The sequence below is a fragment of the Shimia marina genome, assembly GCF_001458175.1.
Classification (GTDB): Bacteria; Pseudomonadota; Alphaproteobacteria; order Rhodobacterales; family Rhodobacteraceae; genus Shimia; species Shimia marina.
Genome location: NZ_CYPW01000006.1, coordinates 170,285 through 227,286, shown reverse-complemented (window position 1 = coordinate 227,286; position 57,002 = coordinate 170,285). Strand labels below are relative to the sequence as shown.

At 59.3% G+C, this 57,002-nt stretch carries 51 protein-coding genes and 1 riboswitch (1 of these 52 cut by a window edge); of the genes, 23 read left to right on the top strand and 28 right to left on the bottom strand.

The features are described 5' to 3' along the window. The 3 genes in view from SHM7688_RS20130 to SHM7688_RS02955 are tightly spaced (each overlapping or abutting the next) and all read left to right on the top strand, a layout consistent with a single transcriptional unit that may run on beyond the window. Positions 1–439: the 3' portion of a PhzF family phenazine biosynthesis protein gene (locus SHM7688_RS20130; RefSeq protein ID WP_199556608.1), read on the top strand. It extends 47 nt beyond the left edge of the window; the window shows 439 of its 486 coding nt (coding positions 48–486); its start codon lies off the left edge, out of view; the stop codon is at positions 437–439. Next, positions 415–816 (top strand): PhzF family phenazine biosynthesis protein, encoded by a 402-nt coding sequence (locus SHM7688_RS20125; protein WP_199556607.1) that lies wholly within the window; start codon positions 415–417, stop codon positions 814–816. The genes SHM7688_RS20130 and SHM7688_RS20125 overlap by 25 nt, the downstream gene beginning before the upstream one ends. Further along, entirely contained in the window at positions 813–1,757 is a 945-nt protein-coding gene (locus tag SHM7688_RS02955) for an ornithine cyclodeaminase family protein (protein ID WP_058238519.1), read from the top strand. Before SHM7688_RS20125 ends, SHM7688_RS02955 begins: the two co-directional genes overlap by 4 nt. A gap of 255 nt (positions 1,758–2,012) precedes the next feature. Here SHM7688_RS02955 and SHM7688_RS02950 read toward each other — a convergent pair whose 3' ends face one another. The 5 genes from SHM7688_RS02950 to SHM7688_RS02930 all read right to left on the bottom strand — a co-directional run bounded on the left by SHM7688_RS02950 (position 2,013) and on the right by SHM7688_RS02930 (position 7,977). Further along, positions 2,013–3,398, bottom strand: a complete 1,386-nt coding sequence (locus SHM7688_RS02950; protein ID WP_058238518.1) for an IS1182 family transposase — start codon at positions 3,396–3,398, stop codon at positions 2,013–2,015. A 196-nt stretch (positions 3,399–3,594) separates the two neighbouring features. Next, entirely contained in the window at positions 3,595–4,314 is a 720-nt protein-coding gene (locus SHM7688_RS02945; protein ID WP_058238517.1) for an alpha/beta fold hydrolase, read from the bottom strand. Further along, complete coding sequence (locus tag SHM7688_RS02940; RefSeq protein WP_058238516.1) at positions 4,311–5,861, bottom strand: ABC transporter permease subunit; 1,551 nt, start codon at positions 5,859–5,861, stop codon at positions 4,311–4,313. Before SHM7688_RS02940 ends, SHM7688_RS02945 begins: the two co-directional genes overlap by 4 nt. Then, positions 5,858–6,922 (bottom strand): quaternary amine ABC transporter ATP-binding protein, encoded by a 1,065-nt coding sequence (locus SHM7688_RS02935; RefSeq protein WP_058238967.1) that lies wholly within the window; start codon positions 6,920–6,922, stop codon positions 5,858–5,860. Before SHM7688_RS02935 ends, SHM7688_RS02940 begins: the two co-directional genes overlap by 4 nt. Before the next feature lie 89 nt (positions 6,923–7,011). Next, complete coding sequence (locus tag SHM7688_RS02930; RefSeq protein WP_058238515.1) at positions 7,012–7,977, bottom strand: ABC transporter substrate-binding protein; 966 nt, start codon at positions 7,975–7,977, stop codon at positions 7,012–7,014. A 272-nt stretch (positions 7,978–8,249) separates the two neighbouring features. On the opposite strand from SHM7688_RS02930, the gene SHM7688_RS02925 reads away from it, so the two are divergent. Then, on the top strand, positions 8,250–9,134 hold the full coding sequence (locus tag SHM7688_RS02925) for a LysR family transcriptional regulator (RefSeq protein WP_058238514.1): 885 nt from the start codon (positions 8,250–8,252) through the stop codon (positions 9,132–9,134). A 28-nt stretch (positions 9,135–9,162) separates the two neighbouring features. On the opposite strand, the gene SHM7688_RS02920 is transcribed toward SHM7688_RS02925, so the two are convergent. Genes SHM7688_RS02920 through cuyA form a run of 3 tightly spaced genes read right to left on the bottom strand, consistent with a single transcriptional unit; the run spans position 9,163 to position 11,252 of the window. Then, complete coding sequence (locus SHM7688_RS02920) at positions 9,163–9,510, bottom strand: RidA family protein (protein WP_058238513.1); 348 nt, start codon at positions 9,508–9,510, stop codon at positions 9,163–9,165. 20 nt (positions 9,511–9,530) lie between these two features. Beyond that, positions 9,531–10,235, bottom strand: coding sequence for a cysteate racemase (gene cuyB / locus SHM7688_RS02915; protein WP_058238512.1), 705 nt, complete (start codon positions 10,233–10,235; stop codon positions 9,531–9,533). A gap of 3 nt (positions 10,236–10,238) precedes the next feature. Beyond that, complete coding sequence (gene cuyA, locus SHM7688_RS02910; protein ID WP_058238511.1) at positions 10,239–11,252, bottom strand: D-cysteate sulfo-lyase; 1,014 nt, start codon at positions 11,250–11,252, stop codon at positions 10,239–10,241. 122 nt (positions 11,253–11,374) lie between these two features. Between cuyA and SHM7688_RS02905 the strand changes: the two genes are divergently transcribed. Next, complete coding sequence (locus SHM7688_RS02905; protein ID WP_058238510.1) at positions 11,375–12,277, top strand: LysR family transcriptional regulator; 903 nt, start codon at positions 11,375–11,377, stop codon at positions 12,275–12,277. 262 nt (positions 12,278–12,539) lie between these two features. On the opposite strand, the gene SHM7688_RS02900 is transcribed toward SHM7688_RS02905, so the two are convergent. The 3 genes from SHM7688_RS02900 to SHM7688_RS02890 are packed head-to-tail and all read right to left on the bottom strand — an operon-like array spanning position 12,540 to position 13,549. After that, a complete protein-coding gene (locus tag SHM7688_RS02900; RefSeq protein WP_223229164.1) occupies positions 12,540–12,821 on the bottom strand; it encodes a hypothetical protein in 282 nt (93 codons plus the stop codon). A gap of 4 nt (positions 12,822–12,825) precedes the next feature. After that, positions 12,826–13,122: a hypothetical protein gene (locus SHM7688_RS02895; protein ID WP_058238509.1), complete on the bottom strand. Its 297-nt coding sequence runs from the start codon at positions 13,120–13,122 to the stop codon at positions 12,826–12,828. Positions 13,123–13,126: 4 nt separating this feature from the next. Beyond that, entirely contained in the window at positions 13,127–13,549 is a 423-nt protein-coding gene (locus SHM7688_RS02890) for a helix-turn-helix domain-containing protein (RefSeq protein WP_058238508.1), read from the bottom strand. Positions 13,550–13,916: 367 nt separating this feature from the next. On the opposite strand from SHM7688_RS02890, the gene SHM7688_RS02885 reads away from it, so the two are divergent. From SHM7688_RS02885 to SHM7688_RS02875, 3 genes are all read left to right on the top strand, one after another. Beyond that, a complete protein-coding gene (locus tag SHM7688_RS02885; RefSeq protein ID WP_058238507.1) occupies positions 13,917–15,011 on the top strand; it encodes a tyrosine-type recombinase/integrase in 1,095 nt (364 codons plus the stop codon). 285 nt (positions 15,012–15,296) lie between these two features. Next, on the top strand, positions 15,297–16,358 hold the full coding sequence (locus tag SHM7688_RS02880; RefSeq protein ID WP_058238506.1) for a GSCFA domain-containing protein: 1,062 nt from the start codon (positions 15,297–15,299) through the stop codon (positions 16,356–16,358). Further along, complete coding sequence (locus SHM7688_RS02875; RefSeq protein ID WP_058238505.1) at positions 16,355–17,071, top strand: SGNH/GDSL hydrolase family protein; 717 nt, start codon at positions 16,355–16,357, stop codon at positions 17,069–17,071. Before SHM7688_RS02880 ends, SHM7688_RS02875 begins: the two co-directional genes overlap by 4 nt. A 107-nt stretch (positions 17,072–17,178) precedes the next feature. On the opposite strand, the gene SHM7688_RS02870 is transcribed toward SHM7688_RS02875, so the two are convergent. Further along, on the bottom strand, positions 17,179–17,745 hold the full coding sequence (locus tag SHM7688_RS02870; RefSeq protein ID WP_058238504.1) for a TetR/AcrR family transcriptional regulator: 567 nt from the start codon (positions 17,743–17,745) through the stop codon (positions 17,179–17,181). A gap of 132 nt (positions 17,746–17,877) precedes the next feature. On the opposite strand from SHM7688_RS02870, the gene SHM7688_RS02865 reads away from it, so the two are divergent. The 13 genes from SHM7688_RS02865 to SHM7688_RS02805 all read left to right on the top strand — a co-directional run bounded on the left by SHM7688_RS02865 (position 17,878) and on the right by SHM7688_RS02805 (position 29,173). Further along, positions 17,878–18,351 (top strand): YHS domain-containing (seleno)protein, encoded by a 474-nt coding sequence (locus SHM7688_RS02865; RefSeq protein WP_058238503.1) that lies wholly within the window; start codon positions 17,878–17,880, stop codon positions 18,349–18,351. A 133-nt stretch (positions 18,352–18,484) separates the two neighbouring features. Beyond that, positions 18,485–18,592: riboswitch (TPP riboswitch) on the top strand. Between the two features lie 48 nt (positions 18,593–18,640). After that, a complete protein-coding gene (gene thiD, locus SHM7688_RS02860; RefSeq protein WP_058238502.1) occupies positions 18,641–19,444 on the top strand; it encodes a bifunctional hydroxymethylpyrimidine kinase/phosphomethylpyrimidine kinase in 804 nt (267 codons plus the stop codon). Continuing rightward, on the top strand, positions 19,441–20,418 hold the full coding sequence (locus SHM7688_RS02855; RefSeq protein WP_058238501.1) for an FAD-dependent oxidoreductase: 978 nt from the start codon (positions 19,441–19,443) through the stop codon (positions 20,416–20,418). The genes thiD and SHM7688_RS02855 overlap by 4 nt, the downstream gene beginning before the upstream one ends. Beyond that, positions 20,402–20,596 (top strand): sulfur carrier protein ThiS, encoded by a 195-nt coding sequence (gene thiS / locus SHM7688_RS02850; protein WP_058238500.1) that lies wholly within the window; start codon positions 20,402–20,404, stop codon positions 20,594–20,596. The genes SHM7688_RS02855 and thiS overlap by 17 nt, the downstream gene beginning before the upstream one ends. 1 nt (position 20,597) lies before the next feature. Beyond that, positions 20,598–21,371 carry a thiazole synthase gene (locus tag SHM7688_RS02845; RefSeq protein WP_058238499.1) on the top strand — a complete coding sequence of 258 codons (774 nt, stop codon included), beginning with the start codon at positions 20,598–20,600 and terminating at the stop codon, positions 21,369–21,371. After that, a complete protein-coding gene (locus tag SHM7688_RS02840; protein ID WP_058238498.1) occupies positions 21,368–21,964 on the top strand; it encodes a thiamine phosphate synthase in 597 nt (198 codons plus the stop codon). Before SHM7688_RS02845 ends, SHM7688_RS02840 begins: the two co-directional genes overlap by 4 nt. Next, a complete protein-coding gene (locus SHM7688_RS02835) occupies positions 21,961–22,926 on the top strand; it encodes a HesA/MoeB/ThiF family protein (protein ID WP_083498885.1) in 966 nt (321 codons plus the stop codon). The genes SHM7688_RS02840 and SHM7688_RS02835 overlap by 4 nt, the downstream gene beginning before the upstream one ends. 16 nt (positions 22,927–22,942) lie before the next feature. Further along, the gene (locus SHM7688_RS02830; RefSeq protein WP_058238496.1) at positions 22,943–23,878 is read left to right on the top strand and encodes an ABC transporter substrate-binding protein; all 936 of its coding nucleotides are present in this window, start codon (positions 22,943–22,945) and stop codon (positions 23,876–23,878) included. Next, positions 23,875–24,555, top strand: coding sequence for a thiaminase II (tenA, locus tag SHM7688_RS02825; protein WP_058238495.1), 681 nt, complete (start codon positions 23,875–23,877; stop codon positions 24,553–24,555). The genes SHM7688_RS02830 and tenA overlap by 4 nt, the downstream gene beginning before the upstream one ends. Beyond that, the gene (locus tag SHM7688_RS02820; RefSeq protein ID WP_058238494.1) at positions 24,552–25,280 is read left to right on the top strand and encodes an ABC transporter ATP-binding protein; all 729 of its coding nucleotides are present in this window, start codon (positions 24,552–24,554) and stop codon (positions 25,278–25,280) included. The genes tenA and SHM7688_RS02820 overlap by 4 nt, the downstream gene beginning before the upstream one ends. Further along, complete coding sequence (locus SHM7688_RS02815; RefSeq protein WP_058238493.1) at positions 25,277–26,011, top strand: ABC transporter permease; 735 nt, start codon at positions 25,277–25,279, stop codon at positions 26,009–26,011. The genes SHM7688_RS02820 and SHM7688_RS02815 overlap by 4 nt, the downstream gene beginning before the upstream one ends. 235 nt (positions 26,012–26,246) lie before the next feature. Continuing rightward, positions 26,247–28,088, top strand: coding sequence for an ATP-binding protein (locus SHM7688_RS02810; protein WP_058238492.1), 1,842 nt, complete (start codon positions 26,247–26,249; stop codon positions 28,086–28,088). Then, a complete protein-coding gene (locus SHM7688_RS02805; RefSeq protein WP_083498883.1) occupies positions 28,079–29,173 on the top strand; it encodes an extracellular solute-binding protein in 1,095 nt (364 codons plus the stop codon). The genes SHM7688_RS02810 and SHM7688_RS02805 overlap by 10 nt, the downstream gene beginning before the upstream one ends. A gap of 40 nt (positions 29,174–29,213) precedes the next feature. On the opposite strand, the gene SHM7688_RS02800 is transcribed toward SHM7688_RS02805, so the two are convergent. The 6 genes from SHM7688_RS02800 to SHM7688_RS02775 all read right to left on the bottom strand — a co-directional run bounded on the left by SHM7688_RS02800 (position 29,214) and on the right by SHM7688_RS02775 (position 36,556). Next, a complete protein-coding gene (locus SHM7688_RS02800; RefSeq protein ID WP_058238490.1) occupies positions 29,214–29,990 on the bottom strand; it encodes a P-loop NTPase in 777 nt (258 codons plus the stop codon). A 99-nt stretch (positions 29,991–30,089) separates the two neighbouring features. After that, positions 30,090–32,210 (bottom strand): NAD-dependent epimerase/dehydratase family protein, encoded by a 2,121-nt coding sequence (locus SHM7688_RS20210; protein WP_370733020.1) that lies wholly within the window; start codon positions 32,208–32,210, stop codon positions 30,090–30,092. Continuing rightward, positions 32,207–33,190, bottom strand: coding sequence for a glycosyltransferase family 2 protein (locus SHM7688_RS02790; protein WP_058238489.1), 984 nt, complete (start codon positions 33,188–33,190; stop codon positions 32,207–32,209). Before SHM7688_RS02790 ends, SHM7688_RS20210 begins: the two co-directional genes overlap by 4 nt. Further along, the gene (locus SHM7688_RS02785; RefSeq protein WP_058238488.1) at positions 33,187–34,410 is read right to left on the bottom strand and encodes a glycosyltransferase family 4 protein; all 1,224 of its coding nucleotides are present in this window, start codon (positions 34,408–34,410) and stop codon (positions 33,187–33,189) included. The genes SHM7688_RS02790 and SHM7688_RS02785 overlap by 4 nt, the downstream gene beginning before the upstream one ends. A gap of 17 nt (positions 34,411–34,427) precedes the next feature. Beyond that, positions 34,428–35,417: an NAD-dependent epimerase/dehydratase family protein gene (locus SHM7688_RS02780; protein WP_058238487.1), complete on the bottom strand. Its 990-nt coding sequence runs from the start codon at positions 35,415–35,417 to the stop codon at positions 34,428–34,430. After that, the gene (locus tag SHM7688_RS02775; protein WP_058238965.1) at positions 35,414–36,556 is read right to left on the bottom strand and encodes a Gfo/Idh/MocA family protein; all 1,143 of its coding nucleotides are present in this window, start codon (positions 36,554–36,556) and stop codon (positions 35,414–35,416) included. The genes SHM7688_RS02780 and SHM7688_RS02775 overlap by 4 nt, the downstream gene beginning before the upstream one ends. Before the next feature lie 211 nt (positions 36,557–36,767). Between SHM7688_RS02775 and SHM7688_RS02770 the strand changes: the two genes are divergently transcribed. Then, complete coding sequence (locus SHM7688_RS02770) at positions 36,768–37,523, top strand: WecB/TagA/CpsF family glycosyltransferase (protein WP_058238486.1); 756 nt, start codon at positions 36,768–36,770, stop codon at positions 37,521–37,523. On the opposite strand, the gene SHM7688_RS02765 is transcribed toward SHM7688_RS02770, so the two are convergent. From SHM7688_RS02765 to SHM7688_RS02755, 3 genes are read right to left on the bottom strand one after another with little or no spacing between them, the layout of a single operon-like run. Then, complete coding sequence (locus SHM7688_RS02765) at positions 37,505–38,260, bottom strand: SDR family oxidoreductase (protein WP_058238485.1); 756 nt, start codon at positions 38,258–38,260, stop codon at positions 37,505–37,507. The two genes, SHM7688_RS02770 and SHM7688_RS02765, sit on opposite strands and share 19 nt — an antisense overlap. Then, positions 38,260–39,858, bottom strand: coding sequence for a GMC oxidoreductase (locus tag SHM7688_RS02760; RefSeq protein ID WP_058238484.1), 1,599 nt, complete (start codon positions 39,856–39,858; stop codon positions 38,260–38,262). The genes SHM7688_RS02765 and SHM7688_RS02760 overlap by 1 nt, the downstream gene beginning before the upstream one ends. Continuing rightward, a complete protein-coding gene (locus SHM7688_RS02755; protein WP_083498879.1) occupies positions 39,855–41,933 on the bottom strand; it encodes an acyltransferase family protein in 2,079 nt (692 codons plus the stop codon). The genes SHM7688_RS02760 and SHM7688_RS02755 overlap by 4 nt, the downstream gene beginning before the upstream one ends. A gap of 171 nt (positions 41,934–42,104) precedes the next feature. Here SHM7688_RS02755 and SHM7688_RS02750 point away from each other — a divergent pair, with 171 nt between their 5' ends. Next, a complete protein-coding gene (locus tag SHM7688_RS02750) occupies positions 42,105–42,617 on the top strand; it encodes a serine acetyltransferase (protein WP_058238483.1) in 513 nt (170 codons plus the stop codon). Positions 42,618–42,635: 18 nt separating this feature from the next. Here the strand turns inward: SHM7688_RS02750 and SHM7688_RS02745 are convergent, their stop codons facing one another. From SHM7688_RS02745 to SHM7688_RS02715, 7 genes are all read right to left on the bottom strand, one after another. Continuing rightward, positions 42,636–44,153 carry a hypothetical protein gene (locus SHM7688_RS02745; RefSeq protein ID WP_058238482.1) on the bottom strand — a complete coding sequence of 506 codons (1,518 nt, stop codon included), beginning with the start codon at positions 44,151–44,153 and terminating at the stop codon, positions 42,636–42,638. A 130-nt stretch (positions 44,154–44,283) separates the two neighbouring features. Then, complete coding sequence (locus tag SHM7688_RS02740) at positions 44,284–44,943, bottom strand: sugar transferase (RefSeq protein ID WP_223229174.1); 660 nt, start codon at positions 44,941–44,943, stop codon at positions 44,284–44,286. 520 nt (positions 44,944–45,463) lie between these two features. After that, on the bottom strand, positions 45,464–46,735 hold the full coding sequence (locus SHM7688_RS02735; RefSeq protein ID WP_058238480.1) for a GumC family protein: 1,272 nt from the start codon (positions 46,733–46,735) through the stop codon (positions 45,464–45,466). Positions 46,736–46,809: 74 nt separating this feature from the next. Beyond that, positions 46,810–47,529, bottom strand: coding sequence for a 4'-phosphopantetheinyl transferase family protein (locus SHM7688_RS02730; protein ID WP_058238479.1), 720 nt, complete (start codon positions 47,527–47,529; stop codon positions 46,810–46,812). 8 nt (positions 47,530–47,537) lie between these two features. Further along, a complete protein-coding gene (locus SHM7688_RS02725) occupies positions 47,538–52,199 on the bottom strand; it encodes a MupA/Atu3671 family FMN-dependent luciferase-like monooxygenase (protein WP_223229165.1) in 4,662 nt (1,553 codons plus the stop codon). Continuing rightward, a complete protein-coding gene (locus SHM7688_RS02720) occupies positions 52,196–53,218 on the bottom strand; it encodes a glycosyltransferase family 2 protein (RefSeq protein ID WP_058238478.1) in 1,023 nt (340 codons plus the stop codon). The genes SHM7688_RS02725 and SHM7688_RS02720 overlap by 4 nt, the downstream gene beginning before the upstream one ends. Further along, the coding region (locus SHM7688_RS02715) for an SDR family NAD(P)-dependent oxidoreductase (RefSeq protein WP_158500649.1) at positions 53,215–57,002 on the bottom strand (3,788 nt) is incomplete at its 5' end. The genes SHM7688_RS02715 and SHM7688_RS02720, both read right to left, overlap by 4 nt.

Sequence of the window (57,002 nt, the reverse complement as noted above, 5' to 3'; positions counted from 1 at the left end):
TGCGACCAAGCCCTACGCTGGCAACAGCCTCGCTGTTTTCACAGATAGCGACGGGATGAGTGGCGAGCAGATGCTGACCGTGACGCAGGAGCTTCGCCATTTTGAGTCGATCTTTCTGTCGGAAAGTACTGGTCAGATAACTGCGCGGGTCTTCGATCTTTTCGAAGAACTTCCATTCGCCGGTCACCCCCTTATCGGAGCGGCGTGTACGCTGCACCGTCAAGCAGGTAGTGAGATCAAGCGCGTTTGGACACTTAACCTGCACGGTGGACGGTATGTGGAAATCACCACCGAATACCGCAAGGGTCGCTACTTGGGCACATTGGACCAAGGGCGTCCTGAGATGCTGAGCGTCGTAGATGCAAAAGCTGATTTTGCCCATGCCTTCAATCTGGACGCATTGGCTTCCCCCCCATGGAGGTCATTTCCACTGGTTTGAAATATCTCGTTGTCCCGGTTGATGGCGGCTTGGCTGAAGCGCGCATCACGGTGCCGGACCTCGAGGATCGGCTGAAAAGCATCGGTGCCGAATTCGCCTATCTCTTCGATATCAACTCATTTGAGGGGCGGCATTGGAACAATGACGGGATAATGGAAGATGTGGCCACCGGAAGCGCCGCAGGCGTCGTCGGCGCATACGCGTTAAAACACGGACTTGTGAAACCGGGCGAGGCCTTTGTGCTGAAACAAGGGCACTTCATGGGAAGGCCCAGTGAGATCATCGTAACCCCCTTTGGAGCGCAGGACGACATCGAGCGGGTCACCGTCGCTGGCGAGGTTGCGTTTGTGGGCAAAGGCCAGGTCATCGCTCCATGATCCCCTTCTTCGGCCCAGAAGCGATCCGGCCATATCTGGATATCGAAAGCTTGATCCCCACAGCGGACGCGGCCTTCCGCGCAATATCCGGCGGCACTGCCCAAGCGCCGGTCTATGTGCTGCACCCCAACGATCTGGCTGATATCCACGTGAAGTCCGCTACTTTGCCGGACTGTCCCATATTCACAGTGAAGATGGCTGGATGGTCACAAGTTCTGGCAGATCGGGGCGAAGCAGCGTCGAGCGGACTAATTGCTGTCTTCGATAGTGACACCTGCAAGCCTCTCGCGATCTTGCAAGACGATCATTTGATCTCAGACTACCGAACCGCTGCTGCCGGAGCTTTGGTTGCGAAGTTATTTGCGCCCGAAGATGCGGCCTCCGCACTGATTGTTGGCTCAGGAACGCAGGCGCGTTTGCAAGCCGAAGCACTTATGATGGTCCGTCCGATCAAATTCTTGAATATCTGGGGCCGTTCAGATGTCGCCGTCGAGGGGCTCGTGCGGGACCTCCGGCAAGCTTTTCCGAATGTCGAAATCCTCAAAACCGGAGACCTGCCTTCCGCTGTCGAACAATCGGATGTCGTTGTAACAGCGACCGGCGCAAAAGAACCGTTGATCCAAGCAGAATGGGTTACACGCGGGCAACACATAACTTCAGTTGGCTCTGACGACACAACGAAGTGTGAAATTGATCCGGCCATCCTGACAAACGCCGATGTTTATGTTGATGCAATTGAGTCTGCGGTCAAATACGGCGCACCCAGCCGTGCCCTTGCAAAAGGTTTGATCAGTAAGGCCGATCTTGGGGAAATAGGCTGTCTGATTGGAGGCGAGACAAATAGCCAAGCAAACACGACGGTGGCGTGCCTATCAGGGTTGGGAGTTCAAGATTTGACCGCAGTGAACGGGTTCTGGCACAAGCTCGCTCTCTCAAGATAAAGGGGCCGACGCTTGTTCATCGCGCAGAAGCATGAACTTTGGGCTCATACCGGGACCTTTTCCCACCGCAGAATGTGACAAAACCCAACCATTTCTGTCGGCGGCGATAACGACCGTTTTTGACCATTGCTGATTTCCGATAGCGGCCATTGGCACAGTTGCAGCGAAGTGTCGCTTTGTCTGGATTCTGTTGAAAAACAACGTGTTGCTAGCGCAGAAAGTGGTGCGCTGAACTGAGCGCAAGCGGCTTTGTTATCAGGATTTGGCGGGTTGCTGCGGTGCAGGAATGATTTTGGCTAGTTTTCGGAGATTTTGGGCGGTTGCGGCGAGGAGAAATTCGTCATTTGCGCCACATGGTCCGCGTAATCGGAGCCGACTGAGGCCGAGAATGCGTTTCAGATGGGCGAAGAGTATTTCGACCTTCTTTCGGCGCTTCATTGCAATCACATAATCATCAGTTTTGGCCAAATCCCTGGCAACTTGGCGGGCATCTTCGTGTTCTTCACGGGTGATAGACCTGGCGTCGGCGTTGGGGCAGCACTTGTGTTTGGATGGGCAAGCCTGGCAGGTCAGTTTCTGAGCACGATACTTCGCGCGGCCTTTGCCCGTTGGGCCTCGGTTCGGATCGGAGTAATTCCGGCGAAACTGTTTGAGTGCATGACCCTTGGGGCAGATATATTGATCAATCTCAGCGTCCCATTCGAAGTCTGCGCGTGTCCAGCTGCCGTCAGGGCGTCCGGCCTTGTCGATCACCGGGATGTAAGGATCGATCTTGCGACCCACAAGCCAGCCGAGCATCGGGCCCGAGCCATAGGCGGTATCAGCGATCATCCAGTCGGGGACCAGGTCGAACTTGTCTTTCACCCGCAACAGCATGGTTTTTGTTGAACCAACCTCCGCTTGCCGGATGGATCGGGTGGGTTCCACGTCCAAAATGACACCATGATCCGTGTCGATCAGGTAATTGTCAGAATAGCTAAAGAAAGCAGGCCCTTTGCGGGCCGCAGTCCACTGACTGGCCGGATCGGAATGCGGGGTGAACTTGGGCTGAACCTCGCTCGCTGCGCCGAACGCCGCCTCATCCAGTGTCTCGAGATATTCTCGAACTGCGCGAGGCGCGTCGACAGGATCGACGGTCGACGCATCCCATTCTTCCTTCGGTGTTGAGTTTTGTTTGTTGGCATCCGCTTCAATCAGGCTGGCGTCAACGGCCATGCGCTGCCCGCTGGCAAGTCCTTCCTCAATACAGCGGGCGACAGTCGTTTCAAACAAATGCCGCAGTAACTCACTCTCCCGAAAGCGCCCATGCCGGTTCTTGGAGAAGGTGGAGTGATCCGGAATGCGGTCGTTTAGATCGAGCCGACAAAACCACCGATAGGCGAGGTTCAGATGCACCTCTTCGCAGAGTCGCCGCTCCGACCGTATCCCAAAGCAATAGCCCACCAGAAGCATCCGGATCAGTAACTCAGGATCAACGGAAGGACGGCCCGTGTGGCTGTAGAAATCCGCCAGATGCGCGCGAATGCTGCTCAGATCAACAAATCGATCAATCGAGCGCAGAAGGTGATCTTGCGGAACATGATTTTCAAGCGAGAACTCGTAGAACAAGGCTGCCTGTGCTTCTTGTCTCGGTCCCAACATTGCGAAATCCCCCAATCAATAAGGGAATTGAATCAGCAGTTCAGGCCGCAATCAAGGAGGAGTTTTTCAACAAAATATCCGCTCAGCGGACCTTCGCCGCACGCCACATCAAGGTCGGCAATGCGGACTTTCCCGACCTTCGCTTCGACTGCGCCAATGACGGCTTGTTAAGCATAGCGCCCGCATCGACACTGCGTCAGATCGAAAAAAAGTCCTTTAGTACACTGTTGAATAGCCACGGCTTTTCCAAGTGTGCAGCATGGGCACATTCCGGCATCACCAAAAGGTTGGCGTTGGGAATGGATTGCCACAATTGCTCGGTCTGGCACCATGGGTAGGTGCGATCATGGTCACCCCAGATCACCAATGTTCTGGTCCCAATGTTCTCTAGACGCTCGACGCCACTCCAGTTCTCCATCGCATCGAGGCCATTTAGCATGGTCGGCAGACTGCATTGTTCGGCGATAGCTGCGCAGCCCTCATAGCCAGCAGCATTTTCCCGCTCAAGAAACCAGGTCGCTGCGATCCGTCTGGCTGTGGCCTGCGGCCCGTCTGCAAGAGCGCGGCGTTTGGAGGTGCAGATGGTCTCAAACCTGCCCGGTAGGATTCCTGTTGCACCGGTGCCATAGAGCACCAGTCGCAAGATTCTTTCCGGCGCGCGCGCGACCATCTCTTGCACGACCATCCCGCCCATCGAATGGCCGATCAGGTTGAACCGCTCGACACCGCGCGTACTCAGTTCGTCCAGGGACCATTCAGCATAGCCGGCAATACTGTCCAGAGCATCGCAATGAGCATTTTCCCCAAATCCCGGCAAATCCAGGCTGATGACCTCGTACCCAGCCGCGGAATCGGCCTGCCCCTGCCATTGCCGACTTCCACCCATAAAGCCGTGAACAAAAACGACCGGCGTCATTTGCGTCCGCCCTGCACAATACGATCAAGGATCATGGCACAGAACAGGATCGAGAACCCGGCAAGGATACCCTGTCCGACATTGGCATATTGCAGCGCTTCCAGAACGTCTTCGCCGAGTCCCTTAGCCCCGATCAGCGAGGCCACCACCACCATGGCCAATGACAGCATGATGGTCTGGTTGATCCCGGCGCGGATCGACGGGCTTGCAAGTGGCAAGTCGACCTTGGTCAGCAGATACCATTTGTTGGCACCAAAGCTGATTGCCGCCTCACGTACGCTTTCGGGGACACCACGCAGGCCCAGCACGGTAAGGCGCACAACCGGAGTGCCACCAAAGATCATGGTGACTACAACCGCCGCCGGTTTGCCGACACCGAAAAACGCGATAACCGGCACCATGAAGACAAAGGCCGGCATGGTCTGCATGAAATCCATGATCGGTTGGATGAAGGCATAAAACCGTGGCCGGCGTGCGGCGAACATACCGAGCGGGATGCCAATGACGATGGACAGACAGGCCGCTGTGCCCAAAAGGGCCAGCGTGGTCATCGCGCCCTCCCAGAAGCCCAGGAGCCCCATATAGGCCAGAAAGGCGCCGGAATAGATGGCGGTGCGAATGCCTGCGGTGAGCCATGTCAGAAGCACGATCAGGCTGGCAATGACGATCCAGGGCGTGTGGACTAGGATGACCTCGAGTGCATCGAGTAACGCGCGAATCCCAAAGGTCAGCCCGTCGAAAAACGCCTCGCTGTTGCGCACACACCAGGCGATGAAGTCTTCGACCCCCTGGATGCTGGTCAGACGAATGTCCGGGTCGGTGGGAAAGTGGCTGAGCAGGGAAAACCGGCCCGGAAAGCTGTAATGCAACATTGCGGCGGTGACGATCAGCAACATGAAAACCGCGCTGAACACGATATGAGTGCTCGGCATTGCCGAGCGGATCGAACGATCCGACAGCCATTCGGAAAACCGCGCCTCGAGCGCCCAGTTGGCGACGATGGATTGCACGGCCTTGACCAGCAACAGGATCACGATCCCGGTCATTACGATCGTGGGGCTCTGGGCGGCAAGCGCATCGGCCTCGGCGCGGATGCCACCGATGTTTTGTTCAAGGGATTCGACGGTTCTTCGGTAGACATCAATCTTGTCCGACTCGCTCTCAATTGCCGCAGCAAGTTGTTTGCGACGCAGTTCCAGCGTCCCTTCAATCGACGCGATGCGCTGCATGGCGTCCGCGGCCAGGTCGCCGAACAGACCGCGCGCGATTTGCACAAAGCCCAGGGTTTCAAGGATCAGAAATGGCAGCGCCCATGACCATAACCCACGGGCCCCGAACCAGACCGGGCCGAAAATCCCGGCCATCAGGTTGAAGGTCGGTGTGAACCGCGACGAGGCACCGATCTTGTCAAAATTCCGGATGTAGTAATCCGGGCTGGTGCGCACGAAGGTGCGAATGTTGTCACGGCGTTCCTTGGCATAGGCCAAGGCAGCTTCGCTTTCGGTGTCTTCAAGCGGGTTGACGCCAAGATCGTCAAGATTGCTCATGATACTTCGGTCCCTTCGATCACGGTGCGCAGCAGGTCGGCGCGGGTGATGATGCCCACGTCCTTGCCGCCATCCTGCACGAGGATGGGTTTTTCGTCGTCAATTGCCATGTTGATCAGGTTGCTCAAGGTTTCGCTTTCGTCGACGCGGGGCACATCACTGGGAACCGGTCCGTTGGCGGCGGTATACTGGCTAAGCGGTTGCATCACCGCGTGGGCGTGCACGACCTTGAGCCGTGAAATCCCGGCGACGAAATCGGCCACATAGTCATCCGCGGGATGCATGACGATATCCTCTGCGGTGCCAATCTGTACCATCTTGCCATCGCGCATGATCGCGATCCGGTCGCCAATGCGGACCGCTTCATCCAGATCATGGGTGATGAAGATCGTGGTCTTTTTCAGGATCTTGGACAGGCGGATGAACTCGTCCTGCAACTGGCGCCGGATCAGAGGGTCAAGCGCCGAAAACGGCTCGTCCATCAACAGGACATCGGGGTTCGCGGCCAGGGCGCGTGCCAGGCCGACACGTTGTTGCATGCCGCCGGACAATTCATGGGCGAATTTTGACCCCCAGGCGCCCAGCTCGACGATATCAAGGATGGCGGCGGCCTGACGCATGCGCTCGTTCTTGGCGACCTGGCGGATTTCCAGCGGCATCGCCACATTGTCCAATACGGAACGGTGCGGCATCAGGGCAAAGTTCTGGAACACCATACCGATCTTGCGATTGCGGAACGCCTGGAGCGCCTTCGGATCCAGCGCCATCACGTCGGTGCCTTCGATTTCGATCTTGCCGGCCGTGGGTTCCAACAGGCGGTTGAAATGACGCACCAGCGTGGATTTACCACTGCCCGACAGCCCCATGATGCAAAAGATTTCGCCGCGCTTCACCGACAGGCTGACATCGGCAACGCCAACCACGGCGCCCATTTCGGCCAGGACCTCGGCCTTGCTAAGGCCCCGGTCCCGGATCGCCTGAAGAGCGGCTTGCGGGTTCGCACCGAAAATCTTCCAGACGTTCGAGATTTCCACGACGGTATCTGCGGGTTCAGGGCTCATGCGAGGCATCCCAAAGCTTGAGAAGGAAAGGAGGGGGGAAGAGGCCGACACCGAATGTCACCGGTGTCGGCAAGGTTTTTGGGGCCGGATCACAGGCCCAGCCAGGCGTCAACGCGGTCGGGGTTGGCTTCTACCCATTCACGGGCAACTTCTGCCGGATCCCGGCCTTTGCCGCTGATTTCGTAAGCAAAACCCGAAACGTCGTCGGCTGTCAGCGCGAAGTTGGCAAAGAATTCCGCAATCGCAGGCGAGCGGCCTTCAAGCGAGTTCGACCATGCAATCTGCACGTTCTTCAGCGCGTCCTTGGTGGCAACACTGGATTTGTTGTACCAATCGGGGTCATCCGACGGCTGCACCATCACGTATTTGGCCGGATCGAAAGTCGGCTCGGTCAACATTTTGACGTCGAACATGTACCAAACCGCGTGCGGTTTGTAGCAGTAGAACGCATAGCCTTCGCCCTTGGCGATGCTGTCCTTGATGCGTGCGGTCTTGACGCTTTCCTCGGCGCGGATCGGATCGATGAAATCCAAAAGGCCATAGTCGCGGATTTTAACCTCGTTCACGTTGGCCGAGGCCCAGCCCGGCGCGCCGATCCACATCTCGCCCTTGCCATTGCCATCGCTGTCCATCAGCGCAGCAACATCCGGGCGACCCAGATCGGCGATATCGGTGATGTTCATCTTGTTGCCGAAATCCTGACTGACGCAAAATCCCTGGTTACCTTCATAAGGGTTGGACGACAGAGTCACGGTGCCGGCACCGTCAACGTATTTCTTGGTAAAGCTCTCCTGGTTGGGCAGCCAGACATCGGGGTGTACGTCGATGTCGCCCTTGCCCTGGTCCATCGCCTGGAAAATCGTGGCGTTGTTGCCCGGCACATATTCAACCTTACCGCCGATGCGCATTTCGACTACGGCCCCAAGAAGGTGGGCGATGGCTTGTGCGCCGGTCCAGGACGGCACGCCGATTTTGACCTCTTCAGCCGCGAGCGCGGGCATCGCAAAGATGCCGACTGCGGTCGCCATACCGAGGGATTTCAGTTTGGTTCTCATGGTAATCTCCTTTGTTGAGATGCGCCGAGTTCCGGCGTCGATTCTTTCGCTTCCTTGTGACTTCCGCGCGCGTCTCACTGACGAGCCGTGTAAGCAGCAAACCTATCCTGCTGTTGCAGACCGGTGATCGATCAACCCGGCGAAGTCTTGTCAGAGGTCTAGATCAGGAGGTTTTCAAAGGGCCAATTCGAACATTTCATCAAACTATTCTGTTTTTGCATAATTTTGATTACACTCACCAAACGCCGCAATCAATCAGACAGGCCCACCGAATGGATTTGAATTGGCTTCGCGACTTTGAATGCCTCGCCCGGACACTGAATTTCACCCGCGCCTCCAATGAGCGCAACATCACGCAATCGGCATTTAGCAGAAGAATCAAAGCTTTGGAGAGTTGGGTAGGTCTCCCCCTGGTCAATCGCGCCACCTACCCGGTGCAATTGACCGACGCTGGGGAACAATTCCTGCCGGTCGCTCGGGCGGCAATTTCGCAGCTTTCAGAATCCCGGCAGTCGCTGCGTGATGCGGATCGCGGTGACAGCCGTTTTATCCGGTTTTCCGTGCTTCACACGATATCGGTTAATTTTCTGGCGGCTCGCATAGAAAAGCTGCAGAAGCAAATCCCCGAATTGCGCACCCGTGTCATGTCCGACTCTCTCAGCACCTGTTGCGAGCTTCTGGTCGAAGGGGCGGTGGACTTCCTTCTGTGCTACTATCACCACTCGGTCTCGCCCATGATTAACGAGGCCGACTTTGTCCGAAAGGACATTCTGACAGACCGCCTGATTCCCGTGGCCGCCAGCGAACCTGCGCGTGCCAATGGGTGGGACCTGGGCAGTTGGGACGGTCCACCCATACCTTACCTGGCTTACGAGAGGTCGTCGTTCCTGGGGATGGTGGTTGAGAACACAGTGGAACGGCAGACGTTAAATGCCGAAACGATCTATGTTGATGGGTTGGTGGAAACAATCAAGCGACGGCTGTTGAAAGGCAGTGGATTTGCCTGGATGCCCGAAACCGCTATTTCGACAGAGCTTGTCAATGGGGTGCTGGTGCCGGTTGGAGACGACAAATGGTGCACCACACTGACGATATCTGCTCTATCGAACCCCGAGGCCTTTGACGCGACCTCGCGCAAACTGTGGGACCTTCTGTAACAGAACGGGTTTCTTGCGCGCTGATGCCTTAACGGGCGGCAGTGATGATGATTTCGACCTTGAGTTCGGGCCGCGCCAACTCGGCTTCGCCGCAGGCACGTGCGGGTTCAGTGCCGGGAACCACCCAAGCGTCCCAAATCGCGTTCATTTCAGCAAAATCGTCCATCGAGGCCAGCCGGATCGTTGCCTGCAGGATTCTGGTCTTGTCCGAGCCGGCCTCGGCCAGAAGACCCTCGATCTTGGCAAGGGTTTCGCGGGTCTGATCTGCGACACTGGAATCGGCGTTGCCAACCTGTCCGCAGAGATAGATGGTGTCACCATGGATCACGATCCGGCTCATCCGGCCGTTGCTGTGCATACGTTCAATCTGGGTCATGGGATGTCCTTTGGGGTAATCTAGTCGCGATCCGACCGTGCTATTGCGATGATTGCCTGCACCAACAGATCGACCGTATCGACGGCATTGGCATCCGGTGCCACACTGTCGGCAATCAGCGAGAACTCGGAACAGGCAACAAATTGCAGGCCCGCCCCGGCAGCGGCAAGCTCCTGCGAGGCCGCTAGAAGCGTGTCACGCGCCATGCCGCCCGGGCCTTCGGCCTTGATTGTGCGGACCGCGGCCAGCATGGGGTCATACTTGGAAGGCCAGATGACAGAAAGCCCCCGCGCCGACAGCGCCTTTTCGTAAAGCTGCGTGCGCCGCACCGCGGGCGACGCCAGCATGCCGACACGTCCCCCCGACCCGAGCGCCCCGGCCGCGTGATCCGCCGCAAGTTCGACCATGTTCAAAAGCGGGATATCGACCGCCCCGGTGATTGCGTCGGCATAGTGATGCGCGGTGTTGCAGGGCATTGCCAGCGCCACGGCACCAGCTGCCTCAAGCCGCCGAGCCATATCGGCAAGCGTCGGCACCGGATCCGTGCCCGTCCCCTCGATCAGATGCGCGATCCGCGATGGTACCTGCGGATTCATGTCGATCAGCAAAGGGATATGGTCGCTGTCGTCGCGCGCCGGCACGGCCGCCAGCAGCTTGCGCTGGAGCAGGATGGTGGCCTCGGGCCCCATCCCGCCAAGAATGCCAATTGGTCTCTGTGGGCTCATTAGTTAGAGGTTCACCCAGCGGTTCGCATTGTCAAAGGCAAAATCGTAACCGCTCAGGGCCGCCGCGCCACCGGTGTGCAGGAACACCACGCGCTGGTCCTTGAACTCGCCCTTGCGCGCGAGGTCGATCAGGCCCGCCGCGCCCTTGGCCGAATAGCACGGATCCAGAAGGATGCCTTCCAGCTCGGCAAACATCCGGATCGCCTCGATTCCGCTTTCGGTTGGCAGGCCATAACCTTCACCAACGTAATCGGTGTTGGCCATCACGTCCTCGCGCTTGACCACACCGGCGCAGCCCAGCTTTTCGGCGGTTTTGCAGGCCAGATCATAGACCATCTGTTCCTGCTTGGGTTGCGGAGCCCGCGTGCCGATGCCCAGAACCGGGACCAGCGAATTCATCGCGCACATGCCCGTGACCAAACCAGCCTGCGTCCCCGACGACCCGGTTGCATGCACAAGTCGGTCAATCCGAAGACCCCGGTCATTGGCCTGGGATAGAAGCTCGAACGCTGCATTAACATAGCCGAGCGCCCCGGTCGGGTTCGAGCCGCCGCCGGGGATGACATAGACGTTGCGCCCCTCGGCGCGCTTCTTCTCGGCGGCCTTTTCCATTTCTTCGACCATGTTGTGACCACCGGGAAACTTCTCGGTCGTGGCACCATGCAGATGATCCAGCAGGACGTTGCCATTGGTGTTGTAGTTTCCGTCCTGATACCCGGTCCGGTCTTCCAGCAGGATATGGCAATCAAATCCCAGCTTGGCCGCGAAAGCTGCCGTCTGGCGGCCATGGTTGGTCTGGGTGGCGCCCTGGGTCATCACCATATCGGCGCCTTGCGCCTCGGCCTCGGCCATCAGGAATTCCAGCTTGCGGGTTTTGTTGCCACCGGTGGACATGCCGGTGCAATCGTCGCGCTTGATCCAGATTTCGCAACCCAGCTCCTTGGACAGCCGCTTCATTGGCTCAAGCGGTGTGGGCAGGTGGGCAAGGTGCAGGCGGGGAAAGCGGGCGAGATGCATGTGGGGACTCCTAATATTGCCTATGCTCAATTTACCTTCATGATGAGATGGTTCCAAATGCGAAATTCGGTTCATAAATTGCAAATATTGTAAGTTAATGCAGATCGTTCTATCTGCATTCCATGCGGCTTGAATGGATAGATGATATTTTGGCAGTGCTTGACGGCGGCTCATTGGCGCGCGCGGCAGAAAAGAGACTGCTGACGCAGTCGGCCTTTACCCGCCGTGTGCGGATCATAGAAGACAGCATTGGTGCGACACTGTTTGATCGCCGCCGAAAACCGGTCACCCTGATGCCCGGTGTGCGGACGCTTGAACCCGAATTGCGCGATCTCAGTGCGCGGCTTCACAAGTTGCGCCATAGCATGAAGACCGCCAGTGATCAGGCCGCGAAATCACTGGGTTTTGTGTGTCAGCACGCGCTGACGACCACAGTGTCGCCGCAAGTGGTTCTGGCGTTGAGCGCAGAGGGTCAAGTTTCGACACGGGTACGGTCGGGTAACCAAGATGAATGTCTGATGCATCTGATCTCAAGGGAGGTTGATTTTGCCATCATGTATGCGCTTCCCGGAGATGAAACACCCGAATCCGGTAACGCCTTTGAGGCGGTGATCCTTGGGACAGACACGTTGATCCCGGTCGCAACGCCGAACGTCCGCAACAAGGTCGACGCAGCGGTTCTTCCAACAATCAGCTACCCGTCTGAGGTCTTTCTAGGGCAGGTCTTTGCCCGGATGATCAATCCACGCCTGCCTAAGGACACCACCGTGTCGACAGTCGCCGAAACCGCCCTGACACTGGCGATGCTGCAACTGGTGCTAAAGGATATTGGCGTTGCCTGGCTGCCGCAATCCCTGATTGGTGATCACTTGTCGCAAGGGCGGTTGGTGCGGATCGACGATGTCTTGCCTTCGCAACCATTGATCATTCGTCTTGTGAGACTCAGTGAGACCCAGCCCGAGCACGCTGAGCGGATATGGCAACATCTCACCCAATATCTGCAACTCCGTACTTTGGGAGATTGACCGAGGGGCAAGGAGAAAAACCTGGCTTGGCAAGATGAACTTCGGACCAACGGAAACATCCGTAATGCAAATTGATCAACAAAGAACGGATGATGGGGGGCGAATAAATCGGGCGTCACGTTAGCAATTCATTGCTTGCAAAAAAAACAGAGGGAGCCTTGGGTTTTTTGGAGTGATCCCAATGAGCGCGTAAAAATACGGCGAATGAACAGAGCTGCATCATTCTGAACGGTGGGTGTTCTTTCGCTCAGCCCAACAGGCCCTAGTCCCGGAATGAAACTGGGTCGCCGAAATCAAGATACGTTCCCGGCTCAATCACGGCCAAGAACATGTCCGGTTTCCTAGGATCCGGAATGATCTCCTGGACCTTAGCGACAGCAAAATAGCCTTTGGTCTCTTTGACCTTGCTTGGCTCCAGGTAGATGATCCAATCCCCTTCGCTCTGTTGGGCGCGAGAGAGGTATTGCTTGGGAAACTGATACCGCTCCGAGGGAATGTTGTCGTAGATCGAGTCGCTGCGGCGGATGAAGATGCCGAAAGCCATCGGTTCACCCGCGTTGGAGACGTTCCAGTTTTCGATCGGCCGCGCGTAGGGTCAGCACCGCACCTGTCAAAAATGGAAGTGCCAAGCCAGCCGCAGCAATTGCAAAAATCATGATGGCAGCCAAAACCGAGTATTCGGCGGTCTGTTGTGCCAATGATAGTTGGCCCAAGCCAATCAGGTAGAAGGCACTGGTTCCCAGGAAGATCAGGTAAAGCGGCCCAAAGTGTTCAATCACCTCACGACGGGTGCGCTCCAAGACTGAATGTCGCAACATGTTCCAGCGTTTGCTTGCCTTGTTCATCAAATTACTCCCTTACCAACTCGATCCATGTGTGCACGTCGTCATCCGTCACTTCACGGCCTTCGACATGTGATTGATACCAACGGGCCACGATGGCCCCGCGCTTTTCGCTTTTGATTTTTATGCCCTCGTCGGTGAGGTGCTTATCCAGCGAGCTTTCGATGTGTTTGAGGGCCTCGAAATCATGCCCAGCCCGAATGGATTTGGTGCCGAGCAGTAGCCAGGCGACGTCAATATCGTAGCGGCTTTGCATCTTGACGAGGGCCTCGACCGGGACGCCGCGTTTGCCCTTTTCATAGCTGTGATAGGCACGATGTGATACGCCAATGGCTTCAGCCATAGCAGCCTGCGAGACGCCTATCTCATTGCGACAGATCGCGAGGCGAGCGCCAATCTCTGCAAACAATTCAGCATCATCTCGCACCATGCAAGTTTCCCAATTGACGAGTGCGCAATTTTGTATAAGCATAGCACAAAATGACACATATTTACGATTTGAACCATCTGACCACGTCAGAAGGTGCAGAACAAGCGATTTCATGCGTGTCGCCAATTCAACTTTAGCGGACAAGGACGACTGAAATGGCAGAGACCAACTATTCAGACAGCTCGCAGATCCTGGGGCTCGGGAAAACACCCGCGCAGTGGGTCGAAGTTATGGCCGGGATGGGAATCGATATTTCAGAACGCACATTGCGCGAGCGCGCGAATGAGACGGGTGCTTTTTATCGCCTTGGGCGGACCATGCTGAACACGCCCGCGCAGATTGATACGATTTTTGAAGGAGGCCAGTCATGCCGCTCCAAATTTACAAGCGGGGCCGTGTCTACTGGGCCAAGGGGTGGATCGAATACAACGGCAGGCCAATCGCCGGCCCATACCGGCGAAGCACTAAGGCATCTACAGAAGAGGGCGCACGGGACTGGATAAACCATGAGACCGAACGTCAGATCCGTCGCTATGTCGTGGGCGACGAACCGAGCAAGACGTTCTCTGATGCAATCATGCTCTACAACGCGTCCCCGAAGGCGGCGAAGCAGTTGATCCCGATTGTCGAAGTGATCGGCGACCTGTCGTTAGGTGCGATATCTGGCGCGTTACTGAAAAGCCTTGGGCCGAAGCTGAAACCCAAAGCGTCGACGGATACCTGGTGGCGCGAGATCGTGACGCCCGCGAGTGCGGTGATCAACAACGCGCATGAGCTGGAAGGCACGCCGCTGATCCGCGTGAAACCCTACGACAAGTTCGAGCGGATCGCTCAGGACAAACGGCGAGGGAAGCTCAGCCGCGTCGAGCGCACACCAGCTGATAAGGAATGGATCGAGGAATTTTGTCGTGCCGCCGACCCATACAATGCCGCACTGGTGCGTTTTATGTTTGAGACGGCTGCAAGGATTGATCAAGCCGTGTCCTTGGAGCCCGATGACCTAAGGCCGCACGAAAACAAAGTCCGCGTGAAAGCTCAGAAGGGGCATCCGGAAAGCTGGATCACCGTTTCGCCTCAGATGATGGACGAGCTACTCGCACTGCCTCCCAAACGTCCCAAGAACCGCAAGACCGGCAAGCTCTTGAAGGCGCGCATCTTCGGCTATGGGAGCTCCACCGGTTACAACACGCGCTGGAAGACGATCTGCAAACGCGCGGGCATCTCGTACCTTTCAGCCCACCCGGCAGGGCGGCACGGGTTCTTCACGGAGCTTGTTGTCCGTCAGGGCGTCGATCCCGTCACAGCAGCTAAGGCTGGACGTTGGTCAGACCCCAATTTGCCCATGCGGATTTATGCCCACGCAGAGACCGATGAGGCCGACATTAGGGCCCGTTTTCGTACAAACCACGTACAGGATGACACTGTACAAGCACCCAACAGTACGGAATCACAAAAGGATTAGCGCTATGAACGCATCCCTCCTAAGGGGCAGGTTGCAGGTTCGAATCCTGCCGGGGTCGCCAACAGACTTTAAAGCGATTGTATTTTCGACATGCGAGACAGCCGTTTGCGCTTTTTGGAGCACTACTTTGTGTTTTGTCTATTTTTTGCGCGAAAGGACTTTTGTTGATATTTTTGATTTGGGTGGCTGGTATTTTTTCATGATTCTGGCTGATTCTTGGAAGGGGTGTCTTTTTTCATGTTAAGGCGGTGGTGTGTTTTTAGACTCTCATATTGAACAGTATTTATGTCCCACCCTTATCGGCGTCAGCCTCAAAAAGCTTATTGGAAAAAAACAGTTTCAAACCGGCATGCGCTGGATGTGCCCGATTGGTATGTAAAACGGTTTTCACTGGATGGTGCCAAAGTGGCCACTGCGGGGAGCTGTTTTGCCCAGCATATCGGGCGAAATATGCGCGAAAAAGGCTTCGGGTATCTCGATGCTGAGCCCGCGCCAGAGTTGTTGCCGAAGGCGCTGCGACTTTCCTATGGGTATGAAATGTATTCTGCCCGCTATGGCAATGTGTATACCTCACGCCAACTGCTTCAATTGGCCCAGAGGGCCTTGGGCATTTTCTCCCCAAAGGAAACACATTGGGAAAAGGGGGCAGGGGTCGTTGACCCGTTTCGCCCTACAATAGAGCCGGAGCCTTTTGGCACTGTTGCTGAAACACTGGCCTTGCAAACCAACCATTTGCAGCGTGTGGCTACCCTGTTTGAAGAGGCGAATGTCTTTGTATTTACGCTTGGGTTGACCGAAGCTTGGCTGGACAAAGCCGACGGGGCGGCATTTCCCCTGTGCCCAGGAACATCTGGCGGCACGTTTGATGAAAACCGCTATCAGTTCCACAATCTATCGGTTGCGGATGTGGTTGCGGATATGGAGGCGTTTTTTACGCTTGTGCGGGGCGTAAACCCCAATCTGCGCTTTCTACTTACGGTCAGCCCGGTGCCTCTGATGGCGACGGCAAGCGACATGCAGGTTGCCGTGGCAACCACGTATTCCAAAAGCGTGTTGCGAGCGGCGGCGGGGCAGTTGTTTTCAGCCCATGATTTTGTGGATTACTTTCCGTCATATGAAATCGTCACGTCGCCGTTCATGAAGGGGTTCTTCTTTGAGCCAGACGCCAGAGAAGTCTCCCCGCATGGTGTGTCACATGTCATGAAAACCTTCTTTGCAGAACACGCGCCACCCGCCGTGTCTGTCCCGGTGGTCAAGGCGACACCACAGTTTTCACCGGAAGAAATTGAAGAACAGATCAGATGCGACGAAGAATTATTAGACGTATTTTCGGGGGACGCCCGATGAAGATCATGGTCACAGGAGACTCTCACTCTGGCCCGATTGGGCGTGGGCTGCAGATGCTGAGAGATGCAAAAAAAGAACCCAGCGGAATTGTTGTGCGTCCATTGGGTATCGGAAACCTTCTACCGACCGCTTTTTTCCGGGATGCAGGGACCCATGCGGAGATCTTGCCGCCGGAGTTTCGAAAGAACCTTGAACAGTTGCCACCGGCTATGCCCCAAGTGGATGTGATGGCCCTGTCTATGCCCCTTTGGCCAATGCGCGTGGTGCATAAAATGAACCGTCAGAAGCTGACGTTGAATCCGGAATTTGAGACAGATCAACTGATTTCGCACCAGGTGTTTCAGCAGATGGTTCTGACAGAACAGCAGTATGTGCTAAAACTGATTGGGTTGTTTCAACGGCAAAACATTAGAACCGTTGTGATCTCTGGTCCGGGCCTGTTTCGAGACAACGGCCTCTTTGCACGCCGACCACATCCATATGTCTTTGGCATCTTCAATCGGTATCGAGAGATCATGAAAACGGAATTATCCCGTCGGGATGTGCCCGTTCTGGATATTCCGGCAGCGGCTCTGGATGACGAGGGCTTTATGCACGACGCGCTGCGACATCCCAATCCGAAGGATGGTCATCATGCCAATGGGGACTATGGCCTGATGGTTCTGGAGCAGTTGCAGACATGGCGCTCTCAGGTTTCCCTTGAAAGCGCATAAGATCTGACACGCGTTTGCGAGGGGAGAGCGCGATGGTTCCCAACCCGCGCGCCGGGCCGCTTCAAAACACAGGCGATCTCACCTGTTGAACGCACCTCAGTGCTGAATCAGGCAGGCGCGGTTTCTTCCAGAAGGCGTTTGAGCCGCTCGGACCAGTCTTCATGTGGCCAGCCGGATTTGCCCATCGCCTGAAACCCAAAATAGAGGTGCAGGATCACATCGGCCAAATCGGCACGTTGTGCTGAGGAGCTTCCCACATTGCGTTTGTCCAGAACGGTTTTGATGGCCGTTTTCAGGCGCTGTGCCATGTCCTGGGTCTTTTCGGCCACTTTGGGATTCTCGGGGGCCACTTCGACCATGGCGTTGCAGATGAAGCAGCCATAACCGGATTTCGGACTTTGCGAGAACAAGGGCATCAGACAGTCACTGGCCTTGGCCGCAGTACAGCCCTCCAGCATGGCCACCGTGGTGGTGACCACTTTCTCGTCATAATGCTCCAGTGTTTTGAAGTAGACAGACTCCTTGTCCTCAAAAGCTTTGTAGAAGCTGCCGCGCGTCAGCCCCATCGCCATCAGCAGATAAGGCATATTGGTGGCCTTGAAGCCCTGACGCCAGAAAATCTCCATGGCACCGTCAATGGCTTGGTCAATGTCAAACTCTCTGGGTCGGGCCATGAGACCGCTCGCTTTCCTTTGTCATGAAGTTCACATCCATTTGATTTGTACCATTCGGTTCCTAACACTAATTGTATTTTCATTAGGGACCAAGCGGTTCCTAACGAGATTTAAAACCGAGAAGGAACTCCCATGTCTGTCTTCAAGTCTTTGATCACCGGTGCCGCACTTTCCCTTGCTGTTGCCACATCTTCCATCGCTGCTGGCGTTGAGCTGAACGCAAGCTCCACAGGTCTCGCGATGCAGGGCTATGACCCAGTAGCATACTTCACCGAAGGTGCCCCAACCAAAGGCGACTACCGGATCAGCTCCGTATACAACGATGCGACCTACCGGTTTGCTTCTGAAGAGCATAAAGCGGCTTTTGACGCAGATCCAGAAGCTTACCTGCCTCAGTATGGCGGTTACTGCGCCTTCGGTGCGGCCATGGGCTTCAAATTCGACGGCGATCCTGAGTACTGGAAAATCGTTGATGGCGAACTCTTCCTGAACCTGTCCAAAGACATCCAGCAGCGCTGGGAAGAAGATGTTCCAGGTCTGATCGCCCGTGCGGATGACAACTGGGTGAACATCGAAACCAAATCCCCAGAAGAGCTGCAGCAGTAATCTGCATCGCTGATTTTAAGACCACCACTCCAATGGTCGACTGCCCTCGCCAGAAATGGCGGGGGTTTTTTGTTCTGATCCTAACGCACGGTCCCCTGTGATTGACGTTACGGTTGCGCTTGTCTATCACTTGGCCAAACCGTTGGGGTGTCCCACTTGAGGGGGCTGAGAGGCGCTGTTGCGTAAACCCATCGAACCTGATCCGGGCAATTCCGGCGGAGGGAACGGTGTCGTAAAATGATGACGTTTAGGCCGCGCGGAATCCCATCTTTGACTGGGAGGCATCGCCTTGGCACATATCGCTTTGACAATTGCAGGATCCGACAGTGGCGGCGGCGCGGGCATTCAGGCAGATCTGAAAGCCTTCAGCGCATTGGGCACATTCGGAACCAGCGTGATCACCGCCATCACCGCACAGAACACAGAGGCCGTGACGGCGGTGCATCCGGTGCCGCTGGATGTGGTGCGGGCACAAATTGACGCGGTGCTGTCTGACATCGGCGCCGATGCCATCAAGATTGGCATGCTGGCCACGCCGGAAATCATTCACGAAGTTGCCGATGCACTGGCGGGCTTCAAAGGCCCCATCGTGCTGGACACGGTGATGATTGCCAAATCCGGCGATGCTTTGCTGGCGGATGCGGCGGTGGCCACCTTGCGGGAAGTGCTTCTACCCCGCGCCACGGTGATCACCCCAAATCTTCCCGAGGCCGCGCGCCTGCTGGAGACAGAATTTGCCAAAGACGAAGCGGAGGTGATCGCACAGGGCCGCGCGCTGTGTAATCTGGGCGCGCAGGCGGTTCTGATGAAAGGGGGCCATGCCGCAGGCGACATCTGTCATGATTACCTCATCACCGCTGAAGGCGTTGCGTTGGAGCTCACCGCGCCGCGCCGTGCCACCAAAAACACCCATGGTACCGGTTGCACCTTGTCTTCTTCCGTTGCTGCCGGTCTGGCGAAAGGGATGACCTTGCCAGAGGCCGTGCGGGAGGCGCATGCCTATCTGCAGGGGGCCATCGCGGCGGCGGATGATCTCAATATCGGCAAGGGTCATGGGCCTTTGCACCATTTCCACCGGGTCTGGCCTGCATGACGGTTTACTCTGTCATAGGGGCGGGCGTGGCCGGGTTGGCCGTGGCCACGGAACTGACCGAGCGCGGCGCGACGGTGGAGATCTATGATCCTGCCGGGCCACCGGGGCCACATGGCTGTAGCTGGTGGGCGGGCGGCATGCTGGCACCTTGGTGTGAGTATGAAAACGCCGAAGAGCCGGTGTTGCGGCTGGGACAAGAGGCCATCGTCTGGTGGGCGGCCCATACGGAGGTCACCCGCGCCGGTACGCTGGTGGTGGCCAGCAAACGTGACCTGCCGGATATGCGCCGCTTTGCCCGCCGCACCGAAGGGTTTGTTGAAGTGGATCGGGCGCGTGTGGCCGCACTGGAGCCGGATCTGCATGGCTTTGGTCAGGGCCTGTTCTTTGAAGAAGAGGCACATCTGGATCCACGCAAAGCTTTGCAGGATCTCTATCGGGGTCTGAAGGACAAAGGCGTGACCATCCACAAGCGCATCGCGCCGTCCGGGCTTCAGAATGCCATTGATTGCCGGGGCCTGTCAGCGCGCGAATATCTCTATGATCTGCGTGGCGTGAAAGGCGAAATGTTGGTGATCCGCTGTCCGGATGTGGAGATCACCCGCCCGGTGCGGCTTCTGCATCCGCGTATGCCGCTCTACATTGTGCCGCGTGGCGAGGGCATCTACATGCTGGGGGCCACGATGATCGAAAGCGAAGACAGCAGCCGCATCACCGCCCGCTCCATGCTGGAACTTCTGAGCGCGGCCTATGCGCTGAACCCGGCTTTTGGCGAGGCGGAAGTGCTGGAAATCGGTGTGGATCTGCGCCCCGCCTTTCCGGACAATCTGCCGCGCATTCGCCGCCTTGGACGCACCATTTATGCCAATGGGCTTTACCGTCACGGCTATCTGCTGGCGCCTGCTTTGGCGCGCGGCGTGGCGGATCTGGCCCTTCACAACACACATTCGGAGATGGTCGATGAAGATCGTGCTTAACGGAACCCCGCGCGAGGTGGCCTCTGCCACGCTGGCCGCGCTGCTGGAGGAGTGTGGCTTTTCCGGCCGCGTGGCGACCTCATGCAACGAAGTCTTTGTACCGGCCACCTTGCGGGCCACAACCCCAGTGACAGAGGGCGACCGCATCGAGGTTGTGGCGCCCATGCAGGGAGGCTGACATGTCCAAAGAGTTTTATGGCGTCACCCTGCCCAATCCACTGATGCTGGGCACCGCGCAATATCCAAGCCCCGCCATTCTAGAAGAAGCGTTCCGGGCCTCTGGGGCTTCGGTGGCCACGGTTTCGCTGCGCCGGGAGGGCGCGGGCGGCACCGGACAGACCTTCTGGAAAATGATTGAGGATCTGGGCGTGCATGTGCTGCCTAACACCGCAGGCTGTCATACCGTCAAAGAAGCGGTGACCACGGCCCATATGGCGCGCGAGGTGTTTGACACCAAATGGATCAAGCTGGAGCTGATCGGCCACACAGACAGCTTGCAACCCGATGTGTTCCAGCTGGTGGAGGCCGCGCGCATCCTCTCAGAGGACGGTTTTGAGGTGTTCCCCTACACGACCGAAGATCTGATCGTGGGCGAGCGTCTGCTGGAAGCAGGCTGTGAGGTTCTGATGCCATGGGGTGCGCCCATCGGCTCCGGCCGGGGGCTGAACAACATCTATGCCCTGCGGGCCATGCGGGCGGAATTTCCCGACGTGCCGCTGGTGGTGGATGCAGGCATTGGCCTGCCAAGCCATGCGGCGGCGGCGATGGAGCTGGGCTTTGATGCCGTCCTGCTCAACACCGCAGTGGCACGTGCGGGCGATCCTGTGCAGATGGCGCGCGCCATGATGGCCGCCGTGGAGGCCGGACAGGCCGCCCATGAAGCAGATCCCATTGAAGCCCGCGACATGGCCGAAGCTTCCACCCCGGTGATCGGAAAGGCCTTTCTGTCATGAGCCTGCATAAATTCTACCCGATTTTTGATGATGTCAGCTGGCTCAAGCGGATGTTGCCGCTGGGCATCAAACTTGTACAGCTGCGCATCAAGGACGCCACTGAGGATCACGTGCGCGCGCAGATCGCCGAAGCGCAGGCGCTGTGCCGCGCTCATGATTGTGTGCTGGTGATCAACGATTACTGGCAGGCCGCGATTGACCTAGGCTGTGACTGGATTCACCTCGGGCAGGAAGATTTGGACATCGCCGATCTGAAGGCCATTCGCGCGGCGGGGCTTAAGATGGGGGTCTCCACCCATGATGATGACGAATTGGAACGCGTGCTGGCAATGGAGCCGGATTATGTCGCACTGGGGCCGGTCTACCCCACCATTCTGAAGAAGATGAAATGGCACCAACAGGGCTTGCCACGTGTCTCCGAATGGAAAGCCCGCGTGGGGGAGGTGCCTCTGGTGGGCATCGGTGGCATGTCCGTCGAACGTGCGCCCGGTGTCTATGAGGCGGGCGCAGATATCGTCTCTGCGGTCACCGACATCACCTTAAATGCGGACCCTGAGGCGCGCGTGCGTCAGTGGCTGGAGGTCTCTGCGTGAGCCGCTATGCCCGCCAGATGATCCTGCCCGAAGTGGGCAGCAGCGGTCAGGCCCAACTGGCCAACGCCCATGTGCTGGTGATTGGTGCTGGGGGGCTTGCGGCCCCTGCCTTGCCGCTTCTGGCCGGGGCAGGCGTGGGCCGCATCACCATCGTGGACGGGGATCGGGTAGAGCTTTCCAATCTGCACCGCCAAACTCTGTTTTCAGAGGCCGATCAGGGCCAGCCCAAAGCTGATGTTGCCGCCGCGCGCTGCCGCGCCCTCAACAGCGAGATCACGGTCGTGCCTGTGTTTGCGCGGCTGTCTCCAGCGTCCGCACCGGACCTCGTGGAGGGCGTCACGCTGGTGATGGATTGCGCCGACAGCTATGCCGTCAGCTACAGCCTAAGCGATCTCTGTCTGGCAAAGAACATCCCTTTGATCACCGCCTCCGCGCTGGGATTGTCTGGCTATGTGGCGGGCGTTTGTGGTGGGGCTCCTTCGTTGCGCGCCCTGTTTCCGGAGGCTCCGCAGAATGCCGCAAGCTGCGCAACCGCGGGTGTGATGGGCCCTGTGGTGGCCATCATCGGGGCCATGCAGGCGCAGATGGCATTGGCTTGCTTGATGGGGCAGACCCCAAGCCCGCTGGGACAGATGGTGCAGTTCGACGCCAAAACCATGCGCAGCGCAGCCTTCCGCTTTGACGCCGCGCCAGAGCCTGAACAGGCTTTTGCCTTTGTGGCACCGCAGACGCTGGGGGCCAGCGACACGATTGTTGAGTTGCGCGATACGCAGGAGGCACCGATCCCGGCCCACCCGTCGGCGTTGCGGATTGCGCCTGCCGATCTCAAAGACATGTTGCCAGTGGCCGAGGGGCGGCTGGCGCTGTGTTGTGCAACGGGCCTGCGGGCCTGGCGTGCCGCAGAAACCACCCATGATATCTGGCCCGGCGAGATTGTCCTCGTCGCGGCTTCCGCTTCTTAGGATGAGAGGAAACCACATGAAGCACCTGATCACCGCCGCGGCCATTTTTGCCGCCGCCCCGGCCATGGCCGCCGACAAAATGACCCTTCTGCTGGACTGGTTCGTCAACCCCGACCACGGCCCGATCATCGTGGCTGAAGAGAATGGTTACTTCGCAGAGCAGGGCCTTGAGGTGGAAATTGTGCCGCCTGCGGATCCGTCCATGCCGCCGCGCCTTGTGGCTGCTGGTCAGGCCGATCTGGCCGTGTCGTATCAGCCGAGCCTGCACCTGCAGGTGCATGAAGGTCTGCCACTGAAGCGCGTGGGCACATTGGTGGCCACTCCGCTCAACTGTCTTCTGGTGATGAAAGACGGCCCAATCAAAACCCCTGCGGATCTCAAGGGTAAGAAGATCGGCTATTCTGTGGCCGGTGTGGAAGAGGCTGTGCTGGGCGCGGTGTTGGGCAAATATGGCGTGGATCTGGCCGATGTTGAGCTGGTGAATGTCAACTTCTCGCTTGGCCCATCAGTCATGTCCGGTCAGGTCTCTGCCGTGATCGGTGCCTATCGCAACTTTGAACTCAACCAGATGGATATCGAAGGCGCGCCGGGCACCTGCTTTTACATCGAAGAGGAGGGCGTGCCCTCTTATGATGAGCTGATCTATGTGGCCAATCCAGACACCATGGATGCCGACAAAGTCGCGCGTTTCCTTGCCGCCACAGAGAAAGCCACGCAGTACATTGTGAACAATCCGGTCAAAAGCTGGGAAATCTTCTCTGCCACCTCTTCGGAGCTTCAGGACGAGCTGAACAAACGCGCTTGGGTCGACACGCTGCCGCGTTTCGCACTGCGCCCTGCCGGCTTTGACGCAGGGCGGTATGCACGGTTTGAGGAATTCCTCAAAGACAGCGGCATGACCGACAGCATCAAACCCGTGTCTGATATTACCATTGATGTGACCGCACAATGAGCACGCCAGACTATGGCCGGGCCTTTTCGCTGATGCGCGAAGCCGCCGGGGAGGCATGGGGGGCTTACACCCGCCATGCCTTTGTCGAAGGGCTGAAAGATGGGTCACTGCCCCGCGAGTCTTTCCTGCACTATCTGCGTCAGGACTATGTGTTTCTGATCCATTTCTCCCGCGCCTGGGCGTTGGCGGTGGTGAAATCGGAAACCCATGAGGAAATGCTCGCCGCTGTCGCCACGGTCAACGCGCTGGTGGCCGAAGAGATGCAGCTTCATGTTGGTATCTGTGAGGCGGCAGGCATCCCGCAGGAAGACTTGTTCGCCACACCGGAGCGGCCTGAAAATCTGGCCTACACACGCTTTGTGCTCGAAGCGGGCTATTCCGGTGATCTGCTGGATCTGCTGGCGGCGCTGGCCCCCTGTGTGATGGGCTACGGCGAAATCGGCGCACGTCTGGGCGCAGAGAAATCCTCTGAGACCTACGCGGATTGGATTGGCACCTACGCCGGTGAGGGCTTTCAGGGCGATTGCGCCGCCGTTGGTCAATTGCTCGACAGCGCGCTGGAGCGTCGACTGGGCAAAGACTATGCCAACAGCCCGCGGTTTGCGACCCTCTGTGACAAATTCCGCAAGGCCACGGAACTGGAAGTCAGCTTCTGGCAGATGGGTCTGACCCCATGAGCATGGCGCCCGGCATCACCCTGAAAGGCTCCGCCACAATCGAGGGACGGCAGCTGTTTGCGCCGCTGTCGCTGACATTGGATGCCGGGCGCTGGACCTGCCTGTTGGGCGGTTCCGGTGTGGGCAAAACAACGGTGCTGCGCCTTCTGGCCGATCTGCCAACGGGTGCGGCGTTCGACGGCACTATTGCGGCCACCGATGAGCTGCCTGTGGCAGAGCGTATCGCCTATATGGCGCAAAGTGACCTGCTGCTGCCCTGGGCGTCGGTGGAGAAAAACATCACGCTGGGCGCGCGGTTGCGTGGGCAGACCGGCGATGCGGCGCGGCTGGAACATTTGCTTGACCGCTGTGGTCTTCAGGATCACCGCCACAAGAAACCGACAGAACTCTCCGGCGGTCAACGTCAGCGCGTGGCCCTGGCGCGGACCCTGATGGAAGACAAGCCGATCATTCTGTTGGATGAACCCTTTTCTGCGCTGGATGCGCAGACCCGTGCCGCGATGCAGGATCTGGCGGTAGAACTGTTGGAGGGCCGCACCGTGATGATGGTGACCCATGATCCCGGAGAGGCCGCGCGATTGGGCCATGCCATCCACGTCATGACCGCGACACAGCTGCAGGCCGTGACCCCGCCCCAATCGTCCGTGCCCCGGGCTGTGGAGGCGCTTGACACGCTGACCTGTCAGTCGGCTTTGCTGAAACTTCTGATGGAGCAGGTTGCATGAAGGTCTGGCCTCCCTTTGCCGCCACAATCTTTGCGCTTGTCGTCTGGCAGAGCATCGTCACCGCAACAGGCGTGCAGAAGTTCATTCTTCCGGGGCCCGCCCTCGTGGCAGAGGCGTGGTGGACCAACCGGCTGGTGATTGCTGAGCACACCCTTGTGACGTTGCAGGAAATTTTGCTGGGCATGGCCATCGGCACAACGCTGGGCATTGCCACCGCATTGCAACTGGCCACCTCCAAGACTGCCCGCACCTTGATACAGCCCATTCTGGTCTTCACACAGGCTTTGCCGGTGTTTGCCTTGGCCCCCATCCTGACGCTTTGGCTGGGCTTTGGTCTATGGTCGAAAATCGCCATGGCCGTTCTGATCATCTATTTCCCGGTGACCTCTGCCTTTTTTGACGGGTTGATGCGCACCCCACCGGGCTATCTGGATCTCGCCAAAACCATGCAGGCCAGCCCCAGCCGGATCCTGTGGCAGATCCGTGTGCCCGCGGCCTTGCCCAATCTGGGGGCAGGTGTGCGATTGGCAGCAGTTTATGCACCGATTGGGGCCGTCATCGGCGAGTGGGTCGGGGCGTCGCGTGGACTCGGGGCGCTGATGATCATGTCCAATGGACGCGCCAAAACCGATCTGATGTTTGCGGCCATGCTGACACTGGGTGTGCTCTCTGTTCTGCTCTACCTGGCGGCGGCAAAACTCACGCGCAGACTGGGGGATCGCGAAACCTGATCGCCCGCTTTTCGGGCTAAGCAGTATTGCAAACAGGAATAAACTATTGATTGTTTTGTGAAATTTTCCTCGCGCAGCCATTGGGGAAATTGTCATCACAAAGTGATTTTTTTCGATACAAATGTATTTTTTTCGCTTTGTGATGACGTCTGCCGCTTTTGGTTAAGACATCCTTAACCACCTACTGCCAAGCAATTGAGTATTCACATTTCTTTGGCACGTGACCAGAACGGCTATGGCAGAACTGCGCATCACTCGAAAATATCTCCGCCTGCGCAGCGGCATTGCTCTTGGCATTGTTCTTCTGGCATCCATCACGGCGATGTCGGTGGCCTTTATAGGGCGTGAAAACGTGGCCACTCGAACAGAGAACACCTCCAGCATTGATATGGTCCTACTGTCTCTGTCTGAATTGTCTCTGGCGTTCTATGAACTCAAGGAAACCGAAGGCAACAGGCGCGTGGTGTCCTCACGCGGGCAGGTGCGGCGCGCGGCGCACTCGGCACAGGTGGCTCTGGATCGGATCTCGACGCCTGATGCTCTGATCGGCTTTGCCCCCGATGCGCAGAGAATTTTGACGCGAGAGACGTTCAATCCGCTTTGGGAACTTGAAGAAATTCTGTTTATGGCCGAGGTCGTTGTGGACCCACGCAATTCGGATCTGAATATTGAACGTGCGGCCAGTCTCGCGGCGGATTTGTCTGTGCGGCTTTTGCCAATTTTCAATCGGATCCGTCAGGTCGAAATGGACGCGGGCGAGCAGGCTGCAGATCGCCAGTTGCTGTATGGTGTTGGCGCGCTTTTGATCACCTTGTTAGGGGGGGGCGTTGCGGCGCGGTTTGTCTTCCTCCCGATGGAGCGCTACGTGATTGGGGCACAGAGTGAAATTCACCGCAGTCGAAAGGCCGCCGAGGCGGCTTCTGAGTCCAAATCGATGTTCTTGGCCACCATGAGCCATGAAATCCGCACCCCTTTGAACGGGGTGCTAGGGCTTGCCGACGTGCTTGCAGAGACCAAGCTGGACGATGAACAGGAGCGGATGGTGTCCATGATCTCCACCAGTGGGCAGTCCCTGCTGCAGCTGATCAACGATGTATTGGATCTTGCTAAGTTTGAAGCCGGAAAAATGGTGCTCGAGTACAAAGACTTCAATTTACAGGAGATGTGTACCGAAGTGGCGGAACTTTTCTCAGGGCAGGCGAAAAAACGCGCTGTGACCTTGGAAGTCTTGCCACAACAGGCGACCTCTGACTGGCATGTGCACGGAGCGCCCAATGCGGTACGTCAGGTGTTGACCAATCTGGTGGGAAATGCCGTCAAATTCACTGAAAATGGGACGGTTTCGATTTATCTGGAAAATGTCGAAGATCGCGCAGGTGCACGGCGCCTTGTCCGGCTCTCTGTCAAAGATCAGGGCATCGGCATCGCACCGGAGGCTTTGGGGCGCATCTTTGGGCAGTTTGAACAGGCGGATGCGTCTACCACGACACAGTTTGGCGGAACTGGTCTTGGCCTTGCCATCGTGAAGCGTCTGACAGAAGCCATGCAAGGGCGTGTGCATGTCGACAGCATGCAGAACGAAGGGTCGGTTTTCAGTATCACTTTCCCGGTTGAGACGGCGAAATCTGCGCCAGAGCGCCCACTCAACCTGCGGCCCTGTCACTTCGAAAAGCGGGTTTTGGTCGCGGATGACAACAGGGTCAATCAGCTGGTGGCGCAGAAGTTGCTGCAAAACCTCGGGTGTGAGGTCAAAACGGTCTCCAATGGCGTTGAAGCTGTTGCAGAGGCACGCAGTTGGGGGCCAGATCTCATTCTCATGGATGTGCGGATGCCCAAGATGGACGGAGTGCAGGCCACGCGCGCCATTCGAGATGAGCCTGACTGTGCGGATACAGCTGGCCTGCCGATTATTGGGTTATCGGCCAATGCTCTTAGCGAATATGAAGGCCATTGTGTGGCTGCTGGCATGAACGGATATTTGCAAAAACCGATCAATCGTAAAGCTCTGGTTCGCGAACTTCTACGGCATTGGCCGGAAGATACACAAGATGATGAACAGGTGCGGCGATGCGTATGATCAAACCGCCCACCTTGATGTTGCTTCTTGGATTATGTGGAGTCTTCTCGACCGCTCTACGTGCGCAGACAGAGGACACTGACGTCTGGTTTTACACGTGGCAGGCCACGATCCCACCAGAGGTGATTGTCGGCTTTGAGCGCGAACGCGGGATCAAACTGATCGTAGACAGCTTTTCTGTCGCCGACGAAGCTGAGGCGCGTCTGGCATCCGGTTGGACGGGGTATGATCTGGCGATCTTACCTGTAGAGGCCGTTCCGCGGATGGCAAAAATGGGCGCTTTGCAGGACTTGTCTCTGTTTAATTTTACCTCATCTTACGCGGCCAATACGTGGCTGACTGAGAAGATCCGTGCAGCGGCGCCGGGGGTGCTGGACTATGCCCTGCCTGTCATGTGGGGCTCCACGGGTCTGGCGCTGGACAAAGCTGAGATAGAAAGACGTCTGCCCGATACGCCTATGGACAGCTGGGAACTATTGTTTGAACCGCAAAATGCGGCAGCGCTCAGCGAGTGCGGCATTTCCATCGTGGATTCGGTGCAGGAGGTGGTGGCCACGGCGCTACACTATCTGGGGCGGGATCCCAACTCCATGTCCAGCGCAGATCTCGACGCGGCTTTTGAGACCTTGTCCGCGATTATGCCCTATGTGACCACGGTCACGGGCAATCAATATGCACAGTTCAAACGTGGGCAAATCTGTGTGGCGCTCACCTGGAGCAGCACGGGGATTGCGCCAGAAATATACGGTTTTGACGTCCCCTATCGCTACACGGTTCCGAAAGAAGGCGGGGTCATGTGGGCGGATACGGTTGTTGCTCCGGCTGGCAAGAATGCGCGGAAAAATGCAGAAGATGTGATGAACTATTTCATGTCCAAGAGTGTGGCCCCCGAAATTGCCTCTTACGCTTTGGCCAATTTGGCCGCTCAGAATCTGGACAACAGCCGGGGCGACGTTCAGGAGAAAATCATGCGCTTGGCCTTGCCGATGGACCAGCGAGAGACCCTGTTTGTACTGGGCCCAAAAACCGGCGCGGAAAAGCGGGAGCTGGATCGGCGCTGGCGTCGCCTGTTGATGGGGCAGTGACAGGCTGGCCCACACGGTTGCACCCCATCTGCGCCTAAACTTAGTAAGAGACAGGCCCGTCAGCTTTATTGAGCATCACACCCAGTATGGGTTTCACCTCAGACAGGATCTGCTCCACCTTGGTGATGTCTTCCGCAGTGGAAACGCCTCCACCGGCCACCACCAGCACCGCATCCACATTGGGCAGAAATCCGAGCACATCGTCAAATTCCAGTGCCGGAGGCATGTCAAACAGCATCAGCTCCGGACAAAGCGCCTCTTCGAGTTCTTCCAGAACCTCGGCCGTGATGTCATTCTGAAACAGCTCTGCTGACGTGTCGCTGGCTGTATCATTGAGGGCGAGGGCAAGATTTGGGCGCACCTTCTGAACAAAGTTTTCCGGCGCGATGACACCACTGAGATAGTCGGCCATACTGTCCGTCGCGGGCACCCCCAGCATGTCATGCAGACTGGGTGCGCGCAGATCCATATCCAGCATCACGGTGCGCACAGTTTCCAGCCGCGCCACGGCCAGCGCCAGATTGGCGGTGACAAAACTGCTGCCACAGCCGCGCGTGGGGGCGGTGACCGCCACGCGAGTCCAGTCCTTTTCATTCAGGGCCTGCAACAGACGTGTGCGCAGCATATCAAACGCCGTATGTGCAGGGTGCGCGCGGGTCACGCTGATCAGATGATTGTCCACCAAAGCCGACTCGCTGATGGCGGCAGGTTTGAGGTTCTCCCAGAACGCCTCCGGGTCATGCAGCGCAGGCAGGCGTGCCTCCTGCGCGCCCTGTGGCTCGGAAAGATCCATATCCTGCGGGGTGTCTGTGCTCATGGCGGATGTCTGTTGTTCTGCTCTGGGGCTGTTTGACACAAGTAAACAAGGGAATGCCGACAAAAGAAAGGCACCATTGCGGAGATAGGGCGGCTGTCCTCAAAAGCCCAGCAGATTGGCCTCATCAATCGCTTTGGTCAGAAAGACATCCCGGCGGGTTTCCGGCTGCCATCCAAGCAGCTCTGTGGGCAGCCTGTTGTCAAACGGCGAGAAATGCGCGCGGCTTTTCCAATCCGACAGAGACGGGTTGCTCAACCCACCGCGCCGCAACACATGTTTTTTCAGCAGGTATTTGACGCTGGCGGAGGCATAAAAGGCGACCAGATTTCCGGATTTGACCTTGATGCGCGCACCAAGACGCGCGTGGATGGCGTCAAAATAATCCCGCGCAGACAGCTTTGGGCCGCCAACAAGGTTGAAGCTTTCCCCCAGCGCGGCGTCATTTTCCGCCATCAGGATCAAGGCTTCTACCACATCCTCATTAAGCACAAAGGGCAGTCCGTGATGCCCCTTGCCCCAGATCCGCACAGCCCCTGCGCCATGCCAGCGCCCGATGCCCCAATGCTGCAACGGCCCGCCATGGCCCACTACGATGCCGGGGCGGGCAATCACCAATGGGAGATCGTCCTGGCGGTACATCTCCAGCAGACGCGCCTCACATTCGGCCTTGGAGCGGGCATAGATGTTGCGCGCGCTCATATCGGCGTCAAAGCCTGTGGCTTCCGAAATCGTCACATGCGGGTCGGACATGTCATAGCTGGCGATGGTGCCTGTGTATATGAAGCGTTTGACACCGGCGGCATTGGCGGCGCGGGCAATGGTCTCTGTCACCGCCACATCGTTTTTGAGCGCGGCCTCCCATGTGGCATCCATGGATTTGCCAAGGTGGTAGACAATCTCAATACCCTCCAGCGCATGGGTCAACTGATCGGGATCCCGCAGGCTGGCACTGGTCAGTTGCACGTTATCGGCAATGTCATCAAAGGGGCCGCTGGTGCCGCGTGACAGCACCCGCACGTCGCGGCCTTTGGCCACCCATGCGCGGGTTAATGTACGCCCGATAAATCCCGTACCGCCGATGATCAGAACGCTGGGCTTGGGTTTGGCGCGGCTGGCGGGTTTGGGCTTTTTCGCGGCTTTGGGCATGAGCGCAATGGCCGCATCAATGGCGCGCATGACCTCTGTCGCGGCGTCGCCGGAAAATCGGGCATCCAGCGGGCGCCCAGAGCGGATCGCGCTGTAAAAGGCCCGGCTCAGCCCGGCAAAAGACAGACCATAAGGCGATTTGCGATTGAGCGACACAAGCTGACGCGCGCCGTTCACCACGCCTTCGCGCAGATGCTGCCCCGCCAGGCTCATCTGGCGCAGGAAGGGGTTGGCCACAATATCGGCGGCGTTCTCACCATCCACCGTCAACACGTCATGGGCATAGTCATACCGCGCCGTCGCGGTGGACCCATGCAGCGTCACCGATCGATCGTCCATGGTTTCCACCAGCGACAAATTGAGCGTAACAGAAACATCCCCCGCAGAGGCCAGAATGCGCCAGCCCTGTGGCCGCGTGGTGTCTCCGGGAATGGCAACGGGTTTGGACAGGCTCACATGGTCCACCGTCAGGGGGCCAAACAGATCCACCGCAAAGGCAAAAAGATGTGGGCCCAGCTCCAGAAGCATGTTCTTGGGCTCCGCCAGAAGCCAGAGCCCAAAGGGCCCGGAGCGCAGCGGCATCATCGGGAAATGCCAGTTGATCTCTGCGGCGGCGATCCGGCCAATTTCGCCGGCCTCCAGACGGGTCTTCAGGCGTTGATACCCCGGCGTGCCCATGAAGTTATGCCCGGCGGCAAACACCCGCCCCGTTTCTGTGGCGATCTGGCTGATCTCGGCGGTTTCATCCCCTGACAAAGCCACAGGTTTTTCCACCAGCACATGATGTCCGGCCCGCAGACACGTCTCCGCCAGCGCGCGGTGGGTGCCGGGCGGCGTCACGATATGCACCGCATCCGCCACACCAGCGGTCAGCATCTTCTCCAGATCATGATAAGCGGTGATCCCGTAGCTCTGCGAAAGCGCTTCTGCCGCCGCTGCGGATTGATCACAAACCGCAACAAGCTCTACGCCCGGTGTGGCGGCGATTGCAGCGGCATGCCAGTCGGCAATATAGCCAGCTCCCAGAAGGGCAGCGCGGATCGGGCGGTCTTGGGCAAAGGCTGTCATGGTCATTTATACTCGATAATACGCATCGCCCGGCCACGCAGGCGACGCCAGTGAAACAGAAACATACCCATCACATTTGGCAGTTTGGAAAGGGTTAACAGCCGCGCATGGCGGCGCGCTTCCCAATGCGGCAGACCTTCGGTGATAAGGCCGGATTTGGTGCGGCTGTAATTGATGGCATAGGCCGCCATCACCGCGATCAGGATCAAAATATTGTCACACAGCCCATAAAGCGCCAGCAGCGGCAGGATCCCCCCGTAGATCAGTCCCCGCAGTTGTTCCTTGCGAAAATAGGGCGGGTGCATCCAGCCCACCTGCGCAAAGCCATGTCCGGTGCGCAAGGCCCGTTGCCACCATTGACCAAAGCGCAGCATGGCCGCGTCATGGCGGGTCATTTCCTGTGGCAGGCGGCGCAGCTGCCAGCCTGCTTTGGCCAGACGTACACAGAATTCGTCATCCTCTGCGGCGATGACGGTGGCATCAAACCCGCCCGCCTGCTGAAAAGCGGCACTGCGCACCATCATGTCACCGCCACATGTGACGATCTCCCCGGCGGGGCGATGCCATTCAAAATCACACAGGGCATTGTAAACGCTACGTTCGGGATAGAGCTCCGCGCGCCAGCCGGTGATCAGCCCAAGGCGCGGCGCAGCCTGAAGCGCGGCCAGCCCGGCTGCAATCCAGCCGTCCACCACCACACAATCGCCATCCACAAACTGCACAAATTTCGGCAGATCGTCGGTCTGTGCCAAGGCGTCAAACCCGGCCTGTCGTGCGCGGGCGGCGGTGAAGGGCGCGCTGTTGTCCAACTCCACCACCAGCGCGCCAACCTTGCGCGCTTCCGCCACAGAATTGTCCCAGCTGCCGCTGTCCACATAGACCATCTCCACGCCCTGCTTTTGCAGCGACGCCAGACAGGCCACCAGCCGCTTGCCTTCGTTGCGGCCAATCACAATGGCGGTCACGGCGCGGCTTTCTGGGCTCATGGGCGCTGACCTTGAAACAGATCTGAAAGCCGCGCCGCTTCCTTGGTGATGTCAAAGGCCGCTTCGACTTTGGCGCGGCCTGCGATGCCCATGGCTGTGGCCCGCGCCGGGTTGGCAAGGATTTTGCTAATCGCTGCGCTGAGGGCCGCAACATCGCCGGGTGGCACCAGCAGGCCCGCGCCGCCATCCGCCACCAGTTCGGGAATGCCTGCAATCTGTGTTGCCACCACCGGGCGACGTGCCGCCATCGCCTCCATCAGCACCACCGGCACGCCTTCGGCAAAGCTTGGCAAGACAAACAGATCCGCCGCTTTCAGCGCCTCGGCCACTTCGGTTTGGGATTTATAACCCACAAAGCGCACATGTTCCGCAAGCCCCGAAGTCTCCACCTGATGTTCCAGCGCTGTGCGCCCGGGCCCGTCCCCCACAACCGTCAAACGGATGTCGGGGAATTGGCGGGTCAGAGGTTCCAGCGCCCGCAGCAGAATCGGCAGACCTTTTACCGGTGCCAGCCGCCCAACAAACAGCAGGTTGGTGTCCACCGGATCATCCCCGCCATCATAACGCAGAGGATCCACACCACAGTGCACGATATGCAGCTTGCCCCAGTGTTTGGGATCGCAGAACGCCATCGCCTGCGAGCGGCAGAACTGGCTGATACAGGCCACAAATCTGGCCCGTGCGATCTTCTCATCGAGCCGCCAATGGTCCGGCGCAAAGAAAATATCAGGCCCATGCAACGTAAAACTAAAGGGAATGCCGGAAAGCTCACTGGTCAGCATCGCCACCGTACAGGAGGATTTTGCGATGTGATTGTGCAGATGACGCACGCCCCTCTTGCGCAGATGCGCCGCCAACACCGCTGCTTCGGCAAAGTAAAACAGTTGATACAGATGGTTGCGCAGCCCCGGTGGTGCCACGCGCAGCGCCAACAGCAGCGCGCGCAAAAAACCACCCGGACGTCGCAGCAATGCGCCCAAAATTGCGCTTATCAATGTGACCGGAGATTTCGCCGCCGCAAGAATATAGAAGGTGTTTTTGGCTTCGATCTTTTGTTCTTCCCCGACCAGATGCTCCGCACCTGTGCGGCGCACCGAACAGGTTTCCACCTGATGGCCTCGTGCCCGTAATTCCGCCACTTCACGCTGGATGAAAGTATCCGTGGCGCGGGGGTATTCCCCTGTCAGATAGGCGATCGGATGGTTAAAAGTGTCACTCACAACGGGTTGGCCTGTTCTTATTGGGGCTGGTCGTCTTGGGGATGGTCAATGGCGCTCTGCATAGCCGTTTCAAAGGGCATCATTGTGACAGGGCCAAGGCGTTTGTGCATCATGGCATTGTCATAGTGCAATGGGCGGTGGCGCGCTTCGAGAATGGCGGGGTGCAACAGCCCGGGCAATGCATTGTTATTGGGCGTCGCCGCCGCAATCAGCCGCATCAGCCGCAACGGCACAGGCATCTGATAGCGCGGCCAGCCGCAGGCTTTCAGCGCGGCAACAAACCGGCGGCGATCTGGCAGATCGTCATCCAGTACATTGATCACGCCCAGCCCCGTGCCAAAATCCGTTTCCGAACGGGTGGCGGCGCGCACCAGCGTCTCAGCGGCCAGATCTCTCCGGCAGAGTGGCACGCTGCCACCCCCATCAATGCGCAGCACAAGTGGCCCCAAGGCTGGTCCAATATGGGCATTAAACAGCTGTCCAGCGCCCCAGACAGCTCCAAGTCGCAGCACAGACAGCGCAAAACCATAAAGTGCGGCCCCATCAAAAAACTGCTGTTCCTGGGCCGCTTTGGCCTGCGCATAAAGATCACGGCCTTCGGTGCCAACGGCGCAGTCTTCCCTAAGGGTGCCTCCATCCGGTACGCCTGCAACGTCATAGACCGACAGAGACCCCGCCAAGACAAGATGCGGCACTTTCGCGCCTACCAGAGCCTCAATCAGATAGGTGCTTGCCGCCAGCGTGTCCCGCGCATGATCGCCCGCCAGCGTGGCCGCACAGTGGATCACCGCTCCCGCGCCCTCCAAAACTTCAGGCAGTGTTTCATCCGCCTCTGCCAGATCGCGGATCACAATCTCAATCTCTGGGTCATCTGCCCAGCTGAGGGGGGCCTTCAAAGGGTCGCGGATCAAAGCCCGCACCGGCACCCCCTGTCTGCGCGCCTCTGCAACACAGGCGCGCCCGATAAAGCCATTGGCCCCGGTGATGACAATCGGCGCCGTGCTCATAGGGCCCATGGCATGGGCGGCAGAGGATCACAGCGTGTGGACATATCCTGCGCACAACCATCCGCCTCTGCATTCTGGATCGCCAGCGTGACCTCATTGAGATGCAGCGCAAAATCCGCCGACAGGCGACAGGGGCGTTCTTCGGCCAAAGCATCCAGCATTTCCGCAGGTCCAAGGGCAAAATTCATCGCCGCCGCGCCCCAACGATCCACTTTGGGATGGGTGTCGCCGCTCAGGCTCACACGTTTGCCAATCGGATGCTCGATCAGGCGTCGCCGCAGGGTGAAGCGTCGGTGAAACCGCACCGCGGCCTCATTGTCCCAGGCCTGTTTGATCTTCAGCACACCACGATCCCCAAACAGGCGCAGGCTGTGATCATGGCTGGCGACAATGGAACAGGTCAGCCGCGCCGTCAGCCCATTTTCAAAAAACAATGTGGCGCTTGCATAATCGGGCGTGGTGGTGCCACCGCTCTGACCTTTGTCAGGCAGGCATTCGGCAGAGGCGGCCACCACGCGGCGCACCGCGCCAAACATCGCAATCAGCCAAGTGAGATAATATCCGGCATGTTCCAGCGTGCAGCCCACGGCAAATTCATCCTGCGCGGGCCAGGGCGCGCCGCTTTCACTGCGCCAGTCTGCATAGGGGGCCTGCGGGATGAAGCCATCATCCAGCTCCGCATAGATCAGCCGCACTGGCCCGGCCACCTCTTCCCGCACGGCTTTGGCCAGCGTCTGTGCGGTTTCCCCCAATACAGAGCAGGGCGCAGAAGCAAGTAACACCCCTTTCTGGGCGGCCAGCTCATGCAATGCGATGGCATCAGACATTTCCATGGCCAGTGGTTTTTCCGAATAGACATGATGCCCGGCCTCAAGACAGGACCGGCTGATCTCGTAATGTGCCTCAGGGTTGGTCAGGTTGAGGATCAGCGACCCTTCCGGCAGGTTGCCCAGAAACCGCGCGAGGCTCTCCACGCTGTGCAGATGCCAATGATCGGCAAAGGCCCGCAGCCGGTCCGGATCGTGATCATAGACCTGCGTGACGGCGATGTCGGGATGGGCCGCAAAGGAGCGCATGTAAAGATCTGCAACAAAACCACAGCCAATAATCGAAACGCTGCGCGTCTTGCGGGCACTCATGGCAGAATCCTTTTCAATCAATTGCCCTCAACTATAGGGGCTGCGCGCTCTGATGCCAGTATTTGCGCCTTATTCTGCGCGGGAAATGTGGCGGAATTGAACCACTTGAGACAAATCCTTATGTGGCGCTCTCTGGCTGCGCGCATTGGGGGTCAAAGGGGTGTCAAAGGGGTGTTAAACTGCAGCAATCGCAAAAGCAGGGGCTTGCGCCGTGCAGTTTTCAACCATTGAGGGGCCGGTCACGGTCAATGTGCCTGATCACGGGGCGTTAAAGCAGGCTGTGGGGCGGCGGTTGGCGGCGAAAGAGGGCTTTGCGCTGGCCACGCTCAATCTCGATCACCTTGTAAAACTGTCCTCTGATGGGGCTTTTGCGCAGGCCTATCTGGCGCAGGATTTTGTCGTGGCTGATGGCAATCCCATTGTCTGGCTCTCGCGGCTGGCCCGCCGGCCTGTTACGCTTTTGCCCGGCGCGGATCTGGTGATCCTTCTGGCAGAATGGTGCGCCGCGGCGGGGGTGCCCGTGGCCTTGGTTGGCAGCACCGAAGAAGCTTTGGCGGCGGCAAGTACGGCGTTGCGCGCGCATGTAACAGGGCTGGAGGTGGCGCTCTGTGTGGCCCCGCCCATGGGGTTTGATCCCCAAAGCGCGGCGGCGGAAACGCTCTTGCAGGAGGTTGCCGCCTCCGGGGCGGGTCTGGCCTTTCTGGCGCTGGGCGCCCCCAAACAGGAGGCACTGGCGGCGCGCGGGCGTCAGCTTGTGCCCAACGTGGGTTTTGCCAGCATTGGCGCAGGGCTGGATTTTCTGGCTGGCACGCAAAAGCGCGCGCCGCGTTGGGTGCGCCGTCTTGCGCTGGAGTGGCTGTGGCGCGCGCTCAGCAATCCGGCCCGCCTGGCCTTGCGCTATCTGCGGTGCATCGGTATTTTGCCGCGCCTCCTGCGGGAGGCTTTGCGTCAGAGGTCGGGGATCTGACGCACTTTGGGCCGCCTGAGGCGCAGCGCGTCTTTCAACCGGGCCTTCAGGCCACGCGCGGGCAGCACTTCGCGATCGCGTTCAAACACGGCTCCATTGAGGCTCGGCTCCTGCCGAAGCGCCAGCCGCGCGCCCCAGTCTGCGGCCACAGCCGGATCCAGCCCCTCGGCCAGCCCCATCTGGGTGTTCAACATGCCCGGCATCCATGTGGTGACGATGATATTGGGCAGCCGATCGCCCAAATCCGCCACCAGCGCGCGTGAAAAAGTGGTCACCGCCCCTTTGGACACCGCATAGGCCGCGCTGCAGGGCAGGGGCTGCAGGTCGGCAAAGCTTGAGACATTCACAATCCGCCCCCGTCCCGCTTTGGTCATATCCTGTAGCGCTTCAAGCGTGCAGGCCACGGTGCCGCCAAGGTTGGTCGCCATGGTCTGTTGAAAGCTCACTGGGGTTTCATCCAGCAGATCCCGATGCGGATAAACAGCGGCATTGTTGATCAGCCGCGACACCGGCCCATGCCGCCGCACCTGTGCAAACCCCTGTGCCACCGCCCCCGGATCAGAGACATCCGCCACCACCGGCACAAAGCCCTCTCCTGCCTGCGCGCGGGTGCCTTCTAGCGTCTCTTCCGTGCGGCCAAACCCGGCCACGCGGCACCCCCGCTGACACAGTGCAACCGCCAGCGCCCGGCCCAGACCGCCGCCCGCCCCTGTCACCACGGCGATCTCTTGTGCCATCACAGCTCTCCTTTGCGCAGCGCCTTGCTCACCACATCGCCCACCCGCAACGCATTGGCCGCAATGGTCAGACTGGGATTGACCCCCATGGAGGTCGGCATGAACCCGGCGTCCACCACATAGAGATTATCGGCCTCATGCAAGCGGCAATCCCGATTGAGCACCGAGGTCGCCGGATCCAACCCAAAGCGCACCGTGCCGCAGGGATGGCCGAAGTTCAGCTCCGGACCCGTGCTGACAAACATCTTGCGCAGCCCGCGCAGGCGCGTTTTGAGCGCCCGCCGAAACGCCCGCCGCCGCGCCAGAAGCTCCGGGGCCATCTCATATTGGATCGCCAGATGGTCCGGATTGTCTGGATCAAATATCACCCGGTTCTGTGCATAGGGCAGGTCTTCGAGAATGCCGACAAAGATCTTTGCACTGCCCAGAAGCTTGACCGCGACCAGTGCAGGCAGACGTGTGAAGGCGCGCAGCCACGGCAGATGGCGCAGCAGAGACCGGTCAAACGCCATGTTGAGATAATGCACAATTTCCCCATAGCGCGCTTCAATACCCATGGCCTGCACCATACCAAACCGATCTGCACCACTGTGATAGAGATCACGAAACGCCAGCGCACGGCTCACGCCGCCTGACGGTGCCGTGGGTGTTTGGCGTGGTGGCCAGAGGGCAAACATCTCATTGAGATGGAACATCAGATTGCGTCCGACCATCCCGCTGCCATTGCCCACCCCCCCGGAGGCCAGCAAAAGCCGAGGAGTGTGCAGGGCCCCGGCTGCGAGCACATAGGTCTTGGCCTGCAATATGGCCTCTTCTCCGCCAGTCCAGATCTTTACGCCGCTGACCCGGCCCTGATCATGCCGGATCTCTGTCACCGGTGCGCGCAGCAAAAGCGTCGCACGGCCTGTGGCAAGAGCCGGTTCCACACCAGCAGAGCGCCCATCAAGCTTGGCGTCATTGGGGCATTTGCGCCCCAGATAACCGTCGCTGCCTTCAAACCGGCGCAGGCCCAGATGCCCCTGATAGGGATGCAGCCCCGCCGCCTGCATCTTGGCAGCAAGCGCCACATCCGCTTCTGACATCTCTGGCCCATCTGGCAAAGCTGCGGTCTCTGCCGCCAAAGGATCCGCGCCGCCACAGACATGATAGAGGGCCTCGGCCTCTGCAAAATAGGGTGCCATCTCCGCATAGGACACCGGCCAGCCGCCGGTCGGGTGGGGGATGTCCGGGCTGTCGTCCAGATCATGGGGGGCAGGGCGTTCAAGCGCGGCCGCATAAAACACCGAGCTGCCCCCGACACCGGCCCCAAGCGGCGCGTGAAACAGGGTGGTTGTGCCATTTACGGTGGCCTGCATTGGCTTGGGCCAATAGCCGCGCACCAGACGGGCCTCCTCATCCCAGATATGTGGGTTCAGCCCATGTTCTTCGGCCCTCTGACCGGCACCACCCCGCTCCACAAACAGCACCGAATGGCCCTGTTCCGCCAGACGCCGCCCAATGGTGCCTCCCCCCATACCGGTGCCGACCACGATCACATCCCAACCGCCCGCTTGCGATTGGGTCTGTGCCTGCGTCAGGGTCAGCACCTGCGCGGTCATGGCACCTGCCGCAGCATCGCGGGGTAAAACACTTCGCGCATCCGCCGGGCGGCCGCATTGGTCACATGGTTGTTGTCAAAAAACTGGCCCACGCCATTTTGCACCGCATCACAGAGGAAGGGATCACAGAACCAGCGCCAGCTGTCCAAAATCCGCGCGCCACTGCGGGCCAGCGCCATTTCGCCCCCGGCGGCGCGGCGCGTCGCATCGGTGACCGTGATTTGCCCGATCCGCCGTGCCAGTTGCTCAGACAGGCGTCCATGTGCCAGCGCCCGCGCCACTTTGGGCGCATTGTAATGCGCAATCTCAGGGGGCTGGCGCAACACATAAACTGCCCGATCCTGAAGCGCGATTTCCGTGACTGTGGCCTGAAGGGCCTTCGCCAAAAGCGCATCCTGCGTCATCACGCCAAAGCGCTCACTGCTCAGTCGGATGCTGTTATGTGCGTCGCTGCCCACCCCTTTGCCACTGGCATAATAAGACCACCTCCCAATCAATAGCACATCCCGTAGATCAGGGCTCATGGCCAGCGCCTGGCGGATTTGTGCATTGGCTGCGCCACAGGCCGCATCCTGTGCCCGCGTGGCGGCGCTTTCCTGTTTGCGGATGTCAAACAGCGGCGCACAGCCCGCTCGCCAGATCACCAGCCCGGCGCGGTTGGCCTCATGAGCGGCCTGATCCAGCCCTTCAAAATAGGCGCGCACATGGCTGTCGCCCCAAATCAGCAGGTTCGGCGCGCCATAGTCCGGCCCAATGCGGCAAAGCTCCAACCCTGCAAACGGTCCCGTATCGGCCACCGCACAGCGAGAGAAATCCTGTATGAAATCACCGGTCGCGGCGATATGCACCTGCGCCTGCCTGTCAAAACGCTGTGGCAGGCCGTCGGTTTTATAAACCGCCCATGACAGCATCAGCGCCGAAGCGGAGGCCGCCACAACCGCCGCGAGCAACGCCCAGTTTGACAGCCCGGTTGCGCGCCGAACGGGTTGTTCCACAAAACGCCATGACAGACCGGCAAGCACAAATGAAATGGCAATCCAAAGCGCGGTTTCCGCAGGCCCGGCATAGCGTTCCTGCAAATAGGTGGTGAGCGTGAACACCGGCCAGTGCCACAGATAGAGCGAATAAGACATCAACCCAATCAGCACAGGAACCCGCTGGGACAGCGCGCTGTTGACCAGATTGTTCTGCGTGCCATTGCCAATCAGCAGCACCGTGCCCAGCACCGGCAAAATCACCTGCAGGCCGGGAAAAGCCGCGCCCGGCTGCACCAGCACCACAGAGGCCAGAACCAGCGCCAGCCCGGCCCAGCTCAGCGCCTGATGCGGGCGCCACAGGTCTGGCTTCTCGATGGTCAGGATCGCAAGGCCCACCCCCGCCAGCAGCTCCCAGGCGCGAAAGGGAAACAGATAAAATGCTGCCGTATGCGCCTGAAACGTCATCACAACACTGCTGATCAGCGACAGGGCAAAGCAACCGCCAAGCGCCGCCATCAACACCGTGCGATTGCGGGCAAACAGCAAGAACACCAGCGGCAGGAAGATGTAAAACTGTTCCTCCACCGACAAAGACCAGCTGTGCAGCATGATCTTTTCTTCTGCCGCGCCATCAAAATAGCCCGCTTGCCGGAAGAACAGGATGTTGGAGAGATAGACCGTGGCGGCAATCACGCCTTTTGCCGTCTCGCGGAAATCACTGGGCAGCAGGATCAGCGATCCAATAGCCAGAACCGCAAAGGCCATGACAAAATACGCCGGGGCCAGTCGCCGTATGCGGCGCATGTAAAACGCACCAAGCGCAAGCCTGCCGGTGGCCTGATGCTCCCGCCACAAAATTCCGCCAATCAGAAAGCCGGAAATGACAAAGAAAATGTCCACCCCGACAAAACCACCGCCAAAGCCGGGCACACCAAAATGATAAAACACCACGGCCAGAACCGCGATGGCGCGCAGCCCGTCAATCTCTGCGCGATGAGCCGTGCCTCCCGGCGTCATCCCATCAGAGGCCATTCCGCTGGCTTCTGGCGGAGTTACATCCGCGGTCTCTGGGTCATCCTCTGGTAGGGCACGGGTCATACGCGTGCTGATCCTCGCGTCATTCTGTCGTTGCATCACAACAAACACATCTCCTTTGGCTTGGGCAAGTTTTGCACCATCGGATGATAAAGTTGCTTTAACACAGAGGTTTTGCGACAACGTTTTGAAAGCGCAGGTGCCCGTTCTGTGACTGTTTGGAGATGTCTTACCGTGCAAAAAGAAGCCAGTGTTTCTGCCACCATCCCGAATTGGACACGGGAAGTGCCTCAGCGATTCTGGGACGCGGGCCCCAAGCTGTTGCGGGCGCTGCGCCGCTATCAGGCGGCACAGGCCAAGGGCGGGCTTTGGGGCACGCTTGCGTCAAAATACTGGGTTCTGGTGCATCGCTTCTGGTCGCTGATCACTCAATCGGAGCTGCATCTCAATATGGAGATTGCAGGCGGCCTGCGGCTGCCCCATCCTACCGGTATCATCGTGCACCCTGCGGCGCGCATCGGTGTGAATTGCCAACTGATGCATCAAGTGACGCTGGCGGGTGCCGTGGTGCTCGAAGGGCATGTGGACATCGGTGCCGGTGCCAAGCTGATTGGGCCACTCATTGTGGGTCAGGATGCAGAGATCGGCGCCAATGCCGTTGTCACTGCCGATGTGCCCGCCGGGGCTGTGATGGGCGGCGTGCCGGCACGCATTCTGAAGATGAAACCGGGGTATCCCACCCTCTGAGCCGCCCTGCAGCAGGTCTTATAACACGTGGCGGTTGCGCGGGTCCGCCTCTGCGGGGGGCTGTGTGACATCGGCATGCGCGCTCTCGGAGGGGGGCACCGTGTCTTCCCCCTTGCGCAGCCGCGCCATCAGTTCCGCATGACCCAGAAGCGTGCCAGCAATCAGCCATGTGGTCGGTGTCAGCGTGGCGTTGGGCAGCATGTCGACCAGATTGAAGCCTAGCATCACCGCCAGAGGCCCAAGGTAAGGCGACAGCGTTCTGTGCGGCATCCCCTGTGCCTGCGTGCCCTCGGTGAAGGCAAAGGAGGTGCCCTTGTGAAAGCTGTCCTGATCCGCCTGATGGCGCAGCCGCAATTCGCGCGCCACGAGGAAAATCGGCAGCGACATCAGGCCAAACTGTGCGATGTATCCAAACCAGCCCCAGACCCCCATCACAATGATCCAGAACCCATCGGTCACCGTTGTGATCAGGCCCGTGGTTGGATCATGCAGGTGGTTGCGCCCCCATATGCCCCAACCAAACAGCGGCTTGCGCAGGGCGCGCTCCAGCAGGACATCCTCATTCTCCAGTCGGAAATTCAGCGATTGCGCCCGATCCGCACTCACCGCTTCTGCGCGGGATAGAATAAGCTCTGTTGGCACGAGATCGGCGGATTTCAGCACCGGATAGCTGAGTGTCACAAGCGCGAGCAGGGCAGCAATACGCACCTGTGCGCGACTGGACAGCAGCACAATCACCACACCTGCAAGCGTGGCATAAATCAGCGTCGCCAGCGTTTTGCACAGCACGAGCACAACAGCAAAATAAAGCGCGGCCAGTAAGTATTTTGCCCGGCTTGTGCCGCTGTCTCCACGCCACAACGCCAATGTGGCCAAGAGCGCCGTGAGCACAAAATACGCCAGCCAGATCCCGTGATAGAGGAACACCATCGGGCGATAGCCGCCCCCGCGAATGGTCTGGGAAAACAGGTGCTGATAATAGCCATAGACCCAATTGTTCAATTGTGGGCTGAGCCGCACCTCAAGCAGGATTGGCACAGAATAGGCCAGCCCGGCAATCATCAGAGCCAACAGAAGATCACGCTGGTCCTGTGCCGTGGTCAACAAGGCCCGCGCCATCAGAAAGCCGATCACAAGAATGAACCGATTGATGGGCTGGGCTATGGCATCCTGTAGATAGAGCCCGCGAATATAGGTCTCGGTGAAAATCAGAGGCTCGCCATTGGTGAATACCGTGGCAATGGGACAGAGCACAAAAACCGCCAGCAATACCCGCACCAATGTGTGATCGGGCAAAAGTTTGGGGCGCTGGGGCAGCACAAAGAAAACCGCGATCAATATGGCAACATTGGGCAGGCTGGTCTTGTCCAGTGCGGGCATCAGCGGAAAGTCAAACGCCGCCGGTGGTGGCGGCAACAGCAGATAGGCCCCCAGCAAGGACCAGATCAATGCGCGCCCGGGTGGCAGGCTGACAAAAAGGCGCCAAATCACCACGGGCCAAAGCAGCAGCATCAAAGTGGCAAGCGCATTGGGCATTTTGAGAGCTGTCTTCCTGGGTTGTCTGCCGCATTGGGCGACGTGGAAAGGGCGAACCCCAAACACGCGCGCTGCAATTATAGCGCGCGCGTCCAATGCTGTCAGCTATGGCCGCGTCTCAAAACCCGGCTCACATTCCGGTGCCAGCTGTCACCACAGCAACCGTGCGCAGCACGATGCTTGCATCCGTGCGCAGAGACAGCGCACGGTCATAATTGCTGTCATGAATGGCACGTTCGGCAAAGCTGCATTCGTTGCGCTCGGAAATCTGCCAAAAGCCAGTGATACCGGGACGCATCTCAAAATAGGCTGTGCCGGGATAGAGTGCGACCTGCTGTGGCATCATCGGGCGCGGGCCGACCACAGACATGGTTCCAAGCAACACGTTCAGGAACTGCGGCAACTCATCCAGCGAGGTCTTGCGAATGACGCGCCCGATCCGTGTGATCCGCGGGTCATGGGTCAGCTTCTGCTTCTCATTCCATTCCAGCCGCGCCGCTGGATTGGCGCGCAGATACGCCTCCAGCTTACGCTCCGCATTTGGCACCATCGAGCGCAGCTTGAACATCTTGAAACGCTTCCCGTTCTTGCCCACGCGTTCTTGGCTGTAGAAAGGGGAATGCCCATCTGTTGCGATCAAAATCGCCAAAACAGTCACGATAAGCGTCACCGGCAGCGCGATGGTCATCACAAAAAGCACATCAAAGACCCGTTTGAACACACTGCGGTACAAACCACGGCGCGGAGGCGAAACCTCAAAGCCCTGTGCAAAATTGTCGCGCGAAAACATCGCCATTACAAATCCCCATTACCCTACTCAGATGGGCATCATCGAACGCGCAAAGTCACTGTCATCGTGGTCGCTCAAAACCGCGATGTTGCTCTCGTGATCGTCCTGACGGAAAAGCACCCCGGCAGCAGGGGCCGATCTCAGTGATCTTTGCGATGTAGTCCTTTGATGCTCCTTACAAAGAAGCGCCCACCCAAGAACACACTTTAGTCACAATTTTTCAGAAATCCACATTAACTTTTGGATAGGTTTTGATAACCTATTGAAATTAAATGATTTGTGTGGGTTTTGAAAATTAGAAATATTTTGTCTTGGTTAAGATTGTGTCTATTCGGATAGGGGCAAACTAGTCTTTTGGAAACGATTTTAGCCCTCTGAATTCATTGTTTCCGCAAAACCGCAAGTCGGGTTTTCCACAGCGAGTCGTTTTCCTGCCAAAGGGCAGGAATGATTCGGCGAAAACGCGCTGGTTTTGGCATGTTTCGTCAAAAAATAGGCAGTTTTCTGTCTGGGACTGAGCCTAGCGGCTGAGGTTCAATATGGCTGCAGCCAACCCGCCGAAAACCGCCACAAGCGCGCCCACCTTAAGGATGCGGCGCACAATACGCGCACGGCGTTTTGTTGGGGTTTCAAGAACCGGGATCGCTGCCACTGCGCGCAGACGCAGTTGCCGTTCCAACTGGCTGCGGGTGTAAATCACCGGGCTGCGCAGCTCCATAAGGAACACAAGGCTCAATGCGGCCACCACACTGAGCAGACCTCCCATCGCCAGCGTGCGCTTGCGGGAAGGGGCAATGGGCCAATCCGGCGGCAGCGCTTTTTCCAATACCGTGAAACTGTCAGATTGCTGGTTGGCCTCCAGCATCTGTAACATCTCCGCCTCCGCCTTGCCGACAGTGATGGCCTGATATTGTTCTTCCAGTTTCACCAATTGGCGTTGCAGACGATTGGCCTGTTGTTCGATGCGCGGCATGTCGGCGATGGCGCTTTCGATTTCCGCAATCTCGATCTGATAAAGTTCGCTTTCTTCCTGCAGCCGCCGCAGCCGTTGCGCCCGTATGGAAGTGCCGCTCGCCGGGGTGCCCGCATTGTCCAAAATCTGACGCTGTACCTCCAGTTCGATCTGCTGCAGATCCACCAACCGGGTGCGCAGCGCTTCAACGCCGCCGGGCAACAGCACAGCATTCTCGCGTTTGTAATTTGCAATCTGTTGTTCCAGCGCCGCAATCGCGCTTTCAATGCGGCGCTCTTCGCCATCAAAGAAACTCAGGGTTTCCGCAACCCGCGCGGTGCGCCGTTTCTCTTCCTGTTCCAGCACATTGTTGACCAGTTCATTGGCCACATTCGCCGCCAGCACTGGATCCGTTGTGCGCACGGTCACCAAAAGCGCTGAGGGGCTGATATCCTGACGCCAGCGGAATTCCGGGTTGGTGATATGCACCACCCGCGCGGCACGGCGCAGCAGATCAACCTTTTGCATGTCGCTGAGCGGCGCATCGCTGTAGAGGCCGAATTTCTCGATAATCGTCAGCAGATTGTCACGCGCCATGACGCGCTGCTCCACAATCTGAAGTTTTTGCAGCATGTCTGCATTCAGAGACCCTGGCGAAGTTGTGCCGGTCTGAATGGAGGGCTGTTCGATCTGTATGGTGGCGGAGGTTTCATATTCACGCGGCAGGCTCAGCACATAGGCAAGCGAAAGCAGGAGACCGGCGGCAATAACGCTGGCCCACAGGAAAAATCTCCTGCGCAGCATGCTCAGCACTTCGCCAATCGTCTGGATTTTATCCATACCCGTCCTCAAACACTGCTACGGCGCGACTCACACCCGCGCTCTTATTATGGGACTATCGCCAGACAATGTGGTCATCGCGTGGCGCAAACGGGGAAATTGGCGTTTTCAATACCCGCCCGCGCCCCAAGCGCCACAGTGGCAACCACATGTGCTGTGGTGGTTTGGCAGTGTCCATGGATCTCAGTGCCAGCAGGGATCGCCTGCACAGGCTCAGTGAAACGCGCGGAAAATCGGCCACCGTGGGGGTGGAATGTGATCTGCAATATGTCAAAGCCAAACAGGGCCCCAGTCAGCGGAAATTGCGCCTTAAATACGACCTCTTTGGCACAAAAAATCTGTCGTGCCAGCAGGCCCCGTTTCGGGGCCGGGCGCTCTGACAGCCACGCCAACTCGTCGGGCCGACAGATTTCCGGGATCAAATCTTCGGGCAGCGGCGCATTAGGTTCTACGTCCACCCCCAGCGCATGCACGACCTCAAGAGGGCCAACAACGGCAAGACAGCTGCTGGCGTCATGGCTGATCGACCCGGCGAGCCCTTCGGGCCAGAGTGGCGTGCGATCCGCTTGTGCAGGCAGAGGCTGTGCGCCCCAGCCCAGCTCTGCAATGGCTTGACGTGCCGCCAGCCGCCCGGCGGCAAATTCCAGACGCCGCTTGGGCACGGCTTTGGCCACTGCCGCCACTTCTTGAGGCCAGAGCAGCGCATCTTTTGTGGTCGGATCCGCCACTGCAACGACAACCCCTTCGGGCAGACAGGCTTCGGTCTGCGCCTTCAGTTCGGTCAAATGGCCCATCTCTCGGGTCACGTGCTCCGCGTCCGCCGCCTTGCGCGCATGGCGCGCCGTTTGCTTATGGTTTCCGCACGGTTTGTGGCCTGTGCGCTGACCGCCTCAGAGCTGCGGGCCTCCGGGGCATCCTCGGGCTTGGGGCTGCCCACCAGCGCCTCAACCCGCCCGGCCAGCGCGCCCAAAGTGGGGAAGCGGAACACATCGGTGATCGACAGCTTCTCTGCCCCGCTGCGCCTGCGGATATCGCGATGGGCCTGCACCGCCAAAAGACTGTGCCCGCCCAGATCAAAGAAATTGTCCCCCAATGCGACATCGCGCACGCCAAGCACCTCGGCCCAGACTTCGGCGATCAGTTTGGTCATATCCCCGCCGCTGGCCACTGGCGCAACCTCCTGTGGCGCGGCTTTGGGCGTGGAGAGCTTGCGGCTTTCTTCCGGCGCAGGCAGGGCCTTGCGGTCGACCTTTTTATTGGGGGTCAGCGGGAAACTGTTCAGCGTGACATAGTGCTGGGGCCGCATGAAGGCGGGCAGCTGCGCCCGCAGGGCGGCCCGCAGTGCCGCTTCGGCGGGCACATCCCCGCGCAGATAGGCCACCAGCCGCACATCACCGGGGCTCTCTTCACGCGCCATCACCACGGCCTGCGCCACCCCCGCGATCTCTTCCAGACGGGTTTCAATCTCACCCAGTTCAATCCGGTAGCCGCGCAGCTTCACCTGATGATCCACACGCCCCAGAAAATCCAGCGCAGCATCATCGCGCCAACGCACCAGATCTCCGGTGCGATAGAGCCGCCCCGTGCCAAAGGGTGCCTCAATGAACCGCTCAGCCGTCAAGGCATCGCGCCGCCAGTAGCCCCGCGTCACACCTGCGCCGCCAATCAACAGCTCTCCGGCCACCCCCACTGGCACCGGCTCCAGCGCGTCATCCACAACATAGACTTGCGTATTGGCAATGGGCGTACCGATCTGAGCCACGCCCTCGCGCGCATCCGCCTGCGCTGTGGTGGACCAGATCGTGGTCTCCGTCGGGCCGTACATATTCTGCACCTGCGCATCCGTCGCGGCGTTCAGGTCCGCCACCAAGGCTCCCGAAAGCGCCTCGCCCCCCACCAGCATTTGCTTGACCGCGCCAAGCGCAAACCGCGCTTCTTCATTGTCGTTCAACAGCCGCGCCATCGACGGGGTGCATTGCAGATGGCTCACCCCGTGCCGGATCATCTGCGCCGCGATTGATACATCCTCGGGGTCCAGCTCCCCGCCCTCATTGGCCCGCCGCAGAACCTCTGCCAGCGGTTTCAGCCCGTCAAGCACCGTGGCGCTGTCGATGCCGTAATCAATCAGACAGGCAATCTCTGTCACCCCAATGCGCTTGACCTGCTCCACCCGGTCCAGCGCATCCTCCACCGTGCCAAACAGGCCGCTGTCCTCAAAATAGCGCTGAAAGGCAAAATCCAGAATGCCTTCAAGCTCCTCTTCGCTCAGGCTGCCCAGATCCAGCTCAAAGGCGTTGTTCACCCCTTCGGGCTTCTTGAACGCGGGAAAGGCCCAGGCATAGCTTTTGATCAACCCGGCCGCAGAGCGCAGGTAATCTTTCATCGGCTCCCGTGCGATCTCGCGCGCAGTGTCGCGATCCTCTGCCAGAAAGGAATGCAGCATCAGCGTGACAGTGAAATCCTTGGGGTCATGCCCGGCTGCGCGCAGCGCATCGTGATAGAGCGCGATCTTCTCGCCGACCTCTTCCACGCTTTGCCCCAACAAATGTGTCAGCACATGGCAGCCATTGCGCCCCGCCTCTTTCCAGGTCTCCGGATTGCCCGCCGTGGTCACCCACAGCGGCAGCTCTTTGGACACCGGGCGTGGCTGTGTCAGCACCGGATGCAGGTTGCCGTCTTTCTTGGGGAAAGCCACCTCCTCTCCACGCCACAGACGGCGCAGATCTTCCATCTGCGCAAACATCGCCGTTTTATTCGCAGGCGGCGTGTTTTCCGGTCGCAGGATAAAATCATCCGGTTGCCAGCCGCTGGCAATCGCCAGCCCAGCCCGCCCATTGGTCAGATTGTCGATCACCGCCCATTCTTCCGCAATGCGCGCGGTGTGATGCAGCGGCGAGACACAGGAGCCAGCCCGCACCCCAATGTGCTTCGTCACCGCCGCCACGGCGGCCCCGGTCACCGAAGGGTTGGGATAGGGCCCACCAAAGGCGTGGAAATGCCGCTCTGGCGTCCAGACCGCGCAGAACCCATGCGCATCGGCAAATTTGGCCCCCTCCAGCAGAAGCTCATATTTCTTGCTGCCCTGCCCATCATCATTGCCCCAGTAATAGAGCGAGAAATCCATACCACCTGCGGCTGCGGGCAACCGCCCATTGGAAATCTGCGTGGTGGTCTCATCGCCTGACAGCACCAGCTTGAAACCCCGCGACAAGGTCCAGAAGAGTTCGAGCACCGAAATATCAAACGACAGCGAAGTGACCGCCATCCATGTGTCTCCGGCCTGATGCGGCACGCGGGTATCCATCCCGGCAAAGAAATTGGCCACATTGCCATGGGTGACCATCACACCCTTGGGCGTGCCGGTAGAGCCGGAGGTGTAGATCAGATAGGCGAGATCCGCGCCGGTGGTGAGGGGATCTGGCGTGTCACTGGGCGCGGTGCCAAGCCGCGCGTCCCGGTCCATCTCAAGCAACTGCGCGTCATGCGCGGGCAGCTCTCCTGCCAAAGCCGCCTGTGTCACGATCACGGCACAGCCGCTGTCACTCAGGTAATGCGCCAGACGCTCCGCAGGGTAGCTCGGGTCCATCGGCACATAGGCCCCCCCGGCTTTCAGGATCGCGAGCGCCGCCACCACCAGATCGGGAGAGCGTCGCAGGCAAAGCCCCACAAGCGCGCCCCGCGTCACGCCCATCTCGCGCAGCACATGCGCGGCACGATTGGCGCGCGCATTGAGTTCAGCATAGCTCAGGCTGTCATGCCCAAAGATCAGCGCAGGCGCGTCCGGTGTTTTTACAACCTGCGCCTCAAACTGCGCCGCCATGGTGACATCCGCTTCAAAAGGCGCTTCTGTGACATTCCAATGGGTGAGCACCTCTGCGCGCTCAGCCTCTGGCAAAACCGCAATGTCTTTCACATGGGTTTTGGTGGTGATCTCCTCACAGGCAAGCGTCAAACGCGCAGCCAGACGATCTGCATGATCCGGCGTGATCCGCGCCGCATCATAATGCAGCACCGCACCAGAGACCCCAATGGCAACGGTCAGGGCCGCGCCCTCAATAGGGGCGGCGATGGCGCCCATGCTGACGGCCAGATCCGGCATGGTCAGTGGCGCAAGGTTTGGATCCCGGGCAATCAGATCGCTGGCAAAACTGCCTTGGCGCTCAACATCATCACAGCGCGCAGACATGGCCGCATGGGCGTCTGCCACCGTACCCTGCAACAGCTCTACCCCAAGGCGCAAAGGCACCCAGGGGGACAGAAGGCCCGCGGCCTGCGGATGTGTCGCACCACGATAGGCGACGTCACACACCTCCGGAAGGCCCGACCGCAGCGCCCAGAGGGCCACCGCGGTCAGGATACTCTTGGAGGGAGTCTCTGAAATTTTCAGCGGCACCTGCCGCATGTCTGTAAGCTCGCCACCGTCCCGGATCAGCGGCAGGCTGGCGGGCACATACTCTGCCAGCCGCGCCCGCCAATAGGCCTCGGCCTTGGCAATACCTGTCATGGTGGCGCTGAGGCTCTCCGTGGCGGCTTTGTCCAGCAAGGGCAGGCGTTCACCGGCGCGGATCACCTGATCCGCCGTCACGGCCACACCGTTGGCATCGGTCAACCCACCCAGCACCACAGCGCCCCGGCCACAGGCCACGGTGACCTGCTGATCGGAGACCTGCAGAACCGCACCGGGCTCCCCATGCCCAGCACTCTCCGCCACAGCTGCGGTGTTTGTCAGCAGCACACGCCCGGCGGCGACAAATTTGGGGGCCCAAAGCGGGTTGAAATAGCTGCCATGATCCAGCGCCCGGATCAGCGCCACCACCTCCTGTGCATCATGGCGAAAGTCCAGCCGCGCGGCCCCGGCTGGACGCTGGGCGCGGCTGTAGTAGCTGCGTTGACTGAAATCCTGTGTCCGACAGTCTGGCAAGCCCTCGCCAAGCGCGCGGATCACCTCCGGAAAACTGTCGATGGCGGCGGCATAACATTTGGTGTTCAGCGTCAGAGCGGTATCATTCTGGCTGACGTCAAACATACGCTGGACGACAATCTCGCCGGTGTCCGCGTCCCTTTCCATCTTATGCCAGGTGATGCCGTGGCGGGGTTCCTGATGGAGCCGCGCCCAGACCGGGGCATTGACGCCCGCATAGCGCGGAAGCGGGCCATCATGAAAATTCACCGCACCTTTGGCAGGCAGTTTCAGCAAGGCCTCCGGGAGCATGTCAAGATTGGCCACACTCAACAGCCAGTCAAACCGCGCGCCCAGCAACTCCCCTGCAATATCGGCATCTGATGAAATCACCCGCAGGCCCTGATCCTGCGCCCAGAGGGTCAGCTCAGGCGCGCGTGTCACCACGGCGATCAACTCATGCCCCATGTCCTGCCACAGGGTGGCGCATTGGATCAGCAGGCTTTCATTGCCGATCATCGCCGCAGACATCGGCGCGGTTTGGCTGAAGGTATCAAGGCTCATGATTTTGCCTCCTTGCGTAGGGGCACTGTCGGTGTTTGGTGGGATGCAGGGGGTGTCCGCTGCACCAGCGCGCGCAGATAATGGCGTGTCATGTCCCAGCCAAACAGATGCGGATCCCGCGCCGGTTTGCGCCCGATGAGACGCCGCAACTGCCAGAGCAGATGGCCGACAAGATGCGCCAGCGTTGCCAGCGCAGCGGAGAGACGCCCATGGTTCTTGCGGAAGTAATAGAGGCGGCTGTCCAGCCAATACTGGGGAATACGCTGCCACTGTTTCATGCCGGTAGAGACAGAGCCGATGTGGGTCACCGCGCTGCTGCGCACATAATCGGTGTGCCATCCGGCGCGCCGGGCGCGCAGGCAGAGATCGGTTTCCTCAAAATACAGGAAGAAGCGCTCATCAAACAGGCCGATCTCTTCGAGCACCGCGCGCCGCATCATGATTGAGGCTCCGGCCAACCAATCCACCCGCGTGGTTTCCGCGGGGATGGGCAAAGGCACGATATGACGGTGCAGAAGTCGGCTGATCAGCCCGATCCGCGCCGCGCCTTCCAGCGCGCCCCAGATCGAGGGAAAGCGAAAGGCGGTCAGATGCGGTATGCCGTCTTCGCCATGAATATAAGATCCCGCAAAGCCACAGGTGGGGGTATGGGTCAGGTGATCCATCAGGGCGCGCAGACTGCCCGCATCGGGGAAAGCATCGGAGTTGAGGATATAGACAAAGTCAAAATCCCGCTGCGCCAGCCCGTGACGGATGCCAAAATTATTGCCCGCACCAAAGCCGCCATTGTGGCCGGATTGCACAACCTGCACAGGCGGGCCTGCGTGGTTCTCAGTCCAATCAGCTGCGGCAAGGGCGTCGCGCATCTGCGCAAAGGAGCCGTCCCCGCTGTCATTATCGACAATGACGATCTGCCCGTCGATCCCGGCCATTTCCCGCGCGGCCGCCTCCGCCGCTTTCAGGGTCATCTGTGGCGTGCGCCAGTTCAAAATCACGGTGAGAAGAGTGGGGGCGCTCATTCTGCGGCCTCCTGATGCGGGTGCTGTGCGGTCTTGGTCTCGGCTGCAGAAATCACCTTTTTCATCCGCGTGGCCAGCACCCGCACATTGGGTTCTAAAACCATGCTGTCATGATCGCCGGGCACCTCAAATACCGCCACATCCGGCACCCATTGCCGCCAGTCGTTGTCGTGAAACACATAGGCCCGATCCGCATCCACCAGACGGCCATCTCCCATATCCCATTTACCTTGCAGCGGCGGGCGGAAGAGCACCAGATTGCCCTGCCAGGGTCGCATGGGGTATTGCGCCACGGCGCGTAAAAACGCCGCTTCGATCTCGGCATCATGGAACTGCTGCCCCTGCGCCTCACCCTCTGTGGCCGCCGCAGGCCGACGCTTCTGGATCTCCCAGGCCATGCGGTTCTTCGCCCAGATCAGCGGATAGGCCACCCCCTTGGATTTGAGCTCCTGCATCTGAATGCGCATCCGGTCCTGCCGTGACAACGGGCGGCGCACCGGCAGCGGCGTGTCCAGTAATGCCACCAAGGCCACCACATCGCCCTGTGCCTCCAGCTGATGGGCGATCTCATAGGCGGTGATGCCGCCCCCGGAGAAGCCCCCAAGCAGATAAGGTCCTTCTGGCTGCACCTGTTTGATCTCTGCGATATAGTCTGTTGCGGCCTGCACCAGATCGTCATGCGGCGTGGCATCGCCAAAAAGCCCGCGTGCCTGCAGGCCATAAAAGGGCCGGTCCGCCCCAATCAAATGGGCCAGATGGCGCAGGTTGAGCACATTGCCAAACATGCCCGCCACAAGGAAAAACGGCCTGCGCGCGCCGCCTTCGCCTTGGTGCATGGGCACCAGATGGGTGAACCGGCTGCCCCGCGCAGCATGGGCGGGCGCGCCTGTTTCAGACGCCCCGCCGTCCGGCGCGGCGCCTTCACCCGGCGCGGTCTGGCTTTGGCCAGACGGGGCATCCCCCACCCGATCCGCGATCAGGCCAGCGCAGGCTTCAATGGTGGGCGCTTCAAACAGCACCGAGATCGGGAACTCCACCGCCCAGGCTTTTTTGACCATGGCAAACAGGCGCACCGCAATCAGACTGTGGCCTCCCAGATCAAAGAAACTGTCGCGGATGCCCACCTGATCCACGCCCAACAGCTCCTGCCAGAAGCCCGCCAGCACACGCTGAATATCCGTTTCCGGCGCAACATAATCCGTCTCAAGCTCGGGCCGCTCAAAGCTCTGAGAGGGGCCAGCCTGTGTTTCCGGTCCCGCCGCGCTTTGGGTGATCAGCGCGGGCAGATCCAGCGAGGAAATCACCACCACAGGCCGCTCTGTGCGCAACGCCGCCTCAAACAAGGCCGCACCCTCCGATGGTGGGATCCCTTGTGACAGATTATGCGCCAGTCGCGTTTCAGCGGCCGACAGCGGGGCCTGTGCTCCGCCCCCCTCAAAGGTCACTTCAGCCCGGCTCAGCGGTTGCGCTTTGGCAAAACCCGCCGCGCTTGCGACCTGCCGCAGCGACAGACCTTCCACCGTGACGCAAATCTGCCCATCCGCCCCACTCAGCCAAACGTCAAACCGTGCTGTGCCCTCAGCACTGCTGCCTCCGGTGAGGCGTACATGGCTGAACACCTCCTCTGGTAAATCATGGTGCCGGGTCATACGGCCATAGCCCACAGGCACCCAAAGATGCCCCTGCGCATAGCCGGGGATCAGATCCATCGCCCAGCCGGTGGCAATGTCCAAAAGGCCCGGATGCAGCTGCAGCCCATCGGCCTGCGCGGCGCTGTCCAGTGACAACCGTGCGAGCCCCTCGCCGGTGCCAAACGCCGTTTCGCGCAACACCTGCCAGCGTGGCCCAAACCGCATATGCGCCTCCTGCGGGGCCGCCAATGCGCTGCCAAAACCGTTTTGCTGTATCGGGCAACGGTCCTTGATCTCTGCCAGCCTCAAAGGCGCGGAAGGCATCTGTGGCGCGGGACACATCCGCGCCTCTGCATGGGTCTGCCAGCCAGCCTGACCCTCAAACGGCACCGCGCTCTGCACCTGCAGATGATAGCCTTCTTCAGAGCGGATCATGCGCAGCTTCACTGTGGCCTCCGCGTGCTCTGCCACATGCAGGGGGCGCAAAAACACCAGATCCTGAAGCGCAAAAGGTGCGGTTTCCCCTTGAGCTTTGAGCGCCTCATAGGCCAGGGCAATATAGCCCGTGCCCGGCATCACCGCATCCCCATCCCGGGTGCGGTGCTCATCCAAAAGCCAATCCGTCGCCGTCAGACGACTGAGGAAGATGCGGTTGCCTGCGCCATCAAACCCGGCCTTCTGCAACAGGGGAGCATCAATCTCTGTGGTCGCAGTGTCCAGCCCATGGCCCTGCCGCGCTGCCACAGCCTCGGCCGCCATGCCAACCTCTGCCCACAGGCCCCAATTGATGGCACAGACGCGGGTCTTGCCACCCTGTCGCGCCTGCGCGTAGGCGTTCAGATAGGCATTGGCCGCCACATAGTCGATCTGCCCCGCCGGGGCCGTCGCCGTGGAGGAGGAGGCAAACAGCACCAGCCAGTCCAGCGCCCCATCCGGGAACAGCTGCGCCAGCACCTCTGTGCCATGTAACTTGGGGGCCAGAACGTCCTCAATTGTGGCGGAGGTCTTGCTCAGAAGCGGACCATCCTCAATCACACCTGCGGCATGCACCACGCCATCTATCTGGCCAAAAGCGGCGCGGGCCTGTGCCACAGCCTCTGTCATCTCATCAAGGTTGCAGACGTCTGCTGCCAGCGGGAGCACCTTTCCCCCAAGGCTTTCCAACCGCTCTACGGCGCGGATACGCTGCGCGATCCGGTCCTGCGGCGCGTGGCTCTTCAGGTGGCGCGCCCAATCTGCGCGCGGCGGCAATGCCTCCCGCGCCAGCAATACCACATTGGCCCCGGCGTCCCGGATCATCCGCTCTGCCAGCGTCAGACCAATGCCGCCAAATCCCCCGGTGATCAGATAGGTCCCCCCCTTTTTCCAGGCGGGCATCTGTGCGGTGTCTTGGGCGGTGTCTGGGGATGGCCCCTCCAGCGTCACCTTGCGATAGCCCCGCTCAAACCGCTTCTCGCCGCGCCAGGCTGCGATGGAGGCTTGGGCGGGTGTTTCGGAGGGGGCAAAAACCTCTTCAAGAAGTTTGACCACCAGCGCCGCGCGCGATTTGCGCGTGGGCGGCTCCACATCCAGCAGGGAACAGCGCACCCCGGGCAACTCGCGCCCAATCACCTGTACCGCCCCCAGAACCGTCGCCTTCTCCGGATAGGGCAGCGGCTCTTTGCGGGTCTGAACCGCACCGGAGGTGACCGTGGTGATGTGCAGCGGCGTGGGCAAGTTTTCACTGCTCACCGCTTGGGCGAGGAAAAAGAGGCTCATCAGCCCCTGTTCCTGATTGCGGTGGAAAAAACTGGATCCGGGGCGATGGCGTTCGTCTTCGGTCAGAAGCCACAGGTGCAGGATCCGATCGGGCACGCGGCCTCGCCGCATCAGGCTCTGAATCAGGGCGTCATAGCCGTCCCGCCCCCGCTCTGGTGCCAGCGCATAGCTGTCTGGTCCAAGTTCCGCAAAGGCATCTGATGTGGTGACAGTCACCACATCTTGACCAGCCTCGCGCAGGCGCGCGGCCAGCGCCGCGCCCGTGCCCCACGGGTCAAGAAAAATAAGCCAGCTGTGTGGATCCGCCGTGGCCAGATCGGCCTCCACATCAATCTCACAGGCCGCCAATTTTGGGGTCCAGACCGGGGCATAACTCCAGTCGGCCGTGTCAGGCA

Coding starts and splice junctions, on each gene's coding strand:
- SHM7688_RS02920 (WP_058238513.1), bottom strand. CDS start 9,510: ATGACCCAGATTGAACGTATGCACAGCAACGGCCGGATGAGCCGGATC.
- tenA (WP_058238495.1), top strand. CDS start 23,875: ATGAGCACGCCAGACTATGGCCGGGCCTTTTCGCTGATGCGCGAAGCC.
- SHM7688_RS02890 (WP_058238508.1), bottom strand. CDS start 13,549: ATGGTGCGAGATGATGCTGAATTGTTTGCAGAGATTGGCGCTCGCCTC.
- SHM7688_RS02805 (WP_083498883.1), top strand. CDS start 28,079: ATGCGTATGATCAAACCGCCCACCTTGATGTTGCTTCTTGGATTATGT.
- SHM7688_RS02895 (WP_058238509.1), bottom strand. CDS start 13,122: ATGAACAAGGCAAGCAAACGCTGGAACATGTTGCGACATTCAGTCTTG.
- SHM7688_RS02875 (WP_058238505.1), top strand. CDS start 16,355: ATGAAGATCATGGTCACAGGAGACTCTCACTCTGGCCCGATTGGGCGT.
- SHM7688_RS02955 (WP_058238519.1), top strand. CDS start 813: ATGATCCCCTTCTTCGGCCCAGAAGCGATCCGGCCATATCTGGATATC.
- SHM7688_RS02865 (WP_058238503.1), top strand. CDS start 17,878: ATGTCTGTCTTCAAGTCTTTGATCACCGGTGCCGCACTTTCCCTTGCT.
- SHM7688_RS02845 (WP_058238499.1), top strand. CDS start 20,598: ATGTCCAAAGAGTTTTATGGCGTCACCCTGCCCAATCCACTGATGCTG.
- SHM7688_RS02940 (WP_058238516.1), bottom strand. CDS start 5,861: ATGAGCAATCTTGACGATCTTGGCGTCAACCCGCTTGAAGACACCGAA.
- SHM7688_RS02945 (WP_058238517.1), bottom strand. CDS start 4,314: ATGACGCCGGTCGTTTTTGTTCACGGCTTTATGGGTGGAAGTCGGCAA.
- SHM7688_RS02790 (WP_058238489.1), bottom strand. CDS start 33,190: ATGAGCCCAGAAAGCCGCGCCGTGACCGCCATTGTGATTGGCCGCAAC.
- SHM7688_RS02730 (WP_058238479.1), bottom strand. CDS start 47,529: ATGGGCCATTTGACCGAACTGAAGGCGCAGACCGAAGCCTGTCTGCCC.
- SHM7688_RS02725 (WP_223229165.1), bottom strand. CDS start 52,199: ATGAGCCTTGATACCTTCAGCCAAACCGCGCCGATGTCTGCGGCGATG.
- SHM7688_RS02800 (WP_058238490.1), bottom strand. CDS start 29,990: ATGAGCACAGACACCCCGCAGGATATGGATCTTTCCGAGCCACAGGGC.
- SHM7688_RS02840 (WP_058238498.1), top strand. CDS start 21,368: ATGAGCCTGCATAAATTCTACCCGATTTTTGATGATGTCAGCTGGCTC.
- SHM7688_RS02830 (WP_058238496.1), top strand. CDS start 22,943: ATGAAGCACCTGATCACCGCCGCGGCCATTTTTGCCGCCGCCCCGGCC.
- SHM7688_RS02950 (WP_058238518.1), bottom strand. CDS start 3,398: ATGTTGGGACCGAGACAAGAAGCACAGGCAGCCTTGTTCTACGAGTTC.
- SHM7688_RS02900 (WP_223229164.1), bottom strand. CDS start 12,821: ATGGCTTTCGGCATCTTCATCCGCCGCAGCGACTCGATCTACGACAAC.
- SHM7688_RS02930 (WP_058238515.1), bottom strand. CDS start 7,977: ATGAGAACCAAACTGAAATCCCTCGGTATGGCGACCGCAGTCGGCATC.
- SHM7688_RS02810 (WP_058238492.1), top strand. CDS start 26,247: ATGGCAGAACTGCGCATCACTCGAAAATATCTCCGCCTGCGCAGCGGC.
- SHM7688_RS02870 (WP_058238504.1), bottom strand. CDS start 17,745: ATGGCCCGACCCAGAGAGTTTGACATTGACCAAGCCATTGACGGTGCC.
- SHM7688_RS02820 (WP_058238494.1), top strand. CDS start 24,552: ATGAGCATGGCGCCCGGCATCACCCTGAAAGGCTCCGCCACAATCGAG.
- cuyA (WP_058238511.1), bottom strand. CDS start 11,252: ATGCATCTCGCCCGCTTTCCCCGCCTGCACCTTGCCCACCTGCCCACA.
- SHM7688_RS02745 (WP_058238482.1), bottom strand. CDS start 44,153: ATGCCCAATGCGCTTGCCACTTTGATGCTGCTGCTTTGGCCCGTGGTG.
- SHM7688_RS02735 (WP_058238480.1), bottom strand. CDS start 46,735: ATGGATAAAATCCAGACGATTGGCGAAGTGCTGAGCATGCTGCGCAGG.
- SHM7688_RS02720 (WP_058238478.1), bottom strand. CDS start 53,218: ATGAGCGCCCCCACTCTTCTCACCGTGATTTTGAACTGGCGCACGCCA.
- SHM7688_RS02880 (WP_058238506.1), top strand. CDS start 15,297: ATGTCCCACCCTTATCGGCGTCAGCCTCAAAAAGCTTATTGGAAAAAA.
- SHM7688_RS02740 (WP_223229174.1), bottom strand. CDS start 44,943: ATGTTTTCGCGCGACAATTTTGCACAGGGCTTTGAGGTTTCGCCTCCG.
- SHM7688_RS02905 (WP_058238510.1), top strand. CDS start 11,375: ATGCGGCTTGAATGGATAGATGATATTTTGGCAGTGCTTGACGGCGGC.
- SHM7688_RS02815 (WP_058238493.1), top strand. CDS start 25,277: ATGAAGGTCTGGCCTCCCTTTGCCGCCACAATCTTTGCGCTTGTCGTC.
- SHM7688_RS02780 (WP_058238487.1), bottom strand. CDS start 35,417: ATGAGCACGGCGCCGATTGTCATCACCGGGGCCAATGGCTTTATCGGG.
- SHM7688_RS02855 (WP_058238501.1), top strand. CDS start 19,441: ATGACGGTTTACTCTGTCATAGGGGCGGGCGTGGCCGGGTTGGCCGTG.
- SHM7688_RS02760 (WP_058238484.1), bottom strand. CDS start 39,858: ATGACCGCGCAGGTGCTGACCCTGACGCAGGCACAGACCCAATCGCAA.
- thiS (WP_058238500.1), top strand. CDS start 20,402: ATGAAGATCGTGCTTAACGGAACCCCGCGCGAGGTGGCCTCTGCCACG.
- SHM7688_RS02755 (WP_083498879.1), bottom strand. CDS start 41,933: ATGACCCGTGCCCTACCAGAGGATGACCCAGAGACCGCGGATGTAACT.
- SHM7688_RS02885 (WP_058238507.1), top strand. CDS start 13,917: ATGCCGCTCCAAATTTACAAGCGGGGCCGTGTCTACTGGGCCAAGGGG.
- SHM7688_RS20125 (WP_199556607.1), top strand. CDS start 415: ATGGAGGTCATTTCCACTGGTTTGAAATATCTCGTTGTCCCGGTTGAT.
- SHM7688_RS02925 (WP_058238514.1), top strand. CDS start 8,250: ATGGATTTGAATTGGCTTCGCGACTTTGAATGCCTCGCCCGGACACTG.
- cuyB (WP_058238512.1), bottom strand. CDS start 10,235: ATGAGCCCACAGAGACCAATTGGCATTCTTGGCGGGATGGGGCCCGAG.
- SHM7688_RS20210 (WP_370733020.1), bottom strand. CDS start 32,210: ATGACCATGACAGCCTTTGCCCAAGACCGCCCGATCCGCGCTGCCCTT.
- SHM7688_RS02775 (WP_058238965.1), bottom strand. CDS start 36,556: ATGAGTGCCCGCAAGACGCGCAGCGTTTCGATTATTGGCTGTGGTTTT.
- SHM7688_RS02765 (WP_058238485.1), bottom strand. CDS start 38,260: ATGGCACAAGAGATCGCCGTGGTGACAGGGGCGGGCGGCGGTCTGGGC.
- SHM7688_RS02935 (WP_058238967.1), bottom strand. CDS start 6,922: ATGAGCCCTGAACCCGCAGATACCGTCGTGGAAATCTCGAACGTCTGG.